This window comes from Sporomusa aerivorans, from assembly GCF_041428895.1.
Classification (GTDB): Bacteria; Bacillota; Negativicutes; order Sporomusales; family Sporomusaceae; genus Sporomusa; species Sporomusa aerivorans.
This window is the reverse complement of sequence record NZ_CP156926.1, coordinates 937,572-995,242: the sequence shown is the minus strand read 5'-3', so window position 1 is coordinate 995,242 and position 57,671 is coordinate 937,572. Positions and strand designations below refer to the sequence as shown.

At 48.1% G+C, this 57,671-nt stretch carries 50 protein-coding genes and 2 riboswitches (2 of these 52 cut by a window edge); of the genes, 18 read left to right on the top strand and 32 right to left on the bottom strand.

Annotated elements, in window-relative coordinates; genetic code table 11:
- Positions 1 to 56: the beginning of a hypothetical protein gene (locus SATMO3_RS04480; protein ID WP_371378074.1), read on the bottom strand. It extends 880 nt beyond the left edge of the window; the window shows 56 of its 936 coding nt (coding positions 1–56); its start codon is at positions 54 to 56; the stop codon falls past the left edge of the window.
- Between the two features lie 253 nt (positions 57 to 309).
- Between SATMO3_RS04480 and SATMO3_RS04475 the strand changes: the two genes are divergently transcribed.
- Complete coding sequence (locus tag SATMO3_RS04475) at positions 310 to 2,883, top strand: RyR domain-containing protein (RefSeq protein ID WP_371378072.1); 2,574 nt, start codon at positions 310 to 312, stop codon at positions 2,881 to 2,883.
- Positions 2,884 to 2,972: 89 nt separating this feature from the next.
- On the opposite strand, the gene SATMO3_RS04470 is transcribed toward SATMO3_RS04475, so the two are convergent.
- Entirely contained in the window at positions 2,973 to 3,371 is a 399-nt protein-coding gene (locus tag SATMO3_RS04470; protein WP_371378070.1) for a bacteriohemerythrin, read from the bottom strand.
- A gap of 250 nt (positions 3,372 to 3,621) precedes the next feature.
- On the opposite strand from SATMO3_RS04470, the gene SATMO3_RS04465 reads away from it, so the two are divergent.
- Complete coding sequence (locus SATMO3_RS04465; protein WP_371378067.1) at positions 3,622 to 3,876, top strand: hypothetical protein; 255 nt, start codon at positions 3,622 to 3,624, stop codon at positions 3,874 to 3,876.
- A 102-nt stretch (positions 3,877 to 3,978) separates the two neighbouring features.
- Positions 3,979 to 4,464 carry a TIGR00725 family protein gene (locus SATMO3_RS04460; RefSeq protein WP_371381670.1) on the top strand — a complete coding sequence of 162 codons (486 nt, stop codon included), beginning with the start codon at positions 3,979 to 3,981 and terminating at the stop codon, positions 4,462 to 4,464.
- A gap of 69 nt (positions 4,465 to 4,533) precedes the next feature.
- On the opposite strand, the gene SATMO3_RS04455 is transcribed toward SATMO3_RS04460, so the two are convergent.
- The 3 genes from SATMO3_RS04455 to SATMO3_RS04445 are packed head-to-tail and all read right to left on the bottom strand — an operon-like array spanning position 4,534 to position 6,400.
- Positions 4,534 to 5,307, bottom strand: a complete 774-nt coding sequence (locus tag SATMO3_RS04455) for an HAD-IIB family hydrolase (RefSeq protein ID WP_371378064.1) — start codon at positions 5,305 to 5,307, stop codon at positions 4,534 to 4,536.
- A 51-nt stretch (positions 5,308 to 5,358) separates the two neighbouring features.
- Positions 5,359 to 6,120 (bottom strand): transposase, encoded by a 762-nt coding sequence (locus SATMO3_RS04450; protein WP_371378061.1) that lies wholly within the window; start codon positions 6,118 to 6,120, stop codon positions 5,359 to 5,361.
- Between the two features lie 25 nt (positions 6,121 to 6,145).
- Entirely contained in the window at positions 6,146 to 6,400 is a 255-nt protein-coding gene (locus SATMO3_RS04445; protein ID WP_371378058.1) for a hypothetical protein, read from the bottom strand.
- A gap of 173 nt (positions 6,401 to 6,573) precedes the next feature.
- Between SATMO3_RS04445 and SATMO3_RS04440 the strand changes: the two genes are divergently transcribed.
- Positions 6,574 to 6,933 (top strand): MmcQ/YjbR family DNA-binding protein, encoded by a 360-nt coding sequence (locus SATMO3_RS04440; protein ID WP_371378054.1) that lies wholly within the window; start codon positions 6,574 to 6,576, stop codon positions 6,931 to 6,933.
- 20 nt (positions 6,934 to 6,953) lie between these two features.
- Here the strand turns inward: SATMO3_RS04440 and SATMO3_RS04435 are convergent, their stop codons facing one another.
- The 8 genes from SATMO3_RS04435 to SATMO3_RS04400 all read right to left on the bottom strand — a co-directional run bounded on the left by SATMO3_RS04435 (position 6,954) and on the right by SATMO3_RS04400 (position 18,755).
- A complete protein-coding gene (locus SATMO3_RS04435; RefSeq protein WP_371378051.1) occupies positions 6,954 to 7,451 on the bottom strand; it encodes a methylated-DNA--[protein]-cysteine S-methyltransferase in 498 nt (165 codons plus the stop codon).
- Complete coding sequence (locus tag SATMO3_RS04430; protein ID WP_371378048.1) at positions 7,448 to 8,944, bottom strand: AlkA N-terminal domain-containing protein; 1,497 nt, start codon at positions 8,942 to 8,944, stop codon at positions 7,448 to 7,450. The genes SATMO3_RS04435 and SATMO3_RS04430 overlap by 4 nt, the downstream gene beginning before the upstream one ends.
- A gap of 611 nt (positions 8,945 to 9,555) precedes the next feature.
- The gene (locus SATMO3_RS04425; protein WP_371378045.1) at positions 9,556 to 10,833 is read right to left on the bottom strand and encodes an iron-sulfur cluster binding protein; all 1,278 of its coding nucleotides are present in this window, start codon (positions 10,831 to 10,833) and stop codon (positions 9,556 to 9,558) included.
- A 90-nt stretch (positions 10,834 to 10,923) separates the two neighbouring features.
- Positions 10,924 to 12,240 (bottom strand): MFS transporter, encoded by a 1,317-nt coding sequence (locus tag SATMO3_RS04420; protein ID WP_371378042.1) that lies wholly within the window; start codon positions 12,238 to 12,240, stop codon positions 10,924 to 10,926.
- Positions 12,241 to 12,450: 210 nt separating this feature from the next.
- Complete coding sequence (locus SATMO3_RS04415; protein ID WP_371378040.1) at positions 12,451 to 13,470, bottom strand: zinc-binding alcohol dehydrogenase family protein; 1,020 nt, start codon at positions 13,468 to 13,470, stop codon at positions 12,451 to 12,453.
- A gap of 41 nt (positions 13,471 to 13,511) precedes the next feature.
- Positions 13,512 to 15,005 (bottom strand): UxaA family hydrolase, encoded by a 1,494-nt coding sequence (locus SATMO3_RS04410; protein WP_371378038.1) that lies wholly within the window; start codon positions 15,003 to 15,005, stop codon positions 13,512 to 13,514.
- Entirely contained in the window at positions 14,993 to 16,537 is a 1,545-nt protein-coding gene (locus SATMO3_RS04405) for a tagaturonate reductase (protein ID WP_371378036.1), read from the bottom strand. Before SATMO3_RS04405 ends, SATMO3_RS04410 begins: the two co-directional genes overlap by 13 nt.
- 292 nt (positions 16,538 to 16,829) lie before the next feature.
- Positions 16,830 to 18,755 (bottom strand): sigma 54-interacting transcriptional regulator, encoded by a 1,926-nt coding sequence (locus SATMO3_RS04400; protein ID WP_371378033.1) that lies wholly within the window; start codon positions 18,753 to 18,755, stop codon positions 16,830 to 16,832.
- Between the two features lie 292 nt (positions 18,756 to 19,047).
- Here SATMO3_RS04400 and SATMO3_RS04395 point away from each other — a divergent pair, with 292 nt between their 5' ends.
- Positions 19,048 to 19,323 carry a metal-sensing transcriptional repressor gene (locus SATMO3_RS04395; protein WP_371378029.1) on the top strand — a complete coding sequence of 92 codons (276 nt, stop codon included), beginning with the start codon at positions 19,048 to 19,050 and terminating at the stop codon, positions 19,321 to 19,323.
- A gap of 21 nt (positions 19,324 to 19,344) precedes the next feature.
- Positions 19,345 to 19,527: a hypothetical protein gene (locus tag SATMO3_RS04390; RefSeq protein WP_371378026.1), complete on the top strand. Its 183-nt coding sequence runs from the start codon at positions 19,345 to 19,347 to the stop codon at positions 19,525 to 19,527.
- Between the two features lie 107 nt (positions 19,528 to 19,634).
- Here the strand turns inward: SATMO3_RS04390 and SATMO3_RS04385 are convergent, their stop codons facing one another.
- The 8 genes from SATMO3_RS04385 to SATMO3_RS04350 form a co-directional block, all read right to left on the bottom strand.
- Positions 19,635 to 20,927 carry a SpoVR family protein gene (locus tag SATMO3_RS04385; RefSeq protein ID WP_371378023.1) on the bottom strand — a complete coding sequence of 431 codons (1,293 nt, stop codon included), beginning with the start codon at positions 20,925 to 20,927 and terminating at the stop codon, positions 19,635 to 19,637.
- Entirely contained in the window at positions 20,920 to 22,110 is a 1,191-nt protein-coding gene (yhbH, locus tag SATMO3_RS04380; RefSeq protein WP_371378020.1) for a sporulation protein YhbH, read from the bottom strand. The genes SATMO3_RS04385 and yhbH overlap by 8 nt, the downstream gene beginning before the upstream one ends.
- Before the next feature lie 124 nt (positions 22,111 to 22,234).
- Positions 22,235 to 24,163, bottom strand: coding sequence for a serine protein kinase (locus tag SATMO3_RS04375; RefSeq protein ID WP_371378017.1), 1,929 nt, complete (start codon positions 24,161 to 24,163; stop codon positions 22,235 to 22,237).
- Positions 24,164 to 24,471: 308 nt separating this feature from the next.
- Positions 24,472 to 26,505: a methyl-accepting chemotaxis protein gene (locus tag SATMO3_RS04370; RefSeq protein WP_371378015.1), complete on the bottom strand. Its 2,034-nt coding sequence runs from the start codon at positions 26,503 to 26,505 to the stop codon at positions 24,472 to 24,474.
- Between the two features lie 100 nt (positions 26,506 to 26,605).
- A riboswitch (cyclic di-GMP riboswitch) is annotated at positions 26,606 to 26,693 on the bottom strand.
- 57 nt (positions 26,694 to 26,750) lie between these two features.
- Positions 26,751 to 28,928: an HD domain-containing phosphohydrolase gene (locus tag SATMO3_RS04365; protein ID WP_371378012.1), complete on the bottom strand. Its 2,178-nt coding sequence runs from the start codon at positions 28,926 to 28,928 to the stop codon at positions 26,751 to 26,753.
- A gap of 233 nt (positions 28,929 to 29,161) precedes the next feature.
- Positions 29,162 to 29,989, bottom strand: a complete 828-nt coding sequence (locus SATMO3_RS04360; RefSeq protein WP_371378009.1) for a phosphoenolpyruvate hydrolase family protein — start codon at positions 29,987 to 29,989, stop codon at positions 29,162 to 29,164.
- Entirely contained in the window at positions 29,962 to 31,218 is a 1,257-nt protein-coding gene (locus SATMO3_RS04355) for a Tm-1-like ATP-binding domain-containing protein (protein WP_371378007.1), read from the bottom strand. The genes SATMO3_RS04360 and SATMO3_RS04355 overlap by 28 nt, the downstream gene beginning before the upstream one ends.
- A 174-nt stretch (positions 31,219 to 31,392) precedes the next feature.
- A complete protein-coding gene (locus SATMO3_RS04350) occupies positions 31,393 to 32,604 on the bottom strand; it encodes a phosphoenolpyruvate hydrolase family protein (RefSeq protein WP_371378004.1) in 1,212 nt (403 codons plus the stop codon).
- Positions 32,605 to 32,924: 320 nt separating this feature from the next.
- A riboswitch (M-box (ykoK) riboswitch) is annotated at positions 32,925 to 33,094 on the top strand.
- Between the two features lie 96 nt (positions 33,095 to 33,190).
- On the opposite strand from SATMO3_RS04350, the gene SATMO3_RS04345 reads away from it, so the two are divergent.
- From SATMO3_RS04345 to SATMO3_RS04335, 3 genes are all read left to right on the top strand, one after another.
- Entirely contained in the window at positions 33,191 to 33,340 is a 150-nt protein-coding gene (locus SATMO3_RS04345; RefSeq protein WP_371378001.1) for a hypothetical protein, read from the top strand.
- 61 nt (positions 33,341 to 33,401) lie between these two features.
- Positions 33,402 to 35,033: an ABC transporter permease gene (locus tag SATMO3_RS04340; protein ID WP_371377998.1), complete on the top strand. Its 1,632-nt coding sequence runs from the start codon at positions 33,402 to 33,404 to the stop codon at positions 35,031 to 35,033.
- 15 nt (positions 35,034 to 35,048) lie between these two features.
- Positions 35,049 to 36,329, top strand: a complete 1,281-nt coding sequence (locus tag SATMO3_RS04335) for a nitrate/sulfonate/bicarbonate ABC transporter ATP-binding protein (RefSeq protein WP_371377995.1) — start codon at positions 35,049 to 35,051, stop codon at positions 36,327 to 36,329.
- Between the two features lie 72 nt (positions 36,330 to 36,401).
- Here SATMO3_RS04335 and SATMO3_RS04330 read toward each other — a convergent pair whose 3' ends face one another.
- Positions 36,402 to 37,718, bottom strand: a complete 1,317-nt coding sequence (locus tag SATMO3_RS04330) for an MFS transporter (RefSeq protein ID WP_371377992.1) — start codon at positions 37,716 to 37,718, stop codon at positions 36,402 to 36,404.
- Positions 37,719 to 38,587: 869 nt separating this feature from the next.
- Here SATMO3_RS04330 and SATMO3_RS04325 point away from each other — a divergent pair.
- Together SATMO3_RS04325 and SATMO3_RS04320 are read left to right on the top strand one after the other, a co-directional pair.
- On the top strand, positions 38,588 to 39,001 hold the full coding sequence (locus tag SATMO3_RS04325) for a hypothetical protein (protein ID WP_371377989.1): 414 nt from the start codon (positions 38,588 to 38,590) through the stop codon (positions 38,999 to 39,001).
- A 48-nt stretch (positions 39,002 to 39,049) separates the two neighbouring features.
- Positions 39,050 to 39,184: a hypothetical protein gene (locus tag SATMO3_RS04320; protein ID WP_371377986.1), complete on the top strand. Its 135-nt coding sequence runs from the start codon at positions 39,050 to 39,052 to the stop codon at positions 39,182 to 39,184.
- 109 nt (positions 39,185 to 39,293) lie between these two features.
- Here SATMO3_RS04320 and SATMO3_RS04315 read toward each other — a convergent pair whose 3' ends face one another.
- From SATMO3_RS04315 to nifJ, 3 genes are all read right to left on the bottom strand, one after another.
- Complete coding sequence (locus SATMO3_RS04315; protein WP_371377983.1) at positions 39,294 to 39,593, bottom strand: putative quinol monooxygenase; 300 nt, start codon at positions 39,591 to 39,593, stop codon at positions 39,294 to 39,296.
- Between the two features lie 18 nt (positions 39,594 to 39,611).
- The gene (locus tag SATMO3_RS04310; RefSeq protein WP_371377981.1) at positions 39,612 to 40,184 is read right to left on the bottom strand and encodes a flavin reductase family protein; all 573 of its coding nucleotides are present in this window, start codon (positions 40,182 to 40,184) and stop codon (positions 39,612 to 39,614) included.
- A gap of 291 nt (positions 40,185 to 40,475) precedes the next feature.
- Positions 40,476 to 44,030 carry a pyruvate:ferredoxin (flavodoxin) oxidoreductase gene (gene nifJ / locus SATMO3_RS04305; protein WP_371377978.1) on the bottom strand — a complete coding sequence of 1,185 codons (3,555 nt, stop codon included), beginning with the start codon at positions 44,028 to 44,030 and terminating at the stop codon, positions 40,476 to 40,478.
- Between the two features lie 618 nt (positions 44,031 to 44,648).
- Here nifJ and SATMO3_RS04300 point away from each other — a divergent pair.
- From SATMO3_RS04300 to SATMO3_RS04280, 5 genes are all read left to right on the top strand, one after another.
- Positions 44,649 to 45,293: a hypothetical protein gene (locus SATMO3_RS04300; protein WP_371377975.1), complete on the top strand. Its 645-nt coding sequence runs from the start codon at positions 44,649 to 44,651 to the stop codon at positions 45,291 to 45,293.
- Between the two features lie 211 nt (positions 45,294 to 45,504).
- Positions 45,505 to 47,373 (top strand): spore germination protein, encoded by a 1,869-nt coding sequence (locus SATMO3_RS04295; RefSeq protein WP_371377972.1) that lies wholly within the window; start codon positions 45,505 to 45,507, stop codon positions 47,371 to 47,373.
- Between the two features lies 1 nt (position 47,374).
- Positions 47,375 to 48,484 carry a GerAB/ArcD/ProY family transporter gene (locus SATMO3_RS04290; RefSeq protein WP_371377969.1) on the top strand — a complete coding sequence of 370 codons (1,110 nt, stop codon included), beginning with the start codon at positions 47,375 to 47,377 and terminating at the stop codon, positions 48,482 to 48,484.
- Positions 48,460 to 49,701: a Ger(x)C family spore germination protein gene (locus tag SATMO3_RS04285; protein WP_371377967.1), complete on the top strand. Its 1,242-nt coding sequence runs from the start codon at positions 48,460 to 48,462 to the stop codon at positions 49,699 to 49,701. Before SATMO3_RS04290 ends, SATMO3_RS04285 begins: the two co-directional genes overlap by 25 nt.
- Positions 49,702 to 49,704: 3 nt before the next feature.
- A complete protein-coding gene (locus SATMO3_RS04280) occupies positions 49,705 to 49,869 on the top strand; it encodes a hypothetical protein (RefSeq protein WP_371377964.1) in 165 nt (54 codons plus the stop codon).
- A 111-nt stretch (positions 49,870 to 49,980) separates the two neighbouring features.
- On the opposite strand, the gene SATMO3_RS04275 is transcribed toward SATMO3_RS04280, so the two are convergent.
- Complete coding sequence (locus tag SATMO3_RS04275) at positions 49,981 to 50,391, bottom strand: ATP-binding protein (RefSeq protein WP_371377961.1); 411 nt, start codon at positions 50,389 to 50,391, stop codon at positions 49,981 to 49,983.
- 264 nt (positions 50,392 to 50,655) lie between these two features.
- Here SATMO3_RS04275 and SATMO3_RS04270 point away from each other — a divergent pair, with 264 nt between their 5' ends.
- Complete coding sequence (locus SATMO3_RS04270; protein WP_371377958.1) at positions 50,656 to 50,958, top strand: STAS domain-containing protein; 303 nt, start codon at positions 50,656 to 50,658, stop codon at positions 50,956 to 50,958.
- A 148-nt stretch (positions 50,959 to 51,106) separates the two neighbouring features.
- Here SATMO3_RS04270 and SATMO3_RS04265 read toward each other — a convergent pair whose 3' ends face one another.
- The 4 genes from SATMO3_RS04265 to SATMO3_RS04250 all read right to left on the bottom strand — a co-directional run bounded on the left by SATMO3_RS04265 (position 51,107) and on the right by SATMO3_RS04250 (position 54,866).
- A complete protein-coding gene (locus tag SATMO3_RS04265; protein WP_371377956.1) occupies positions 51,107 to 52,240 on the bottom strand; it encodes a hypothetical protein in 1,134 nt (377 codons plus the stop codon).
- Between the two features lie 582 nt (positions 52,241 to 52,822).
- On the bottom strand, positions 52,823 to 53,761 hold the full coding sequence (cysK, locus tag SATMO3_RS04260; RefSeq protein WP_371377953.1) for a cysteine synthase A: 939 nt from the start codon (positions 53,759 to 53,761) through the stop codon (positions 52,823 to 52,825).
- 366 nt (positions 53,762 to 54,127) lie between these two features.
- Positions 54,128 to 54,475 carry a nitrous oxide-stimulated promoter family protein gene (locus SATMO3_RS04255; protein WP_371377950.1) on the bottom strand — a complete coding sequence of 116 codons (348 nt, stop codon included), beginning with the start codon at positions 54,473 to 54,475 and terminating at the stop codon, positions 54,128 to 54,130.
- Positions 54,476 to 54,665: 190 nt separating this feature from the next.
- Positions 54,666 to 54,866: a hypothetical protein gene (locus SATMO3_RS04250; protein ID WP_371377947.1), complete on the bottom strand. Its 201-nt coding sequence runs from the start codon at positions 54,864 to 54,866 to the stop codon at positions 54,666 to 54,668.
- A gap of 282 nt (positions 54,867 to 55,148) precedes the next feature.
- On the opposite strand from SATMO3_RS04250, the gene SATMO3_RS04245 reads away from it, so the two are divergent.
- Positions 55,149 to 56,528, top strand: a complete 1,380-nt coding sequence (locus tag SATMO3_RS04245) for a metallophosphoesterase (protein WP_371377944.1) — start codon at positions 55,149 to 55,151, stop codon at positions 56,526 to 56,528.
- Between the two features lie 248 nt (positions 56,529 to 56,776).
- Here the strand turns inward: SATMO3_RS04245 and SATMO3_RS04240 are convergent, their stop codons facing one another.
- A complete protein-coding gene (locus SATMO3_RS04240; protein ID WP_371377941.1) occupies positions 56,777 to 57,265 on the bottom strand; it encodes an NUDIX domain-containing protein in 489 nt (162 codons plus the stop codon).
- Positions 57,266 to 57,533: 268 nt separating this feature from the next.
- Positions 57,534 to 57,671, bottom strand: partial view of a chemotaxis protein CheX gene (locus tag SATMO3_RS04235; protein ID WP_371377939.1) — the end only. It continues 729 nt past the right edge of the window; the window shows 138 of its 867 coding nt (coding positions 730–867); its start codon lies beyond the right edge, outside the window — the gene reads right to left on this strand; it ends in the stop codon at positions 57,534 to 57,536.

Sequence of the window (57,671 nt, the reverse complement as noted above, 5' to 3'; positions counted from 1 at the left end):
ACCAGCATCATAGCCAGTGTAAGACTGACACCGATTATTTTTCCGGGAAATTTCATTTTTTCAGCTCCTTCATCATTAAAAGATCTTGGCAATATATTTAACGTATCAGGCAAGCCGGAAGTAACGCCAAAGCAACTTGCAATTCTTGCCTGCATTAACACATTACTTTCCCACATTTTTGGAATTTTTATTTGACAGTAAAGTTATTTACTGATACATTATTACATAATAATAAATATCATTTCAAGCAATCTTTTTCATTGATTATTAATCCCAATTGAAATCAAGACCTGTAAGGAGGTCAGTATTATGAAAGAAACAAAAGTACATATTGTTGTCACAGGTGATATTGTCGTCAATGATCATCAGTGGCAAAGCAATCAAAAAAATACAGCCGGTCTTAACTGGCAGCGCTTCCCGCAGTTAAGCCGCACCATTACAAGCGGCGCCGCTTTATTATTGGCAAAACTGGTAGCTTTGTCTACCGGCGCTGATGTTCACTCACCCGCCTTGCCCGCTACCGGTCAATTGCCGGCGGGAATTTTGCGATCGACGTTAGAATTGGCTCCGTTCCCGCGAACAATGGATAAACCGGACAGCAAAGTATATCGCGTCTCCGAGTTTCTCGGCTTTTCCGGACCGGCTTCCGGTACACCGACCTTATTGCCGGTTATTAATGATAACATCAACGCCGATTTAGTCATCATTGATGATAACAATGACGGTTTTAACTCCCGGGAAGAATTTTGGCCGCTGGCTGTACAATCGCCGGATACATCGCCCTTGATAATCTACAAAACCAACAACCCCTCCAAATCCAATGCCCTTTGGCGCCAGATCGAACGGCACCATCTTGCTAATACCATTGTCATCATCTACGGAGACGATCTTCGCGCCCAGGGTGTCAATATCAGCAAGGGGCTGTCCTGGGAAAAAACAGCCTTGGAATTCGTCTGGCAGATTAACAACAACCCCATACTGACTTATCTGGCCAAAGCCCGTCACTTTATCATTCCGCTCGAACTGGAAGGCGCTATTTATTACCAGAATGACGGCGAATCTACCGAGTCCCGCCTGTTTTTCCTGCCAAATGAGATCGAGGGCAGCCTGCAGAAAGAGTCCCTGGGACGAATGTACGGCTTGTCTTCCAGTTTTGTTGCCGGTTTGGCCCGTAGTATTGTTGCCGGGCTAAATAACCGGGACAATATCAGTAAATCCATTTGCGAGGGCATCCGGGAAGGAATTGTCGCCGTGCAAAAATACTATTTTGACGGGTTTGGCGCTAATATCGCCGCCAGCGACTTTCCCAGTCCCGGCATATTTACGGAAAATGAAAATGAGGTAATTTATAAAGAGCAAATTCAGGATGTTCCCATCCGCAACTCCAATAATCCCAATTGCCGCGCCTGCTGGTACATAATCAAAGACAAGAGTTCGGCAAGTTTATCCGATATTGCCTATGACATTGTAAAAAATGGCGAAAAAATTGCCCTTAAATTTATCCCGACTGCCAAATTCGGCAACTTAATTACCGTAGACCGGGCCGAAATTGAAGGCTACCGGAGCATAAAAAACCTGATTTTGGAATACATCTCCGCCAAAACAGTTGTGCGGCCCCTGTCCATTGCCGTATTTGGCACCCCAGGCTCGGGAAAATCTTTTGGTGTTACCGAAGTGGCCTCAAGTATAGCCCCCCGCCTGATTCAAAAACTAAATTTCAATTTATCCCAGCTGCAAAGCCTGCCAGACTTGATTGCCGCCTTCCACAGAGTGCGGGACCTGTCTTTAGAAGGCAAAATCCCGCTTGTCTTTTTTGATGAATTTGATTCGGCCTTTAATGGCAACCTGGGCTGGCTGAAATATTTTCTCGCCCCCATGCAGGACGGAGTCTTCCGCGAAGGCGATACGCTCCACCCGCTGGGACGGGCCATCTTTGTGTTTGCCGGCGGCACAAGCAGCACGTATACGGAATTTTGCGGCGAAACCATTCAGGATGAAACAGAGTATAAACAATTTTACCGGCAGTTTCAAAACGCCAAAGGGCCTGATTTCGTCAGCCGTCTGCGCGGCTATGTCAACATTCTGGGCCCTAACCAGACCGACGAGCAGCGGGACCACTTGTTTATTATCCGCCGCGCCATGCTGCTCCGGGCTTTATTGGAGAGGAAAACACTCCATCTAATCAACGAACAGGGGCAGGCGCAAATTGACGACGGCGTACTGAGGGCTTTGCTGAAAGTGCCCAGATATAAACATGAATCAAGATCCATGGAAGCCATCCTGGAAATGAGCCGTCTCGCTAACGCTAAAAAATGGGAGCAGTCCCATCTTCCGTCCCTGGAGCAGCTAAGACTGCACGTAGATGAAGAACAATTTACCCGCCATTTAATGCATGACGCATTTTTTAGCGAGAGAATCGAACAACTGGCTATGAATCTGCACGAGAAATATCTGCTGCTCCCCAAAGACAGCCAGCAAGGCCATTGCGCTGAGCCCTGGGACCAGTTGCCGGAAGAACGCAAGAACGCCGTTCGCAACCTGATAAAACATATCCCCAGCGCCTTGCGAAAAATAAACTATGATGTTGTCTCGGTTACCGAAAAGCCGGAACCAATTCAGTTTACCGACAATGAATTGCGGCTGTTGGCTGAGTATGAACACAAGCGCTGGTCTCTGGAGAAAAAGGAAACCGGCTGGAAACAATGCGATTTATATAATGTCCATAAAAAACTCCATCCTTTGCTTGTCCCCTGGGATAGTCTGGATGCCGACAGTCAAAACAAAATTATGGAAAGAGTCACCTACTGGCCGGCCATCCTGGCTGAATCAAATTTTGCCATTGACCGGCTGAAATCTTTGTGCTACTGCGAAACTCAGGCTTGAAAAATATGCCGGCAAAAAAATGAGAAATAAACAACACCGGGCTACCTGTTAAATGCAACGGCAGCACCGGTGTTTTTATCAACCTGATTTTATTTACCAGCCGGGACAATGTGTTTATCTTGTTTTAAAATATGATCCAATAACCACTCAATAACAAAATTCAGGATACTTTTTAAATACGTATTTTGTTCATTATCGATTTGAGCCAAATCAATTGAATCAATTTTTTCTATAAAATCACTGTGCAGAACCTTATGCGAAAAGAATTTCGGATATTTAACTTCCAGCATATAGGCTTCTTCCGCAGCAAAATGCCGGACTGTGTATTCACGCAACTCACTGACAATCGCTATAATTTGATCATACTTGTCAATAATTAATTCATTATTCAGCAACCTGTCGATTTCGTTCGCAATGTCGAAGAGTCTGTGATGCTGCTCATCAATAGCCGTAACGCCGATGCAATAGTCTTCTTTCCACAGTACCATACCACACCCACCTTATTTTCTGCATAATTAATAGTTATTATTTCTGCAATTAACTGCGAAACCCTGCATTAGTTTGTATATAAAGCAAGACTTTTACAGAAATATGACGAAACTCCTTTTTTTCGCATACCGGTAGTTCCCTGGGCCGTATAGCCGGGCCCAAGCCGGCAAAAGAATACGGCGCCTTGGCGGCGTTGCGCAACAATTACAGCAGAGGTGAATATACTACCCTAACAGGAGGGATGTGTTAATGGACTCCTATTGCATTCCTTGTCCCGATATTATTTCCGATCTGGAAGAACTGGAGAGAAAGGCAAAAAGACTGACAAGCTGTTCTACCAGAGCAACAATAGTGACCGGTAACTCAATTGTAATTTTTACTATGCTGGTACTACAGGAAATTCTCGAACAGCTTGCGCAGGACCCGATTGCCAATTTAAGCAGCATACTCTCGGTAGCCAACAGTATTGCCGCTTTAAACAGCAGCATCCAGGTTGACCCCTGACCAATCCGGACTGTGCTGTCACTTTTCATTTGCACTGAGACAGGAAAAGAAACTGCAATCTTAGAAAGTAAATTACAAGACGGGTGACGGAAGCTACAAGAAATCGCCTTACAGGGCGCCATTCTGCTTACAGGCGGAACAAGCGGCGTAATGGGCGCGGTTTCCCGCGGAGCCAAACAGGCTAACGGCCTGGTTGTCGGCATTCTTCCCGGCGACTTAAGGGACGCCGCCAACCAATATATCGACGTTCCTATTACAACAGGCTTGAGCTTCGATTATCGCAGCCTGATATTAGTGCATTCCTCGGATGTACTTATTATGATTGCCGGCGGTAACGGCACATTAGGCGAATTATCCGCCGCCTACCTCAACCGTAAACCTGTCGTTATTGTGGAAGCATCCGGCGGCTGGGCGGCAAGAGTTCGCCAGGTCGCTTATGACGGTTCCTACCTTGATGAACGCAAATGGGTAAAACTTGATTACGCCAACACCGCTAAAGAAGCAGTCGCTATAGCGGTAAGCAGGGCTGCCGGACTGGCAGAACCACGAAATAATCCAGCGGCCATTCTGCCTGATGGTGATGGCTAGCCGCTGTTAAAACTAAGCAAAATGTAAAAATCCGCCGTGTCCATAAATTGGAATAACAGCGGATTTTTGCTAAATAAGCCTGTAAAAGGTTAACGCCTGGTAAATGCCATCCTGATTAACAGGGCTGGTCACGTAATGGGCCCGGGCTTTTAGGTCGGAATGCGCATTCCCCATGGCAATACCGGTCTCCACATGGGCAAACATATCCAGATCATTTAACCCGTCGCCAAAACAGTACGTTTGATAACCGCTAAGCTCCAGCCTGGTAAGAACTTCATGAATGGCTACGCCTTTACCGGTATCGCCGGCAAATACATCATAGCCGTACTGCATTTCTTTAAGCGGAATAAACCGCAGATAAGGCAGTTGCTCTTTAAGATAATCATATTGTTCGGTAAAAAAAGCATTAATTTGATAAATGTCTTCCCCGGCCGTCAGGCTTTCTGCCTGCGGGCTGAGCCTTACCTGCAGTATTGTCAAAAATTCGTCAACATACCGGTCACGGTTAAAAGCCACCGACTTGTCAGGTGTGTGCAATACATAAGCGATCTCCTGCCCGAAGGCAGCCACCGCTTTTTTTAATACATCATCCGCAATCGGGTTACTGTAGACAACCGATCCTTTATAAGTAGCCAAACTGCCATTGGAAGATATGATAATATCAGCCAGCGCCAGCAGGTTTTCATCCTGCAGCATCTTAAGCGACCTGCCGGTCGCCAAGGCAACCAACGTACCATTCTGCTTTAAAGTATGGATACCGGCCAGTGTCGATGCTGGAATGCAGTTATTGTCACGATCAACAATAGTATTATCTACATCAAAAAAAACGATCTTTTTGCTCATCCGGCCCTCCTCGCTGCAACTTCCCCAAAACACGGGGACAGGGACTGCGTTTTATGCTTTCCAAACCCGGGCTGCCGGCAGCCCGGCTATGCGCGCTATCTGGCGTATACTGGCGCCGTCAACGGCTTTCATTACCCGTAATATATTTTCTTGCTTTTCGCGTATTTCATGACTGACTTGTATTGCTTCAATGCCAAACTGCTGCCTGACGATCTGCCGCAAATCCTCGTCACTTATTTTGATTTTATTCTCCTGAATTTCAAGACACACATCTGTATTGGTTTCCCGTGAGAAACGGGCAAATCGCCTGACCGCCTCATCGGAATTGCCGGCAAACAGCGCTAACGCATAATGTATGTCCACAATTTTGCCTTTCTCTGTATATTCGCGATAACTGCTCCAGTTGTAATCGGCTGCATTGGCAACCAATTTTGCCTTAGCCGGGTTCTGGTGAATATAGCGCAATACCGTTAAAAAATAGCTGTCGGTTTCTACCGCCTCACTGCTGAATCGTTCCTGAAACAGATGCCCGCAGCGGTCATGCCTGCTGTTGAACCAGATAACATAGCTTGAGCTGACACGCTGGATTATCGTACTTATCGGCTCTTGAACTTCCTGCAATAAGATGTGGACATGATTATCCATTAAGCAGTAGGCAAAAAGCCGGCACTGGCTGATATTTTTACATTTTGCAAGAACTTCGAGTAATTTCAGCCTGTCTTCATCATCTTCGAAGATGCTTTGCCGGTTAACCCCGCGCAACACGATATGGTAGATGCCGCTGCTGCTTTTTTCCCTGGGTTTTCTTGACACATGCTTCACCTCTGAAGACATTATATCACTTCACTTTTAACAAAACAACGTCCCTGTCCCCGTGTTTTTCGCCGGGAATAAAAAGTCCGCCGTTTCCATATTCATCGGAATAACGGCGGATTTTTTGTTTCTCCTTATGGCGCCTGTAGTCATTTTTCCGGTCGGTCCAGACCGGGGCCAATTTAACCTCCGGCGTCATGACCCGGTTGGGCTTGCCGGCAATCTTCAGGGTGTTCGGGTTAATGGTTCCACATTTTATGGTTTTGTTGCTTTTGGACATGGCAAAGCACCTCCTATACTACTTCAATTATAATTGCCACGGCTTTATTATGCAATCGGCAAGTTTCCGGCTTCACGGCGAAAACGCCAGGTTAAAGGGAATGCCGCCGTTCCAAACGAATACATACCGTAATCTGAGTAAAAGCTGGTATAGAAAAGAAAGGGGACCTGGATTTGGATTCTAAAGTTCTGTATTCCTATTGTTTGACGAAACCGGGGGCCATTGAAGATTATCCATTTGGTCCTGATATTATTGTGATCAAGGTTGCCGGTAAAATATTCGCCCTTCTGTGGCGCCGCGACGGCAAAGATACGCTGTCGCTGAAATGCAATCCTGACTATGCCGAGATATTGCGCAAGCAATATCCGGGCGTAACGCCCGGATATCACCTGAATAAGCGGCATTGGAACACAGTGCTGCTTGACGGCCGGATTCCGGAAGATGAAATCAGGCAATTCATCGATCACTCTTATGATTTGGTATATAACTCGCTGCCCAAACGGTTGCGGACAAAGTCTGCCGGTGACTGGTAGACGGGCGCAAAGCTCAGTGCTTACTCCTTTATGCTCTCCAGCCGCAAAAGGACTTCTTTTTTGTCAAGACCGCCGGCATAACCGGTCAGACTCTGATTGGTCCCCACCACCCGGTGGCAGGGAATCAGGATGGAAATGGGGTTGTGCCCGACGGCGCCGCCTACCGCCTGGGCGGACATGGAATGAAGGTTTCTGGCCGCAGCGATACTTCTGGCGATTTCACCATACGTCGAGGTCTGCCCGTAAGGAATACTGAGCAAAATATCCCATACAGCCTGCTGAAAGGCTGAGCCCCGAGGCGCAAGCGGCAGGCTGAAGCTTGTATCCTTGCCGGCGAAATAACCGGTTATCCGGGCCTGAAGTTCAGTAAAAAGCGGATGATCAGGCTTGGCAGCCCAGGCTTCAGTACCGGTAGGATAATATTTTTGACTGATAAACCATAAACCGGTCAGCGCTTGGTTTTCGGCGGCGGCAGTCATAGGTCCCAGCGGAGTGGCAATAGTGGCGGTATAGATCATTTTTCCGGACAGCTCCTTTCGGGATCAGATTCATTTGTCAACGAGTTCCAAAGGGTGATAGTGGCGTAAGAACGCCAGGGACTCCACTTTTGGGACAAAGCCGCAATTTCGGCCGGCGATATCATGGCCAGCGCTTTTTTTACTCCGTAATCGGTGTGGGGAAATGCGTCCGGCCAGCTTAAGGCGCGCATGGCAATATACTCTACCGTCCAGGGACCGAAGCCTGGCAGGGCCAGGAGTTTTTTCATCTCCGCCGCCGGATCGGCACGGTACGTAAGGGTAATCGCGCCGGTTGCCAGGGCGGTAGCCAAAGCCAGGATGGAGCGGGCGCGGGCGCCAATGATCCCCAGCGGACCCAGGTGATTTTCAATCGGCATTGCCAGCGCCAGTATGCGCTCAGGCGCGGGGAACAGGTGCGTAAGCTCTGCAAACGGGGTAGCTACCGGCCGGCCGAAAGCGGCGGCAAACCGCATGGCTAAGGTGCGGGCCGCTTTAACAGTAATCTGCTGCCCCAAAATGGCCCGGACCGACATTTCAAAAGGATCAAAGCAGCCTGGCAGCCGGATGCCGGGTATTACCATATTCGGTAAAAGCTCATTCATGGATGCCAGCTTGTCCGCGATATCCAGCGGGTTGCAGCTGGTGTCAAAAAGCTGCCGGATTTTGGCCAGTACCTGAGGCAAAACAGGCAGCAGCCCCGACGCCAGTGTTACCGCCAGCGCGTTCTGTTCCGGCCTGTTGGTTACCGCGATCCAGCCATGATAATAATTACTATCCTTTTCCAGGACAACCGTACGGCGGTAAACACCGTCCGCTACGCTCTCGACGCCGGGAATGGCCCGGCTGGCCAGAAAAGCAATGAGTTTGTCCCAGGCATACGGCGGACGGTAACCGAGAGACAAAGTGATCCCCCCGTGCGGATCGGTGGTTGCCTGCGCCGGCTTCCTCAGGCTGCCGGGCGTTAGCCGGTACCGTTCTTTGAACAGCGCATTAAAGCGGCGAATACTGCCGAAACCGGCGTACATGGCGACATCGGTCACCGAAAGCCGGGTATCGGTAAGCAAACTTTTGGCAAGCAACAGCCGCTGGGTCAGCAGGTACTGCACAGGCGAAACACCAAATTCGTTTATAAAAATCCGGCGCAGATGCCGGTCGGTAATATTAAGTTTGGCGGCAATATCACTTATTTTTCCGTTCGCCAGGAAATCCTCCTCCATAAGCTGTACAGCGCTCCGGGCCAGCCGGGACACAGCATCAATGGGCGCAAGCCCCGGCGCCAGTTCCGGCCGGCATTTGAGGCAGGGCCGGTAGCCGGCGGCTTCGGCGGCGGCGGCGCTGACGAAAAAAGTGCAGTTGGTTTCTTTGGGAGACTTTACCCGGCAAACCGGACGGCAATAGATGCCCGTGGAAGAAACTCCGATAAAAAAGCGTCCGTCAAAACGGGCATCATGGGCCCGCAAGGCCGCGTAACAGGCCTTGTCATCCAAAAGCATGGCTTGTACTCCTCCCGGTATCAGTCTACTGGTCTAATTATAGCACAGGGTTTAAAAAGTACTGGCCATTTTCGGACATGCTGTTCGTGATATCCTGTCCCCGTTCTGTGTTGGTATAAGAAAAACCGCTAACGCGGTCCTTTGGCTTTGCACACGTCAGTTGATTCTGGAATGCAGGAATCAGGGTCTTACTTTTGTCATCGCTACAAAAGTAAGCAAAAAATCTAGGCCCAGAGCCTCCAAAAGCTGAAAAGCCAGGCGATATTCCTAAAATCCGCAAACTCGCTACGCTCAAACAGTGCGGATTTCTTTACGGAATACCGCCCGGCTTTTCTCCTTCGGAACGCTTTTTCCGGCAAAGGCCGGAGGGGTTACGGGAATTACGAGGGGTACCGGGCGTAAACAGTACTGAGGCGCAGGCGGCCGTTATGCATAAGCGGAGGTTAAGCGCCAGCGGCGAAACGTTGTATGACGGCCGCCTGTGCCGGGTTCTGTAATGTAAAGCAGACTTAGCTTCAGGTGAGGTTTTAACCCCATCTGAAGCCAAGTTGTCGGATAAAAGTAAAGCTCAGTCTGCCCCGCAAGCGGAAGCAAACTGAGCCTTAAACATCTTAAATGAGATCTTTTTGCGGTTCCCCGTTAACAAAAGTCAGCGCGCCAGGCGCTGAAATTACTTCAATATCAGCATTGGCCATTGCTTCCGGCAGCAGCGCCTCACTAATGAGTACATCTGTCAGTTCTAAGGTGTTTTTTATCCAGACAATTTTATGCTGTCCAGGATTAACGCCGTTACACATTTTGACCGCTATCCGGATAGCATCTTCAGCCGTGGCGGCTACCAGCGGTATTTTGGCTGCTTCTACTTCGGTACTCGTAAAAACATTGGTGTACATGCTGATATAGTCTATCTTATCGAACAGTTTACGGGTAGTGACATCAACCATGCCCACACCGTTGGCATTGCCGTGCGACTCTTCCGTGACATCCAAAATGACGCCTTTTTTGAAACTAGGACCGCCGCTTACGCATTTTGTGATATACAGTCCGGTCACATTCGGATCTTGCCCGTCGCCGCTGATATTCTTGCCGATTTCATCAATAATGAGAACGTCAAACTGATCAAACATAATGCGCCCCATCAGCCGGCGCGCTTCCTCCAGCAGGGCCTTTTCCCGCTCTAATGACAAAATGTCGGCTTTCGGCACGACTTCTATTTTATAAGTATCCTCAAAAGCATTTTCCACGAGAGCAACGGCAAATAATATATTTACCCTTGCCGCAATCATGCAGCCGACCTTGGGTATCAGCTCGGTAAAACTGGCAAAACCATGGCTATGAACCGAATCGGCTCCCATTTGCTTGCCAAGTCCGATTACCAGCATTTTGCAAATACCGCTTTCAATGGGCCCACGGAAGCAGGTATGCGGCTTAATCCGCGGAATGATAACGATACCGTCCGCCTTAAGTGCACTTTTGGCAACATAGATAGGAAAACCCGGCTCTAATTCACCAATACACTCCACATCCATCGACGCATCTACCGGCACACCCATAGTTTCTTCACAAATACCGAAAGAGGCTATTAACTCAGCCTGACCTTCAGCACATGCGCCGCCATGACTGCCCATTACCGGAATGATAAAAGGGATGGCGCCCGCTTCTTTCAGGGCGTCAACCACCGTCTTGGTAATTAGCGCGATATTTGCCACTCCGCGGCTGCCCACGCCAACGGCAATTCGCTTGCCAACCAGATCTTTTACATGAGGAGCCATTTTTTCGCGCACTTCGCCTGGAATATCTTCCACCTTTTGCCTGCTGAATTTCTGCTTAATATGCACAAAACGCGGCAGTTCAATTTTGGGAAACTTACTTAAATCCAGTGATTGCATAGCATACATCCCCTAACTACATAATTGGTGAGAGCGGCTGCTAAGCAGCCACTCTCACTTTTTTAACAATTATTTTATCAGTTGCAATATTTATTTGGAAGCATCCGCAGCCGCTTTTGAATTCGAGCCGATGCCGAGAGGAATGGAAAATAGCAACAGGGCTGCTGCCAGGAAGCCGGAAACAGCAATGGCATACAGGCCCGCGCTGGAACTATGGAAAGTCTGTTCGGCCCATACCCGCAAGTTGGGAGCAAGAAAGCCGCCCAAATTGCCTATTGAGTTGATAAAGGCAATCCCGCTGGCTGCAGCAACGCCGCTCAAGAACCGGCTGGGCAAGGTCCAGAAAACCGGCTGGCAAGCCAGGTTGCCGCAAGCAACTACGCACAAGGCCAGAATGCCCAATATCGGGTTGCCGGTAGCGGAAACAATGAAGCCAACGCCTGCCGCCCCAATAATGGCGGCGGCCAAAGTACCGCGTTTACCTGTTTTGTCGGAATAACGGGGCAGCAGCACAGTGGCGGCTAATGCACAAATCCAGGGAATGGCGCTAACCAGCCCCACCATAAGGCCTACCTTTTTGCCTAACAGTCCGGCCACGTGTGTGGGTAAATAGAAGTTTAAACCATAGTTGCTGACTTGAATCATAAAACAAATGGCGGCCAAATACCATACCTTGGGATTGCCTAAAACCTTAAGCGCGCCAATCTGCGCCTGTGATTTGCCGGCGTTCTCAGCTTCCAGTTCAGCTTGCAGCGAATTCTTTTCATCTTCAGAGAGCCATTTTGCATCTTTGGGTTTATCAACGAGATACCAGTAAGCCCATACACCGACAACTGCAGCTAACAGTCCTTCCACTAAAAACATCCATTGCCAGCCGTTAAAACCGAGTACTCCATGCATATCCAACAACAATCCGGATAAAGGGGAGCCAAAAATAAACGCCAGCGGCGGTCCCAGCCAAAAGAGCCCCATCACCGAGCTGCGGCTCCGTTCAGTAAACCAGTAGGTGAGATAGTAAACAATTCCCGGCATAAAGCCTGCTTCGGCAATACCTAACAGAACCCGCAAGGATAAAAACTGCGTTTCCGTCGTTACCCAGGCGAAACCGGCCGAAATCAGGCCCCAGGTGATCATGATACGGGCTAGCCAGGCCCTGGCCCCGACATGATGCATAATAATATTGCTGGGTACTTCAAATACGGCGTAACCTAAGAAGAATATGCCGGCGCCCAACGCAAACGCCGCATCGCTGATACCGGTATCAACCTGAAAAGCCTGCTTGGCGAAACCAATATTGGCGCGATCCAAAAAAGCCAGAATATACATTAGAATAATAAACGGAACTATTTTTTTCCGGGCTTTATCCATCGCACGATTGGTCAGTTCGGTATTTATAATAGCTGCCATACGTATACACCCCTTGTTCTTATTTTTGGGAACGGTAGAATGAATGCCTTAGTATCTTTTGCTGCCACCCCCTTGGCGGGAGAGCAGCAAAAGAACAATTTCTTATTGTTGAGATACATGGGTTATTATATGATGCAATGGTAAGCAAATACAAGCTGTCGTACTTTTACCCGGCTACAGATGCACCGGCTTCTCCTTCCTGTCAGCAATTCAACTTTGGGCAAGAGCAACTACTTTTAAATATTTTCCCGGATTTTTGGCGATATCACTTACATAATCCGGAATCTCCGCAAAAGCTATTGTTTTTGTTATTACTGCGGCAACATCCACTTTATTCTCCGCTATGAGTTGTATACTCTCGGGGAACGAGTGGAAACTATTCCTTGAGCCCACAATGTCAAGCTCTTTTTTAGTAAACAGGGCTGTCGGCAGGGGAATTTCGTTCTTCGGCCAGCCTACCAGCGAGATCCTGCCCGAATAGGCCACATAGTCGATACTGCTCCGGATAGCGGCGGCGTTGCCGGAAGCTTCAATGATAACTTCCGCCATCCTGCCGCCGGTAATATTCCGGATTTCGTTTACCGCATCGGTGTTAACCGGATTAATGACGTGCTTTACCCCTAAGTCTTTAGCAAACGCCAACCGTTCTTCCACCGGATCTACGACAATGGGTACAGCCTCCAGCGTCAGCGCATACTGGGCTGCCAGTAGACCGATCGGTCCGGAGCCGGTAATCACCACATGCTCCCCTTTCTTTACGCGGGACCGCTTTACCGCATGCATGGAAATGGTCAGCGGTTCAACCATCGCCAGTAAGTTCCAGGGTATCGTATCGGGAACTTTGTGCACCAGATGACGCGGATGAGAAAAATAGTCGCTCATTGCTCCGTCAATATGCACTCCCAGGACGGTAAGATTTTCACAGCAGTTAGTCCGCGCATTCCGGCAAGGATAGCATTTACCGCAATATACATAGGGTTCCAGGACAACACGGTCGCCCACTGCCAGCTCGGTTTCATTCGCGGGGATTTCAACTACTTCACCGGCGACTTCATGTCCAATAATCCGTGGATAGGATACCAGCGGATTGGTGCCCAAATACGCGCCTATATCCGAACCGCATATGCCTAAGCTGTGCACTTTGATCAGAACTTCATTGTCTTTGCGAGCAGTTTTAGGCACTTCCTGCACTTTAATTTCTCCGGGTGACTGCAAATAAATCGCGTTCATAGTTTAACGAGGCCTCCTTGATGTATCTCCTAGAACTTGTATTACAACGTCACGCCATTTTTAAAAATGGCAATTTCTCTAAAACCCATTTCCTCTGACTTCGTCGGCTTGCCGGAAGCTACCGCCAGGATATAATCGAACAATTCTCCGGTCATTGCCTCCATTGACTTACCCGCCAGTAGTCCGCCGGCGTCAAAATCCATCCAGTTACCCTTGCGCTTGACCAGATCGCTGTTGGTGGCCACTTTTACCGTGGGTACCGCTGTACCGAGAGGAGTACCACGACCGGTGCTGAACAGAATAATGTGACAGCCGGCCGCCGCCAGCGCCGTGGACGCCACCGCGTCATTGCCAGGTCCGCTCAAAAGATTGAGCCCTGCGCTTTGTACTGAATCACCATAAGCCAATACATCTACGACAGTACTGCGGCCGCCTTTTTGGACACAGCCCAGCGATTTTTCTTCCAGAGTAGAAATACCGCCTGCTTTATTGCCGGGCGACGGGTTTTCGTAAACAGGCTGGTCATAGGCCATAAAGTAGGCTTTAAAATCATTAATCAGGTTTACTGTCTTATCAAATACGGCTTTATCTTTGGCCCGGTTCATCAAAATCGTCTCGGCCCCGAACATCTCCGGCACCTCGGTAAGAACCGAGCTTGCTCCACAGGCCAGTATCCGGTCGGAAAAAGCGCCCAGCAGCGGATTGGCGGTAATACCCGAAAATCCGTCCGAGCCACCGCATTTCAAGCCGATAACCAGCTCGGAAACCGGACATGGTTCCCGCTCATATTGACAGGCATAGGCGATCAGTTCGTCAAGCAGTTGTTCGCCGGCCGCTATTTCATCTTCCACTTCCTGCGCTACTAAAAACTTCACCCGGTTAGGGTCATACTCGCCCACAGCCTTCTTAAAATCGGCGATGTAATTATTCTCACAGCCTAAGCCAAGCACCAATACACCGCCGGCATTGGGGTGGTTAACCAAATCCGCTAAAATACGCTGCGTTGTCCGGTGGTCATCCCCGAGCTGCGAGCAGCCATACGGATGGGTAAACTCAAACACCCCGTCAATGTTAGCCTTGTCCGCCGCTTTGCTCTGCCCCTGTTTTGCCAGCAATTGCGCTGTCCGGTTAACACAACTCACGGTAGGAATAATCCATACTTCATTACGGACCCCAACCCGCCCGTCCTGACGGCGATAACCCCGGAAGCTTTTGCAGTCTTGCCCTTGATCAGCCTCTTGGACAGAAACTGCAGGCGTATAGGAATATTCCAATAAATCGCCTAAGTTTGTCTTAACATTATGGGTATGCAGCCATTGTCCCGCTCTCACCGCCTGAGTAACATGACCAATTGGGAAACCGTATTTAACGACATTCTGACCCTGGCTCAAATCACACAGCGCGATTTTGTGCCCGTGAGCAACATCCTCCAGCGCAATCACTGCCGCAGATCCCAGGGGAATTTCCGCCCCTCGTTTAATATCTTCCAGAGCAACTGCTACATTGTCAAGCTCATGTATTTTCAGCAGGGACAATCTTTACCACCTCCGACTAATTTGGCGATGGCAGCCTGTATCCCATCGTTTGAAATCTGGTACAAATAGTCGGCTATCTTGTCTGTGAAACCGGCTAACTTGTTAAGATCCTGCCCCCAGATGGCACTGTTGCCCAAAACTGTCTCGGCAACTTTGAGCGCTCCCGCCCGGCTGGCATCGAAGTCCTTCCAGGCAGCAGCAAAGAATTCCAATACCGGAGCATCGTCTTTCATAATAAACTCATTTTTTTCTCGTTTAGCCCGCATACTGCCGCCTTCAACCTGGCCGTTTTTATATACGGCCAGCAAGGCTGCCAGTGAAAAACTGAGCAGGTCAGGCAGTTTACCTGTCCGTTGTTGATACTCAATGATGGACGGCAACACTCTGGCTTTAAATTTGGAGGATGAATTGAGTAAAATACTAATCAGATAGTGCTTAATAAATGGATTCTGGAACCGCTCAACGACAGAGTCCGCAAACTCAACAAGCATCTTTTTGTCAAGGTCAACGGATGGAATAATTTCCTCGTAAATAACCTGTCTTACATATTTGCCCATAACCGCATGATCCATCATTTCCCCAACTGTCTCCAGGCCATATAAGAAAGCGGCGGGAACCGAGGAAGTATGAGCGCCGTTTAAAATACGGACCTTGCGGGTGCGGTAGGGAGTCATATCGTTTGTCCAAACCACATCAAGGCCGACTTCTGCAAACGGCAGCCGTTTCGCCACTTCTGCCGGCCCTTCAATTACCCAGAGATGAAACAGTTCGCCGGTATCAAGCAGTTGATCGTTATAACCGAGTTGATCGGCCAAAAGTTTGGCTTCCTCCCGGGGATAGCCTGTTACCACCCGGTCAACCAGTGAATTATGGAAAGAATTGTGCTCTTTTATCCATTTTTTAAAGGCTGCCGGCAGATTCCAGTTATCGGCTAACTGCAGGACGGCCTCCTCAAGCTTGTCGCCGTTACGTTCAATAAGCTCGCAGGGTATGATTACCATACCTTTGTCGGCACTGCCGTTAAAAAATTCAAAGCGATGAAACAGATAGACGGTCAGTTTTGCCGGGAAAGAATTCGGCGGCGTCATTGCCAGTCGATCGCTGGCATCAACCACTATGCCCGCTTCTGTCGTATTGGAAATCACAAATTCTATAGCTGGGTTTTCAGCGCATTTTAACACTTCATCCCAGTGAGTATATGGGTTAATGCCCCGGCTGACAGAGCTGATAACCTCTTTACACTCTTTTACTTTTCCATCCTGCAGGCCGCGCAGCAACAGAGTATACAAACCGTCCTGCTCATTGATTACAGAAGTCAGGCCTTCCGGAATTGGCTGAACAGCAACAACTCGCCCATTAAATTTTCCTTGCGTGTTCATTTGGTGAATCATCCACTCCACAAACCCTCGCAAAAAGTTGCCTTCACCAAATTGAATCACTTTTTCCGGCAGTTTATCCGCCAAAAACGGCGCCGTTACATCTGCGGGAAAAGCAAAGCCGCTTTCTAAGAGATTCTGGTTTAACCTCCGCATATATATATATCCCCTCTCTAGCCGGTAATGAGCATATTGCATTAAACCGGATCCGGCATTTTGTCCTTGTGCAATAAACAATACCCGGTATTTCAACCCATATAATTATAGTCGCAAGAATCATGCCAGCTTTAAGAAAGCTTGCATTACCTGCAAAGCGCCTGCTAACCAAAAATAAAACTGGTGCAAAGAGCAACAAAATTCGTTGCTTTTTGCACCAGTTGAAACAAAATTTATCCGACGACTAACCTTCCGCTGGGGTTAAAACCCCACCCTGAAGCCTAAATCTGCTTTATTTGCTTTGCTTCTGCATTCTGCGCCATAGGGTTGTCCGGCTGATTCCCAGACGCTTAGCGGCGCGCGTGTAATTAAAATCCTCTTCCCGTAAAATTTGTTCTATCATATCCTGCTTAACATCTTCAAGTTTGGCAGGTTCAGCAGCAAGCGCACTGTTAATTGCCAAGCCTGGATAGTCGCTAGAATAATCGGAATGCAAATCGCATCTGTATATTTCTTTGATATCGTCGGCGCTGATTTCATCAGAGTCCGACAATACCATTGTTCTTTCCAGAATGTTGGCCAGTTCACGGATATTACCCGGCCAGGGCAGGCTCTCCAGAAAGTGGATCGCGTCCTCGCTTAATTTTTTTACAGCCGCGTCCTTATTACTCAACTTACGCAAAAAGTGTTCTACCAACAATGGAATATCACCATATCTGTTTCGCAAAGGCGGAAGATGCAAGCGCAAAATGTTGAGTCTGTAATACAAGTCGGCGCGAAACTCTTTATGCGCCACAAGTTCTATCAAGTTCTGGTTCGTTGCCGCAATGATTCTGACATCAACAGGCGTCACCTTATGCCCGCCCAGGCGCATTACCTCTTTCTCCTGCAGTACCCGCAATAAGCGCGCTTGCAGGGCGAGCGGCAATTCACCTATTTCATCAAGGAATATGGTCCCGCCATGCGCTAATTCAAATAGACCCTGCTTACCGCCTTTTTTCGCCCCGGTAAACGCGCCTTCCTCATAGCCCATCAGTTCGCTCTCCAGCAACGTTTCCGGTAAGGCGGCGCAGTTAATGGCGACAAAGGGACTTTTGACCCGGCTACTCAATTGATGAATACTCTGGGCAAACATTTCCTTGCCTGTGCCGGATTCGCCGGTGATGAGAACGGTAGAGTCAGGAGCGGCATAACGGCGAACTTGACGCTTGGCAGCCTGCAATACTGCCGATTTGCCAATTATCTGCTCGAGGTCAACTTTGGCCACCAAACCTTTTTCATGCAGTTTTTGCCGTATGGTTTGTTCGAATTGCTGAAGCTGAGTGACATCCTGGAAATTAGCAATAGCTCCAACCACTTTATTCTTAATTTTGATCGGAATCCGTTTGGTAGCCAGTACTTTATGTCCGATATGCTGTATTTCGCCTATATTGGGTATGCCGCTGTCAAGTACTTCCGGCAAACGGGTATTAAGCATAACCTCTCTTACCGGCCGTCCGATCACATTGGCGCTTTTCACCCGGAAAATTTCACAGGCGGTTGGGTTGAAAAAAGTAATGCGATTATCTGTATCGATAGCGACAATGCCATCTGTGGACGAATCGACAATAGTACGCAAAAGCTCTGCCCGTTCCTGTTCCCGCCGGCGCACGTCAGCCACCAGTTCGGCTTCTTTGATTGCCTTGTACACCGCATCTTTGCCTGATTCAATTACATAACCGCCGAGCCCCATTTCACGCGCAATAATAACCGAGTTAGCGTCACCGATTACTACTTTTATCCCCTTGCTGGCGGCAAAGGCAATTTTATCAGCTGTTTCCGCCATATTATCAAGTGGTATTACATGGATAGAGACACCCAGCAAATCAGCAAGGCGCTCACATTCGTAAATCACGCTGCGAAAACCGGCAATACCAATAATTTGGGGGTCAACGCCGGCCTGCTTTATGGCATGAAACACATCCACAGCGGTAACCTGTATTTCCACCACCGGCACCGTTGCAATTTGTGAAGCAATTGCCAAGGCTGTTCCGCCGCGGCTAATCAACACCTCTGCGCCGCGCTCCACCGCTTGCAGGGCCCGTTCCACCCCATCCCGTGAATCGCCAATAGCAATCTGCACATTGACATTGAGTTCAGAAGCTCTTTCCTGAAGTACAGCTTCAGTAGTTCGCGCCAAATTGGGAAACGGAGCAATCACACAAATTTTATAGTCCATTTGGTTTCTTCACCAGCTCCCGTAAACCTGACTGTATCATACCTGTCATCCGGTTCAACTTCCTGAAAGGTTTCTAGCAGAAAACCGCCTGCCAAGGCGGTTAAAATTCATTGCTCCTGTTATATATGTTCTTATTCTATCATTTCTAACCTCACCAAACAACAGAAACAGAGCGGACTTAAACGTCTGTGGCGCTATGTTGCCATCATCGCGCCCTGCATTTTTACGCTTATTTTCTTTTTCTTCTTGACACATCCCCCCCAGGGGGATAATATGATAAATGGAGGGTGTCATGGAAAATCATATTCACACAAGCCACAAACAGGTACTTAACAGACTTTCCAGGATTGAAGGCCATGTCGCCGCCGTCAGACGGATGGTTGCCGAAGGACGCGACTGTCCGGACGTCCTGGTACAGATGGCCGCCATTCGCAAAGCCATGGATAATACCGCCAAACTGATTCTGAAGGATCACATGGAACATTGCCTTGTGCATACGGCCGGCGGCGAGGATCAAACCGAAGTATTGAAGAAACTGCAAAAAGCCCTTGACCGTTACATGGGATAAAATTTTTCAAGAGGTGTTTTAATGAGATTATTAATAACACTCATTGGCCTGCTCGGTATCCCTGCCATTTGCTCTGCCCATTCAGGAATTGTGGCCAGAACATTTGCCAGCTATTTACCGTTTGTTGTCCCGCTGCTCCCCGCAATCTTGCTGGCCTGTTATAAATTCTGCCGGCGTTGTTTCGGCCTGCGTGACAAAGAATAAACGCATGCTAAAAGAATTAAATTCAGCTATGATATTGTATAAACAACCTGCACCGGCTGAGTCAGCCGAGTGCAGGTTGTTTGCTGTTACTAAGAATCTGCTATAAATCAGGTAATTATGATCTCCTGGTATTGATTGCAGGCGATCACTTTATCCTTACCATCCAGCTTGGTACGGATTTTAACGCCGCCGCCCCACAGCCGGGCGACATATTTTATCGTTTCCTGCGCATACTCAAGTTCGAGTTCGCGTCCTTCAAAATCATGCTCCAGAATCAAATCGCCTTTGTCCACTTCCTGCGGGCTAATGGCCGGAATGCCGCCCATACCCACCGAGTTGGCCAATTGGTCGCGAACGGCCTTCCAGCCGGCATCGTCGGCCACTTCAGACACAACGATATAATCGTCCTCTGTGTCATAGGCAAACAGGTTCATTTCCCGGCACATTTCCTGGTTGAGATAGCGCCTGATAAAAGACTGATCCCTGTCTTCCGCCCGGATGGCCATAATTCTTTCCCGTCCCAGCGTTTTATCGAGATACTCAAAGAGCTTAAAGCCGACAAAGTAAGGGTTCAGCTGCTGCTGGTGGGGCCTTATCACCAGATTATGCCGCTGCAGAAACTCCAGGTACAAACCCTGCGGCAGTTCAAGCTGTTTTAAAATCTGGTAGTGCCAGTAGCTGGCCCAGCCCTCATTCATGATTTTGGTCTCGATCTGCGGGATAAAGTACAGGCTTTCCGCATGGACGATATTGACCAGATCGCGTTCCCAGTCGTCCAGTCTGCCTTTCTCGCCCAGGAAGGCCAGTAAGTCATGCCTGATCCGGCCAGGTACAGCTTCCGCCTTTTCCTGTTCCAGCGTCCGGCGGGAACACGGTTCACCCGCCCCGGTCCGGGATACCTGAAACTTCAGAGCGTGCGCCGCATCCAGAATATGCTCCACTTTCTCCGGCCCGATGCTGGGGTCGTCAACGTAAGCGCGCACCCGGTCGGCATGAGCCTTAAACATCTCCAGGGTCAGTTCGGCCCGGGTATCCCGCTTAAACAGGCGGTTATTCTTGAAGAAATCATTGTGCCCGTAGACATGGGCCATGGTAAGAATCTGCAGCAGGAGGGTATTGTCGCGCATGAGATAGGCCAGGCACGGATCGGAGTTGATGACCATTTCGTACGGCAGCCCGCTCAGGTTATACTGGTAAAAGGTTTTCTGCCGCTCGTACGCCTTGCCGAAGCTCCAGTGCGGGTAATGCGACGGCATGCCGACATAGGCCTCGTAACACAGCATGTCCTCATAGCTGCAGATTTCAAAATGCTGTTCGTAACTGTCCAGGCCAAACTCCCGGACTTTGCTCTCTATCTTCTCATTCCATGCCGCCAGTTCAGCCAGGGTATAGTCAGTCATCGGTCTCACCTCCGGCCCTGTCCTTTTCCAGAATTTTTTTGAATACCGGCCAGACATCGTCTTTGGTTGCAATAGTGGCGGCAATAAAGTTATCGGCTTTGATCTCTTTTTCATATTCCCGCATGATGGTGCTGCCCCAGGATTTGATGCCGACCTCGCCGTAGCCGAAGAGATTGCAGATCGCGCACAGTTCCCCGGCCAGTTCGATGGTTTTTAAGTTGTCGTCAGTCCAGTTGTCGCCGTCCGAACAATGAAAGGCGTAGATATTCCACAGGGCCGGGTTATACCGCTGTTCAATAATTTCCAGGGCTTTGGCGTAACCACTGCTTATGTGGGTGCCGCCGGACTCGCCTTTATGGAAAAACTCGTCTTCGTTCACTTCCTTGGCTTCAGTGGAGTGAGCGATAAAGGCGACTTCCACCTGTTCATACTTATAGCGGACAAACTGGTAGAGCAGGAAGAAAAAACTGCGGGCCAGATACTTGCGCGTCTGATCCATGGAGCCTGACGTGTCCATGATGCAAATAACTACGGCATTGGAATGCCGGTCAATATCCGGTTTCACCCGGAAATAACGTAAATCATCCTCCCGGAAAGGCACCCGCCCTGTTCGTCCTTCCCCGGCTTCCACGACCGGCATATCTATGCTGCGCAGCGCCGTTTGCTGGCGCTTAAGCTTCTCGACAACAGTGCGCTTTTTGGCCAGACGCGGCGGGATCCCCTTTTTCTGAAAACCTGAGCGTTTATAGTTGCGCTCTGCTTCGATTTGCGAATACTTCTTGCGCTCCAGATCAGGCAGGTTTAAGTCCTCAAACAGGTACTCAACCAACTCGTCCAGGGTAATCTCGGTTTCATAAATATCCTCTCCCGGTTCGCTGCCGGCCTGTCCGCTCCCCGGCTGCTGCCCTTGCTGTCCCGTTTTGCCGATGACCTGGCCGCGCTCTTCCCCGCCGGTGCCCGCCCCGGCGCCGCCGCTATTATTACCGTAAATAAACTGGTACTCTTTGATGCCCTTGATGGGGATCTTAATCTTTTTATCTTTGCTCTGGCCGATGATGCTTTCTTCGGCGACAATGCCGCCGATATTCTTTTTAATGGCATCTTCCACCAGTTGGCGGTGCCGCTTGCGGTCCCACTGGGAGCGGTCGGTGCCGCCGGTACTTGCGTCTTTAAAAATCGCCACAGCTTTTCCCCGCCTTCCGCCTTGTTTTACGAAAAATCTCCTCGTCATTATCCTACAGTCTTAAGATTGGTCGGTACTCGTACCTTGACCAGATTAATTCTAAATATCCAAGCCGGCCAAGGTACTAATCCTTCCAGAGGTTGTTGGCCGCATATTTTAAGATGACATTGCAGCAGTGGCTGCAGTATCCGCTCCGCGTCATTTCCTCCACCATGGCGTTGTATTTGCCGTCCTGTTCCTTATCGCGCACTTTGGCTTTGGTAACCACCCGCGACAGTTCCTTAACCGACGCTGTCAGTTTTTTCTCGATGGCTTCCTTCAGCGGCTCGTAGCTCTTATAGTCAATCTTGGCGCCGGTGCGCAGCAGCGAAAACATGTACGAGGTAACATCCTGGCGGAAGCCCAGGGCCGCCGTGCCGGTTATGCCAATCTGCTCCTCAATCGACTGCAGGAAGCGGACATCAGGCTCCAGTTCCTCGCCGGTATTCAGGTCTTTGAGCTTGGTAGCATTGACAAAAGCCTCGGAATGATCGAGATAGTTGTTAAACAAACTCTCGGCCTGTTCCTGATAACCATGAATAAAGGCCCGGGTCACTTCTTTCTCCAGCAGCCGGTTGTACTCTTTCTTGATAGTGTCCTGCAACAGACCCAGGTAGCGTTTTTTCTCATCCTCGGCAATGACCATTTCCTTGACGGCTTTTACCAGGGTGTCCAGTACCGCGATGGGATTGATGCAGTTGTGCTCCGACTCCGACAGGGTGGTATCAATGGCTTTCATGATAAACCGGGTGGAAATGCCGCTCATGCCTTCCCGCGCGGCTTCTTCCTTAAGCTCCATGATATCCACTTTTTTGGTGGAGCCTTTCTCGACAATTTCTTCTCCGTTGTATATTTTGAGCTTGGTCAGCGGTTCCACCTTGGCGGTGGGCGCCAACCGGGTCATGATGGCAAACATGGAGGCCACCTCGATGGTATGGGGTGCGATATGGGCGTTAAATGAACTGTTTTTCAACATTTTTTCATAAATCTTGACTTCTTCATCCAGCTCCAGGCAATACGGCACTTCCACTTTGACGATCCGGTCCAGAATAGCCTCATTGGTATGATCGGACTTAAATTTGTTCCATTCGGCCTCATTGGAATGGGCCAGAATAATGCCGTCAAAATAAATCATCGAGCCTTTACCGGGAGAAGGGATGGATTTCTCCTGCGTAGCGGTAATCATGGTATGCAGGTATTCAACATCGTTTTTGAAAACCTCAATAAATTCGACAATGCCGCGGTTGCCGACATTAAAAGCGCCGTTTAGCGCCAGTACCCGCGGATCATCTTCCGGGTACATATCCATCTTGGAAATATCGACTGAACCGGATAACACCGAAGTGTCCTGGTTATTGGGGTCAACGGGCGGCACCACGCCGACGCCTTTACGGGCGCGGATGGAAAACTCGGAAACCGTTACCGGGAAGCGCTCAAATTCGCCGTGATATTCATGTTTTAAGCGGTAACGGCAAACCGGGCACAAATCACCTTCGATCTTAACACCGAGAATCTTTTCAAACTCCGGCCTCAGATGCTTGGGAATAAGATGCAGCGGGTCCTCCCGCATGGGGCAGTCTTGAATGACATAAACCGGCGGGCTCATTTCCAGCGCCTTTTTCAGCGCCTCCATGAGCGACGACTTGCCGGCCCCTACCGGCCCGACCAGATATAATACCTGACGGGCTTCTTCCCCCTTCATGGCTGCAGAATGAAAATAGCGCATGATTTTCATGATGCTTTTATCAATTCCGTAAAAATCATTCTCAAAAAATTTATACCTACGCAGGGTATCACTGCCGTAAATCCGCTTAAGCCTCGGGTTCTCCTCGGTTTTAACCGTTGCTGCACCGGGTGTTGACAAAAGCTCATACATCCGTTGATGAGCCAGCATGGCAACTTTGGGATTTTCCTTGACAATAGCCAGATAATCCAGCAGTGTCCCGGAAAAATGCTGCTGCTTCCTGCTTTCACGGTCAGTTTGAATCAGACTGGCAAAATCAAAGTTACCCATACTCGGCCTCCTTAAAAATAATTAATAGTTATCCGGGTGGTGCTCCACCACATCTGACATATCAGGCTCATCCATTGTTAAATCAAGATCGGTTTCAACCATATTGTCAATCATTTTGTACACCACACCTCCATTCAAAGAGACATTTGTCTCTTGGGTTAGTATAAATATATCAAATTTATGTAAACTTGTCTAAAGGATGTTTGTACCAAAGCTGGTTACTTCTCCTGTTCTTGTTTGGGCAAAATAAATCCCCCGGCTACTGCCAGGGGATTTATTTCTTATAGTAATATTATGATGTGACCGGATTATAAGCGGAATCTTGCTATACTGGCCTGCAAGTCAGCAGCCAGCATTGCCAGACTCTGACTGGAGGAGGCAATCTGCTGCATGGCTGCCGACTGTTCCTCTGTGGCCGCTGAAATAGTCTCTGACTCTGATGCGGCGTTTGCACTGGCTGTATTAATTTCCTGAATGGATGTAAGCAAGGTCCTGTTACTGGCATCTATCTGCTGGATGGCTGCCGCAATATCCTGAATTTGCCTTGCTATGGAAAGAATGGACTCCACTATATTATTAAAACTCTCACCGGTGCTGTGGACAAGAGAAATACCTGTCTGAACGCCTGCAGTTCCGTTTTGCATAGTGATAACAACATCTTTGAGATTGGCATCATTTTTTTCGATCAGTGCACTAATTTTACCTGCAGCGTGACTGGATTCCTCGGCCAGCTTCCGGACCTCATCCGCGACAACGGCAAAGCCCCGCCCCTGTTCTCCCGCTCTCGCCGCTTCAATGGCGGCGTTTAAAGCCAGCAGATTGGTCTGCCCGGCAATTGAGGATATTAGTGTGACAATTTCCCTGATCTCCTGAGAGCTTTTGCTTAATTCACCGATAGTCGCCTGCGTAGTGTTTGTATTCTCCCCGATTTCGCTCATCTGCGTTACGGCTTGCTCTGCAGACGTACGGCCTTGTTTCGCTGCCGCAGCAGTGTCTTCAGCAATTTGCGATAAGTCTTTTGCTGTTTGCGCAATCTGATTTACTTCTTCGGCCATTGCCCGGGATCTCGCAGTGATTTGATTAACTGTTGCAACCTGATTTTCAGCGCTCCGGGCAATTTCCGTGATCGAGCCGGCTACCTGATTAGCGGCATCTGCCGATTGATGGGCACTTGCCGTCAGTTCTTCACTGGAAGCGGCAAGCAATTCCGATTGGGAAAGAACATTGGTGACCAGAGTCCGCAGACTGGTGCGCATGTCCCGAAACCCCTGCGCCAACTGTCCCACTTCATCATGAGACAAGACCCTGCCCTGCTGATCGCGTAGGTCCCCCTGCGCCAGCAGCAGGCATTCGTCTCTGATCAAGGCAATCGGCTTTGAAAGAATTTTACTGAGATAAAGAATAAACAGCGCAGCCAGAACAAGGCAGAAGAACGACCCGGTCAGCATGGCGTATGTCAATGAAGTTACCGCCTGTGCAGCCTCAGCCTCCGGCGCCGTTACAATTAAGATCCAGGGATTACTGCCCGGCAGCTGAATGGGAGTAAATACACCAACCTTGGTTATCCCGTCAACAAACTTGTAAGTCCCCCGTACCGGCTTGCCGGTTTGGGCAGCAGTTTTAAACAGGCTGATAAAATGATCATCCAGTTCCGTTTCTTTTACATTGAGTGCCGGATCAACTTTCTTTTCGGTAAAATTTAATTTGCCAACCAAGTCCGGTAATTTGGTATGGATGATAAGTTTGCCGCTATTGTCGGCAATAACGCCGTACCCTGTACTCAGAAATCGCATGTCTTTAATCAGCGTTGTCAACTTATCCAATGATACTGTACCCGTTAATACGCCTGTCAGCTGATCGCCGTAAAGGAGCGGTACCGCCACATTCACAGCCACTTTGCCGGTGGTTTTTGAAATAAGAACTTCGGAAACCACCGCCTTTTTGGTAGCTATAACCTGTTTAAAATATGCACGTTCGCCCAGTTGGGTAGTACTTCCGTCAGGACGCAGAGCCAAACCGTCGGTAGCAATATAGGTTACATTTTCCAGGTTGCCCAGCCGCTTGGCGCAATCCTGCAAAGTCTCCTGCAATTGCTTCTTATCGGCCGGATTATACAAGCCTTTATTGGTGGAGAATGCTTCCAGTTGCAGCACTGCCCCCTGAACATAAGCCTCGATACGATTAGAGTAATCATTCCCAATCGCTATTGCGTTCTCTTCCACGCTCGCCGACAGGGCCTGCTCCGCCCGATAATAGTTGACACCTACTAATAATCCAAAGGTTAAAATCAAAAAGGGCAACAGAATTAAGAGAAGTCTAGTTTTCATACTGGTGATTTTCATAACAATAACCTTCCTTTCATTTTTTTCTTGAACTGTTGCTGTTACTATTCTTACTATCCTGTCTTAAATGAAAATGAAAAAAGATTGCCGGAATGCAACTAACTGCAACCTGGCAATCCTGAGCACACACAGCTTGTAGACCCACGGCTTTGCGTCCTTATCTTTCGATAAGTTTGCTGAATTTGATCTGAAACACACTTCTGTTCCTTTTCTACATATTTCGGGACAAATTGGCAAAATCCTCCTTAAATGTTGCATTCTTTTTCTACTGTTTTTAACAGCAAGCTCACCAGTCGGGGATCAAACTGTTTTCCCGAATGAGCCTGCATTTCCCGGTTTGCTTCCTCCCGTGAAGCCGCCTTACGGTATGAGGTATTGCGCTGCATAGCATCATAGGAGTCGGCAATAGCGACTATTCTGCTAATTAAAGGAATGCCCTCTCCTTTTATTTTATCCGGATAACCGGAACCGTCCCATCGTTCATGATGGCTGGTAATATATTCGGCTACAGGAAGAAGTTCGGCAACTGCTTTCGCCAGACGCCCGCCAAGCTCTGCATGCGCCCTTATTTGCACCCATTCCGCTTCCGTTAATTGACCACATTTTACAAGAATCTCCCGGGGAACTCCCACTTTTCCTATATCATGATAGTGGGCTGCAAGTTCGAGCTGGCGTAACGCCTGATCATCTAAAAGCAGTGCCTTCCCCAGCTTGAGCGCCCATTTCTTTACGCCTTCGATATGGTCGAAAAAGCCGTGGTCATTTTTGCCGGCAGTTTGCATTAGTGTTGTCAGCAGCATTTGGCGGTTGTGCGCCCGGTTGCGGTTCTTTTCCTGGTACATATGGTTATCAGCCTCACTGATGACGTCTTCCAGCTTAAGCGGCAATTTGGTTGCAGCCGCGCCACCGGTCGAGATTGCCAGCGGAAGTTCAGGATGTATCCTGTTATGTTCATCCACCGTAGACCGCAGACGTTTTATCCCGGCAAGTACTTCGTCTAACTCCGCGCCAGGCATTATCACCGCAAATTCATCGCCGCCGATCCGTGCTACTGTCACGTGAGAAGAAAAACTTTGGACAATACTGTTGGCAGCCGCCCGGATTAAATCATCGCCGGCTTTATGGCCCAAGGTATCGTTAATAAGTTTCAAGCCGTCTACATCGCAGATAGCAACCCCTACCGGTGCCTGCTGCAAAGACTGCAGACGGCTGACTTCCTCCTCAAAGTAGGTCCGGTTGTGAATCTGAGTAAGCTGGTCCTGTGTACTCAGCTTGCGGTATTTAGTTTCGGCAACAATCAACGCCGCATTGCGGTCATATAGAAGTGCGATGTGTTCATTAATAGTTCCCAGCATGATATTAAAGGCATTGCACAAGCCGCGGACTTCAACAGGCGCAAAGGAAAATTTTTCTTCAGAGATTGTATGTGAATAGTCGCCGTATTGTGCTCCCTGGGACGCAGAAAGCAGCATTAGTATCGGTCTTTGAATACTTTTGGACATTAACCAGGTTAACAATAAAGCAAACAACAGGATGATGGCGCTGCCAATAACAGCTTTTTGAATGAGAGTATACAGCGGTAGCAGAACTTCCTGTTCATCTATCTCTATTAATAATACCCAGTCTCTGTCCGGAACCCACTGATATGCGCCTATTACCTCGGTGCCTCTGTGATTGATATAGCGGTCTGCCCCGGATAATCCTGATTTTGCCCGCCAGTATCCCTCATTATTTTCCATGCTTTCGCTACCAGTTCCATTTGAACCTGTCTGGGCAATAATATGAGCACTTTTGTCAATCAAATAAGCTCTGCCGGTTTGTCCAAATTCAAATTCTTGTATTACATTTTCTAATTTTCGGGCAGAAACGGTTGCAAAAACAATACCACTTACGTTGTTTGCATTATTCATTACCGGTTGGGAGAATATGATAACTTTTTCACCGGTAGCCCGCCCGACCAAAATTTCGGTAATAGCCGGTTTCCCCTGTATACCGAGGCGAAAATACTCGCGATTGCTAACGTCAGTGCCAGGAGGGGCAATAGTATCCACTTTAGTTACCCCGCCTTTGTCTACAAATACATAACCGTTGAAATCTTTACTGCTGGTCAGCGCCGCATTGAAATCATACAGCATAGTCTCTGTGTTGAGGTGACGTACCGAATAAAGCTGGGCTACCGTCGCCACGGTATTGGAGTGATCACGAAACCAATCGTTTATCGACTGCGCCTGTTCTTCTACTGATTTATCCAGAAACTGTTTGCTTTCCTGGATTCTAAGCTCCCGCTCGTGCCAGATATACAGTACGCCTAAACTGATTATTACTGTAATTAGAATCACTGAAGTTAGAATCATCAAGCGTGTGCCTATGGTCTGCTGCTGCAATCGCTGCACTATTCCTGTTTTTTTTAGATAGCTGGACATGGTTGCACTCCTTGATCATAAGTTAAATACAAGTACAATAATAACTGAGTTACTTTCGCTGCCAAAAAACAAAATCCTTTAGTAAAAATTATAGTTTGCCGTAAAAAATATAGAAATAGTGCCGTAAAATCATTCCGGCCAGCTATTTCACAAAAAAGTCATATTCCGCACAAAATAAAGCTCCTGCTGAAATATCCATAATTCAGCAGGAGCCCGTCTGATCTTATCGGAATTTATTTCCTGATGGCCTTGAATGCCTCGGTTTGCTGCTTGATCCCCACTTCGGTGGCAAACCGCTCGATGCTGGAAGCACCGAAGAAACCTTCCACATCATGGGTGTTGGCAATGATGTACCGGGCGTCTTCCGGCTCGGCGATAGGACCGCCGTGGCATAATATAATTATGTCCGGATTGACCGCTTTGCCGGCATCGCAGATAGCCTGGACCTTAGCCACACAATCATCAAGCGTCAGGGCTGTTTTGGCGCCGATCGTGCCCTTGGTCGTCAAACCCATATGAGCCACAAGGATGTCGGCGCCGGCTTTGGTCATTTTTACGGCCTGCTCGGTATCGAAAACATAGGGCGAGGTCACCATATCAAGTTCATGGGCTTTTTTGATCATGTCCACTTCCAGATCATAACCCATGCCAGTCTCTTCCAGGTTCTGCCGGAATACGCCGTCAATCAGACCCACCGTGGGAAAGTTCTGCACGCCGGCGAAACCCTGCTCTTTCAACTGCTTTAAAAATACTTCCATAATGCGGAACGGGTCGGTACCACACACGCCGGCCAAAACTGGGGTGTGCTTAACCACCGGCAACACCTCGGCCCCCATTTCCACAACGATTTTATTGGCGTCGCCGTAGGATAACAGTCCGGCAAGTGAGCCCCGGCCGGCCATTCTGTATTTGCCGGAGTTATAGATAATAATCAGATCAACGCCGCCGGCTTCGCCGCTTTTAGCCGATATGCCGGCCCCGGCCCCTGCCCCGACGATAATTTTACCGGCGGCAATTTCCGCCTTCAGCTTTTTCAGTACTTCACTTCTGGTTTGCAACATAACAAACGCCTCCTAGCTGTTTTTTCCTTAAGCATCGCGACCAGTTTTTGCGCGGCTGCAGTCGAAAATTCAGGGTCATTGATATTGGCATTGATTTCGATGATTTCAACCAGCGGATTGGTTATGCTCTCCTTCAGGGTTTTAAACAGCATGGCATCCTCTTCCGGACCGTAGAAAGGCTGTCCGGGGGCATCAATCATCGAGACGCCCTTGAGCGGCAGCAAGAGCGCCGCCTTGCCTGTGCACATATTTAATTTTGCGGCAATCGCCAAACCCAGCTGCCGGTTTTCCTCAACAGTGGTTCGCATCAGGGTGACCGTCGGATTGTGTTTATAGAAGTTACGTCCGTTATATTTACCCGGAACCGTGGCAATTGGTCCAAAGTTTACCATATCGAGGGCGCCGGCTGAGACAACCTGCGGGATTTGATTAAGGGCGGCCCCTTCCAGTCTTTTATCCCCGGCGGCCATGTTGCCGCCCATAAGTTCATCGCACCATTCAGTGGTGGTAATGTCAAAAACGCCTTCAATATAGCCGTCCCTGATCAGTGCCTCCATAGCTTTGCCGCCTGTGCCTGTGGCGTGAAAGATCAGGACCTCATAGCCCTGCTCTTCTAAATATTCCCTGGCCTGGTTGACACAGGGCGTTGTCACCCCGAACATGGAAGCCGCAATTAATGGTTTCTTGTCCAGCACTTTGTTTACTTCAAACTTAACCATACCGGCGATTGCCAGTGCCGCATTGGTAAAGATTTTGGTAGATATGGAGTTTAAACCGGCCACATCGACAATGGAAGGATACATAAAAATATCACTTGAACCCACATACATGGAAACATCGCCGGCAGCCACCGTGGAAACCATTACTTTGGGTACACCAACCGGCAAAGCCCGCATGCCGGGAGTAACCATGGAAGTACCGCCGCTTCCGCCGCAAGAGATGATACCGTCAAATTTGCCTGCCGCGTACAGCTTGGGCAACAGTTTTTCCAGGCCCCGGGCGAGTACATCAGTCGCCGTAGCCCGGTCTTTTCTCGTCGCGATTTCCTTGATATCGGCGCCGACAACGCTGGCAATCTCTTCATTGGAAACGTCGGCTGCCAATTTGGACTCAAACACACCGGTGTGAATCATAAAGGTCTTCAAGCCCAGGCTTTGAATAATGTCCTTAAGATAAGCAAATTCAAGACTTTTGGAATCAAAGGTTCCGGCAATCGCCACTGTTTTCATCCGAATCCCTCCCCATTATGAATTGACGGATATTAGCTGAAGTTTCTGCCTATTAATAAAATAATACTGTATATTCAGATAAATTTACATGTATTTTTGTCTTATATTCATGTATTTATGTGCGATCTACAATAATTTAAAACTGCATTTACTTCCCGCTGCAACAGACAGGAATTAAATGCGGTTATCGGCGTTTTTGCAGTGTTGTTGATATTGTTCCGGTGAAATGCCGGTCAGTCTTTTTAAAGTTTTACTGAAATGCGCGTAGTCTTTAAAGCCGGCCATGTTCGCGACTTCGTTCAGCCTGATATTGTTAACCTTCATGATTTCTTTGGCTTTGCTGATTCGAAACTGGACTAAATATTCGGGAAAAGTGCAGCCTACTTCTTTTTTAAAGAGGGCACTCAGGTGTGAGCGGGAAACATGAGCAACTTTGGCCAGATCGGAAAATAATACTTCATTCCGGTAATTAACGGCCACATACTCTTTCACAAAATCAACATAGTCATAGTGCTTCTTTACGCCCTCAATCATCTTGACCAGAAGCTCATCCTGCTCAAGATCGCCCGTTTGCTTAAAAGCCCTGGTAATATTGGTGATGGCGTCTTCCGAGGGTATTCTTTCGAAGGAAGAGCCGCCAATATACCCCATGGTTTTGGTATTGTTGTACATAAAGTTTAAATCGGTAGGCGTTTTGACCGGACCGCCGTAGATCATTTTAATAACATCGGGATTCACTTGATCACAGGCCTGAAAAATTTCTGCGGCAACAAGTTGGGCCGAGTGCAGTGACAACACTTTTTTAGCGCCGATATAGCCGCCTTTTGTCAGCCCCAAATGCGCACAGATCAGGTCGGCGCCGGCCTGTAACATGGCGGTTGCCTGCCGGGCATCAAAAACAAAAGCCAGGGTAAACAGGTTCCTGGCATGGGCAATGCTCACGGCCTCAACCTCCCGTTCATACGCTATGCCGTCCTCCTCCAGCGCTTCCCGGAATTGCCCGTCGATCATGCCAACTGTGGGAAAGTTGTTAATACCGGCAAAACCCCAGGCACTAATCCGGCCGATATATTGCTCCAGGTCAATGGTCGGGTCGGTGGCATTCAGGCCAAAGATGACCGGAACACCCGGGGCTGCCGGTATGATCTCCCGCGTACCAAACTCCATGACCAATTCGTTACAGTTGGCAAACGGCAGCCAGCCGGCCAGCGAACTTTGCCCCATCTGCCTAAAACGCCCCGAGTTCAGAGCCAGCAGCATATCAGCGCCGCCCTTTAACGCATACTTGGCCGTAATGCCTGCGCCTGCAGCCACACCGATAATGTGCCCGTGAATACGAATTTGGGTTTTCAGTTTACTCAATACCTGCTCCCGCTGCCAAGCCACATTGCCTCATCCTTCCCTCTGAAAATAAGACGACCAACTGCCTTATCAGTTGCTATTAACCTTCGCGTTCTTAACCGGCAGGCCCTGCCGGAAAAAAAGAAACTTGTCATCCCTGGTGCTTGATTAAGGCCGCTGCAAGCACCGCGAGCTTTCGTCTATTTTGCCATCAGTCTCCCTTGCTTGCAACATTCCAAGCCCATATTACATATATTATCAATAACTAAACATCTACGCACTCATGTTAAAAAATTTTTACATGGGAGGATTATTGACATTCTATTCCACCGGTATTATAGTTGGTGTGGAATTACAAGTAAATAGCGCTTCCTCGTTAGGTGAGGCTCCTGTATAAACATAGGCCACTGCCCGGAAATGTCGAAAGACGCCAATGGGTAGAACAGGTATTACCGGCATAAGGTTTTACTTAAGGTGGCTGAGTGATTGAGCTCTACGTTATACAGTGTCAAAACTCAAACGAGTGGGGAGGTCGCAGCTGGCATTATTTTTTGTCTTGCCATTTTCTCTGCTTATAAGGCCTTCCCCTGCACGGGAAGGTCTTTTTACTTCTAAAGGAGGTGGGTTTGCTATGGATACAGATGGCCCTGAGCCGGCTAACCCGGTGCCCAAGCGCCTGCCGGCGCATATGGCCGGCAAAACAAACAAAAATGCATTAGGAAGTGATTTATATGGCCGTATTCACGTCGCACATCCCCACCCGCCGGTTTGGTCTCACTGACATCTTTGTGATCGCTTTCGTCTTCGCGCTCCTGGTTTCGGTCCTCCACTTAGGGGCCGGCATGGTGATTCCCTTTTCGCCGGAAAACCAGCTTGAAATATCCACCGACCCGGCCGATTTGCCGTACTATGCCGGGCGGTCGCTGCTCAGAATGTTTATCGCCTATGGGGCTTCGCTGCTCGTCACGCTTGTTTATGGCAGTATTGCCGCCAAAAACCGTACAGCGGAAAAAGTCCTGATTCCGCTCTTAGATATTTTGCAGTCCGTACCGGTACTGGGCTTTCTCTCGGTCACCATCACCATGTTCATTGGTCTGTTTCCCGCCAGCCTCCTGGGCGTGGAACTGGCGTCCATTTTCGCCATTTTCACCGGTCAGTGCTGGAATATGACGTTTAGTTTCTATCATTCGCTTACCACCCTGCCAAAGGACCTGAAGGAAGTTTCGGCCATGCTGCGTTTTAACTGGTGGCAGCGGTTCATTCGCCTGGAAGTACCGTTTGCCATGATCGGTCTGGTGTGGAACAGCATGATGTCCTTTGGCGGCGGCTGGTTCTTTCTGGCGGCCAGCGAAGCCATCACCGTCCTTAATGAAAGCATACGCCTCCCCGGCGTCGGCTCCTTCATGGCCGCCGCAGTGGAAGATGGCAACATGCCGGCTGTTGGCTATGCCATTGTGACCATGATTGTCATGATCGTGCTAGTGGACCAACTGTTCTGGCGTCCCATCGTAGTCTGGTCGCAAAAATTCAAGATGGAACGGACAGAAGCCGTTGAAGTCCCGACTTCCTTTGTCTATGACCTCCTGCAGCGGGCCGTCTTTGTGGTCTGGATGCAAAAATACTGCTTTCGCCCTATCGCCAAAGCCGTTTACGCTGCATTTAATCTGGCCGCCCGCCTCACTAACCGGACAGCCAGCCAGTTAGAAAGCGTGACGCTGCTTTCTTATCTGGCTGCAGCCATTAAATGGATTTTATTGCTAACCATACTATACTCGGTTGGCCAGCAGGCTTACCAGGGCGGCCGCATGGTGGCCTCCCTGGGCCTTGATAAGCTGGAGGAAATCATCGCCCTTGGTTGTTATACCCTGGGGAGGGTCATGGTTTCCAGTTTGCTTGGCGTGCTATGGACCGTACCGGTCGGGGTTTGGATCGGCACCAATCCGCGCCTGAGCAAATTCTCCCAGCCTGTCGTGCAGGTGGCGGCCTCGTTCCCCGCCAATATGATTTACCCGTTCGTGGCGGTATTTTATCTTCAACATTCGGTGAATTTTGAACTCGGCTCCATCCCCCTCATGATGCTCGGCACCCAGTGGTACATCCTGTTTAACGTCATCGCCGGTGCCATGGCCATTCCTAACGATTTGAAAGAAGCAGCCAAAGTCTACAAGCTGTCCGGATGGCAAAAATGGCGCAAACTCATTCTGCCGGCCATCTTTCCTTATCTTATCACCGGGTGTATCACTGCTTCCGGCGGCGCCTGGAACGCCAGCATTATATCCGAGCTGGTTATCTGGAAAGAAGACCGGCTGAACGCCACCGGTCTGGGCAGCTTTATCAGTCAGGTCACGGCGACCGGCGATTGGCCGGACATTATTGCCGGCATTGCCGTCATGTGCGCCTTTGTGGTCGTGATCAACCGTTTGTTCTGGCGCAGGCTCTACCAACTGTCCGAAACTAAATATCATTTGAATTAAAAGGGGGAACCCGTGATGAATAAACAAACATTGATTGAACTGAAAAATGTCCAGAAAAAATGGGATGTGGGCGGCAGTAACGCCATTCCCGTCCTTGCCAGCATCAACCTATCCATCTATGTCGGAGAGTTTCTCGCCATTCTCGGTCCGTCCGGGTCAGGCAAATCCACCCTGCTCCGCATTATTGCCGGCCTGACGCCGGTCACCGCCGGCAAGGTGACCTACCTGGGACAGGAATACCAAGGTGTCAACCCCGGTGCGGCTATGGTATTTCAATCCTTCGCCCTGTTTCCCTGGCTGACGGTCCTGGAAAATGTCATGATGGGCCTGGAAGCCAGTTCCATGCCGGCAGAGGCGAAAAGAGAAAAAGCGCTGCATGCTATTGACATGATCGGCCTGGACGGGTTTGAAAATGCGTATCCGAAGGAACTGTCCGGCGGCATGCAGCAGCGCGTCGGCCTGGGCCGCGCCCTGGTGAGCGACCCAGACGTACTGTTGATGGATGAACCCTTTTCCGCCCTGGACGTGCTGACCGCCGAAAACCTGCGGCGCGATATTCTGGAACTGTGGCGGGATAAGAAAATTCCCACCAAAACCATTATCATGGTCACTCATGGCATCGAAGAAGCCGTCTATATGGCCGACCGCATCCTGGTAGTGTCCGGCAGCCCGGCCCGCATCAACACCGACATGGCTGTTGCCCTGCCTCACTGGCGGGATAAAACAGCTCCGGCATTTATCAGTCTGGTCGACAAATTGTATTCGCTGATGATGAAACGGGAAGCGGGCGACACACGCAAAATTTCTCTGCCGGAAGACAAGGAAATGGCAGCCATTCCTCATGTGTCCGCCGGGGCACTGACCGGTTTTCTGGAGCTATTGGAGGACTTAAACGAGAAAACCGATTTGTATAAATTGGCTGACCGGTTTATGATGGACAGCGAAGACTTCTTCCCCATTGTCGACGGCGCTACCCTCCTGAAATTTGCCAAGGTTTTGGATGGTGATATCGAGCTCACCCCGGAAGGTGTGCGGTTCGCTCAGGCTTCCGTACTGGAGCGCAAGGAACTCTTCCGGACCCAGCTGGTTGAAAACGTGCCTGCTGCCAGCAAAATCCTGGCCATATTGCAATCCAAATCGAACAAACGGATGAATATTGAATTTTTTGAAGACACCCTGGCCAGCTCTTTTCCGCCGTCGGAAGTTAAAAGTTATTTAGATATCCTAATCGACTGGGGACGCTATGCCGAACTGTTTGCTTATGACGAACAAAGCCGGCAGCTATTTTTGGAATAAACTCCATGTATCAGCAAGGGGGCTGCCTCAATTTTATTGAGACAGCCCCCTTCGTATCCAGGCCGGGCAAGTCTACGTATTGGATACCGCTTCTTTCTCACTGAAGCAGGCAACATTCCGCCCGCCGGTTTTGGGAACAAGCGGCCGTTCCGGCCGGACTAAAAACCAGGCCACGATGCCCACTATAGCAAAGGCGGAGGTTGTAATGATGGCCGATTGCCAGCCATAGTTGGTCGCTATCCAGGCGGTAAGCGTCGGTGCTGCTACGCCGCCCAGATTACCCCAGAAATTCATCCAGCCGGAAACCGATCCGGAAAATTTGCCGCCAAGGTCGATGCAGGCAGCCCAGCCGGCGTTGAAGGTCAGGCCAAGCGAACCGAGCGATATGGTTAGCCAAAACACATTCATGGCCGGAGTTGTGGCAACTGCACCGAGATACAGGGCAACACAGCAAATCGACAGACCAATTACCCCGGACAGGGTTCGAACCTTATATTTTGATGCACCGCCTACAATCAGCTTATCGCTGAAATAACCGGTGGCGAAGGTAACAAGACAAAGTGCTGCCCATGGAAAAGATGCCGCAATACCCATCTTCTGCAGCGAAAACTTTTGGGCTTCCATTAGATATAATGGCAACCAGGCTAAAAACACATACATGATATAATCGGTTATAAAAAACTGAATGCCAATTGCCCAAAACTGGGAAGAAGTAAGGAAGCTCTTCCACGGCGCCAGTTCTTTTTGCGGCTGGGTAGCCTCCACTGAGTCGCCTTCAATATGAGCTGCTTCGGCAGTATTGACAAACTTATTAGTGCGGGGCGATTCTGTAGCAAAATAATACCAGGCTATTGCCAAAATGATCCCGATTGCGCCAAAGATTATAAATACCGACCGCCAACCAAAGGCTAACATCAGTGCAACAGTGGCCGCCGGACCTACTACCGGGCCAAAAAATACGCCACCTAGCAAGAAAGAGGTTCCACGGGCCTTCTCATCCGCACTGAACCAGCGGTAGACAAAGCGGCTGAAGGAAGGAGCAAGCGGTCCTTCACCGATGCCAAACAGCGTACGCACCACAGCAAACATGTGCAGACTGTTGCAGGTTGCTGTTAAAGCCGTAAATATTGACCAAAAAGTGGCGGCTACCGTTATGACCACACGGTGGCCAAATAATTCGGACATGATACCGCCCGGTATTTGCATTAAGGAATAACCTACAAAAAATGCCGTTTGCAAAAGTCCCATATCCATTTTGCTAAAACTGAATTCTTTCATTATTTCGGGGGTTGCTACCGACAAATTTACGCGATCCATATAAGATATAAAGCTGATAAGAAACATGAGTACTGCCAGAAACCAGCGAAACTGGGATGATTTTTCGTTCATAGTTACCTCTCCTGTTCGATGAATGTGTGGGATATACATGAAGCTCTGAGTTAAATCTCCTCCTTTGGACTTTGGCAAATAAAAAACCTCTTATCCCTTAGATAAACTAAGGGGCAAGAGGTAATCCCGCGGTACCACCCTTATTGACCGTGCTGTTAACAACGGCCTTCTCGTCAGGTCAAACAACCCTAAGCAAATAACGGCTGCACTCATATGAGCTGAGTCCGGCGCAGCTTACTTGGCAGAATATAATCCAACCGTTAAGCTTTGCAGTTCAGGAGTGACTAAACTCTACCGGTTTGTTTCCGACTCGCACCACCCGTCAGATCTCTGTAAACGCACTCAGCAGCTTATCTCCGTCATCACTTTTAATAATTATATTTTTGTGTAAAGTTGTAAACCATCAATGCTTAAAGTATATACAACCACACAATATTCGTCAAGTGCTTTTTGTATACATTTTACATGTTAAATTTCAGCTTGTAGAAAGTGAGGTGAATTCACACTATCCGTATTTCTAAAACGGATATCGCCGGCATTTGTCTGCTTAAAACAACTATTATGAAGTATACATGTATAATTATAATCAAATACTTCATTTTTAAAATGCTTTATATTATAATATACCAAATATTAAAAGGAGGTGAATAAGATCATGTTTAGGCCATTCACATTGTGCAAAAGTAAAACGGTGAATATCTTGCAACACGCTTGTTTTGGTTTGGAACGCTCTGAAACGGCGTTGAAGCTTTCCATGGTAGCTGTTTTACGGCGTAGTGTCGTGCCAAAAGACAGTGTTCCTTTACACCTCTCCGGCTAAACTGCGTTACTGATTACAGAGAAATAACGTATTCCGGAGGTTGGTAGAAATGCATCAATATGCACAGAATCTTGGATTCGCCAGCTACACCGACCTGCTGGAGCATTCTAAGATTCTTTATTCAAAAGCAAACATAAATTGGTATGTTACCCGTCTTACCGAAGGCATGTGGGCAGCCTGGAACGGTCTGGACAGCCTGAATAACAATTATAAGAGTTTTCCATCCTATGACGAAGCTAAAAATTATATAGACCAGCTCTACTATTCCCTTTACGGTTACCCGCTGTCTATGGCTAAACTTGGGGCCAAAATCAATATTTGCTGTGAGCATTGTCATAGCAATCTGCATTTGTCTTTTATCCATGAGGATGAAAAAGTTGCCTGGCTGCTCTGTCCTAACATCTTAAACAGCGAGGAAATCCATGATAGTCTTGCAGTTCCTGTCGCTATGATCGGCGGCTAACGTCAGGCGAAAATAACAGCCTATTTCCCTTCCAGCTATGGAGGCGTTATGAAACTAGCGAAATTACTTACTGTAATGTTTCTGATTGCTGTATTGCTGACAGCTTGCGCGAATACCCGGCAGTCGGAAGACAACCGGTCATCCAGAATTGGCATACTGACGGAAAGAATGGAGCCAGCCTGATTGTTAGTCAGGCTGGCTCCATAATTGCTATGATCAGACCTGTCAACATAGTCAGTCTGTTTTATTAAATCACCACTGCTACTTTTGCCGCTGCTTAATAAAGAAGCAATTACCGTGTAATGGCCGCTACTTCTTCATATAATTCTATTGTTGGTTCTTCCTGTAAAAGTTCTTTGATTGCACTGAATAACTCTTTTAAATACGGCGTAGAGCCATGGAACGCAAGCGCTTTCTTGTCGACATATTTTTCATAAAAGAAAAATTTGCCGACATCGTTTTGGGAGCGGTGCAAAACATATTGCAACGTGCCTTTTTCCTGCTCGACGTTAGGTATTACCGCTTTCAGTGTATTTTCAAGCTCTGCCTCTTTACCTAGTTTTGCTTTCATTGTAGCTGCTAAAACTATCACGAAAATCTCTCCTTAGGTTTATTTTTTCAGCTGCAACCCCACCGAGAATGCCTGACCCAGCGCCGTTCCCACACCGTAATATGCCCTGTCAGAAGGACTGAAAGATACCGGGCTGACTTTGTCCAGGCTGGGGAGCCCGTTGTCTCCCAAAACCTTTTCATCTGCTTTTACATCAATGATTTTCCCGATAAACTGCGTATGTAAGCCAAGATCAACCGTCTGGACAAGCTCGCACTCTAAAATAAGAGGAAATTCCTGCACATAGGGCGCATCGACCAATTCACTCTTTACGACAGTTAAACCGGCGCCGGCAAATTTGTCTGTGGTTTTGCCGCTGACAATGCCGACATAATCGCTTTCCACAACATGAGCCTCTGAGGGTATACTGATTGTAAACGCCTTGCGCGCAAGTATATTGTTATAGGACGCGCGGATTTTTTGCAAAGACACGGTTACGCACGGAGGTTCGGAACAACAAATGCCCCCCCAGGCAGCAGTCATAATATTCGGTTTGCCGTCTTCTCCATAAGACCCCACCACCCAGACAGGCGTAGGCATTGCAAGCGTTTTTGCGCCTATTGATTTTTTCATCAAATCACATCCTTTAAAATATTGGGCTTAGCGAATTTATCCGACGACTAACCTGCTCTAATACCCCCACTTCCACAAGTGGGAGCGCGGTTAAGTCCCTGGATAAGGGCAACTAACCTTCATATGGGGTTAAAACCCCACCTGAAGCTAAGTCTACTTTATCGTTTCCCTGATATAACATTAATTAATATTCCTCATTTTGGCAATACGCACTTTTTGGTTTTTTAGTATCCTTTTATATACTGCCCCGTTACCAAGAAAAAAAGCAGGGACCCTAAGGTCCCCCTGCTATTATTCTTTCGTTGCCGCCGCTTCGATGGTAACAGCCTGGTATTGTCCGGCCAATCTCCGGTAGTTTGCCAATCGTTCTTTAGCATCTTGCTCGGTTTTTGCAAACAAGGCCTGGGCCATTTCCGGGAATTGCTTCTTTAGGGACGCGTAACGCACTTCTCCCAGCAGAAATTCCTCGAAATTCATTGTCGGCTCCTTGGAATCCAGCGTAAACGGATTTTTGCCGGTGTCCTTCAATTGCGGATTATAGCGGTACATAGCCCAATAGCCACTGTCCACGGCGCGCTTGGCCTCCAACTGGCTGCAGCCCATACCGGCTTTCAGGCCATGATTTATACAGGGAGCATAAGCGATAATAAGAGACGGCCCCGGATAAGCCTCGGCCTCGGCAATGGCTTTGAGGGTTTGGTTCTTGTCGGCCCCCATGGCAATCTGGGCTACATAAACATAACCGTAACTCATGGCGATCATGCCCAGATCTTTTTTCCTGGTGCGCTTGCCGCCGGCGGCAAACTTGGCAATGGCCGCCGCCGGCGTTGCTTTGGAAGACTGACCGCCGGTATTGGAGTACACTTCCGTATCAAATACCAGGACGTTGACATCTTCACCAGAGGCCAGCACATGATCCAGACCGCCAAAGCCAATATCATACGCCCAGCCGTCGCCGCCGAAAAGCCATTGCGACCGTTTCACCAGGAAGTCTTTATTCTGCTCAATTTCCTTTAGGCGAGAATCATCCCCCTTGACCGCTGCCAATGCCGCAATCAGCCGGTCGGCCCTCGCCCGTGTACCTTCCCCTTGCTCCTGTTTCGCCAACCATTCCTCACAGGCGAGCCGGAACTCCTCGCCCAGGTCCAGTTTGGCTGCAACCGCAATATCTGCGGCCAGTTTTTCGCGGACTTGCTTAACACCTAGCAGCATACCCAGACCAAATTCGGCATTATCCTCAAACAGGGAGTTCCCCCAGGCCGGTCCATGCCCCCGGGCGTTCTTAGTATAGGGGACAGACGGCGCACTGCCGGCCCAAACCGAGGAGCAACCGGTCGCATTGGCCACCATCATCCTGTCGCCAAACAATTGCGTAACCAGTTTAGCATAGGGAGTTTCCGTGCAGCCGGCGCACGCACCCGAAAATTCGAGCAGCGGCTGTTCAAATTGACTGCCTTTTACCGTGAAAGGATTCAGCGGATTGGCTTTCGGCACTGCAGTCATAGCATATTCGAATACATGCTGCTGCTGAAGTTGTGTCTCAAACGGCTGCATCTCCAGAGCTTTTTGTTTAGCCGGGCAGACCTCGGCACAATTACCGCAGCCTGTGCAATCATAAGGCGAAACCACCAGAGCAAAATGGAAGCCGCGTACGCCGGTAGCTGCTTTGCTGTTAAACCCTGCCGGCGCGTTTTCCAGTTCCTGCTCCTCGAACAATACCGGACGAATGGCCGCATGCGGACAGACATAAGCGCACTGATTGCACTGCAGGCAATGTTCGGCTAACCACCGGGGTACATCGATGGCAATACCGCGTTTCTCATAGGCGGAAGTGCCCAGCGGGAACGTGCCGTCTTCCATCCCCAGGAAGGCGCTTACCGGCAGTTTATCGCCCTCTTGCCGGTTCATTGGGATTAGTATGTTGTTAATAAAGTCTGGAGCTTCCTGAGCAGTGCCGCTTGCTTCCCAAGCACTTCCCCAGGCAGACGGTATGCTAACTCTTACACAGGCGTCTATGCCCCGGTCGATAGCGGCCTGATTCATGCTGACAACTTTTTCCCCTTTGGCTCCATACGATTTTATAACAGCCGCTTTCAGATAAGCCACAGCGTCTTCTACAGGAATGATTGCGGCTATTTTAAAGAATGCCGCCTGCATGATCATATTGATCCGGCCGCCAAGACCAAGCTCCTGGGCAATAGCGACAGCATCGACTGTATAAACGTTAATTTCATTATCAGCGATATACCGCTTCATTGCGGCAGGCAGCCGGCTGTCCAGCTCCGCTTGGCCCCAGGTGCAGTTTAACAAAAAACTGCCGGCTTTTTTTAACCCTGCCAGCACATCGTACTTATCAACATACGACTGGTTGTGGCAGGCAACAAAGTCGGCCTTGTTAATAAGATAAGGCGACTTGATCGGCTGTTCGCCAAACCGGAGATGTGAGATAGTAACGCCGCCGGACTTCTTGGCATCATAGGTAAAGTACGCCTGGGCATACATATCGGTGTGATCGCCAATAATTTGAATGGCATTCTTGTTGGCGCCAACCGTGCCATCTGAGCCAAGGCCCCAGAATTTGCAGGCTTTGGCCCCGGGTGGAGTCGTGTCAATGTCCTGGCCAAACGGCAAAGAAGTATGATTTACATCGTCAACAATACCAACCGTAAAATTGTCTTTTGGCTGCTGGGCCTTGAGGTTGTCAAACACTGCCAGAATATGACCGGGAATTACGTCCTTGCCGCCAATACCGCAGCGGCCGCCCACAATAACCGGCTGCCATTCCTTGCCGTAGAATGCGCTTTTTACATCAAGATACAGCGGTTCGGCCAGTGCTCCCATCTCCTTGGTCCGGTCCAGCACAGCAATTTTTGTAACTGTTCGCGGTATATACTTAAAGAAATGCTCAATAGAAAAGGGCCGGTACAAATGAACAGTCAACAAACCAACCTTTTCCCCCTTGGCATTCAGGAAATCAACCACTTCTTCAACGGTTTCACACATGGAACCCATAGCAATAATCATTCGTTCCGCATCGTGGGCGCCGTAGTAGTTGAAAAGATGGTACTCCCGGCCGGTAAGCACGCTAATCTGACGCATATATTCTTCGACGATTTCCGGGAGGGCCTGATGATAGCGGTTGGCCACCTCCCGCTGCTGGAAATAAATATCAGAATTCTGGACTGTGCCTTTCAAAACCGGATGATCGGGATTCAGCGCCCGCCGGCGGAACTCTTCCAGCGCGTCCCGGTCCAGCAACCGTCCTAATTCGTCATAATCAAGCACCTCAACTTTTTGAACTTCGTGAGAAGTCCGGAAGCCGTCAAAAAAGTTAAGAAAGGGAACACGACTTTTGATTGCAGCCAAATGGGCCACAGCGGCTAAATCCATAACCTGCTGAACGCTGCTCTCCGCCAGCATGGCAAACCCGGTTTGACGCGTAGCCATAACATCGGAATGATCGCCGAAAATACTGATGGCATTAGCGCCGACAACCCGGGCACTGACATGAAATACGCCAGGTAAAAGCTCGCCGGCAATTTTATACATGTTAGGAATCATTAAGAGTAAGCCCTGCGAGGCTGTATAGGTAGTTGTCAAAGCGCCGGCCTGCAGGGAACCATGCACGGCCCCGGCCGCTCCGCCTTCGGACTGCATTTCCACAATTTTCACAGTCTGCCCGAATAGGTTCTTTCTGCCCTGAGCCGCCCACTCATCCACATGTTCGGCCATATTTGACGACGGAGTAATCGGATAAATAGCCGCCACATCGGTAAAAGCATAAGAAATATAGGCTGCAGCGGTATTGCCATCCATGGTCTCTTGTTTTCTCCTGAAACTATTCATGAATCCCTCTCCCTTTTTTTAATATAAAAGCGCCCCTAATCAACGTATAGTTGAATAGGGGCGCAAATGCGCGATACCACCCTAACTTGTAACTTTATATCGGTCCATCAACCGACTCCCGGTTAACGCCCGGGCGGCGCCTCTGCCTAATCCAAACAGGGCAAGCCCTGTAATTTTCGGAGAAGAGTTCATGGGTGATTTACTCAGCAACAACTCCGCACCGGTTCTCAGCAACTCCGGCTCTCTGTGGCATACGTTCCATTGCCTTTATTCCCAATCATCACTTTTGGTTGGGTTTTTATGCTATTTTCGAATGCTTAGTGTGAATTATGGCATTTTTTTCTAGTGCTGTCAATAACTATTTTTGTACTTTTTCAAGAACAAATTCTCCATTCATCATCATATTTGTTTATCTTGTGTTTACCTCAACTCACACATCGTTCTTCGCACAGGGACAAAAACATATTCCCTATCCCCCGCGTTTTTGACTGGCATGTTCACGTTGCACAAACAAAACACAGTCCCTGTCCCTCTGTTTTTCGCATGTTGTTATTTACCTAGAATTTTGATTTGAGAATGCGGGACACTAGATTTAATATCTTTAAAGGAGGGATATTTTTGGGGAAAAATAGCATAAAACGCAGGCAATCAAGACTCAAGTTTAAACGTCGCACTGCTGCTTTAATGGGTGCCGCAATCATGACCGGAGCCGTATTGTCTGGTATACCAGCTACCAAAGCCCTCGCTGCAGAAACAACAACCGATGTATATCCGATTAAAGCTGAAATATCACACCATGATTCTTCGGATTCCCGCTCCCCGGGGCGCGACTGGCACCAACACAAATACAGCTGGCCAGCATCTGACGAAAATCAGGCCTTGTACCAGGATGGAAAGATTTACTACCGGAGCGACAACAACAATAAGAACCGCTGGTGGTCGAATGTTGACAAAAGTCATGCCTACCTGCGTAATGGCAAGCTTTATTATCAGGGTGAGTATGGCTATAACGGCTATAACGGCTATAATAACGGGTATAACAACAGCTATGCCTACTATGTCAACAGTCCCGTGGACTATGTAAAGGACAACGCAGCACAATATGGCTTTAATTCTTACCAGGATTCCTTTTCTCTCCTCACCGCTTCCAACCAGCGGGCTGTCGTTGAAGTACGCCGGAATGACACCGGCAAACTATATAATGTTATCCTGGAGCGGACAAACGACCGCGACTGGACTATTGTTGATGTCCGCGCTTTATAGACCATCAGCCTGTTTTTCTCAGCAAAAACAGCGTAAGTAATTGTCATATTTAAAATTTTGACCCTCTTATAATGACAAAATATTATAAGAGGGTTATTTCTTTTATTGCAGCTATTTACATCTAAGCCAGAAAATCCATAATGCGACATCCCAGGTATCGATTCCCGGGGAAAGGGAACAATAAACAGGAGTGTTAAGGTGAGGTGTGAGCTTGAAAATCAATATGGTATCTACGGCAGTAACAAAGTTAACATCGATTTTTGGCTATATGCCGCCGGTTGATCCCGATCCTTTTGTTTTGGACGAAAATAGGCCATATGACAGCGCAGCTCAGCCGGCTAAAACGACGGTTAATCATACGGAAATCGAGCAATTTCACATTCTGCTCCGCTATTCCCAGCGCCTGGAAAATCACCTGCAAAAGGCAGCCGAAATCCTTGGTAAAGATCCTACGCAAGAAGACCTGGTCAGGCTGAAGCTTGAGCTGGAAGCGCTGGAAAAGCAATGGTCAGACATTGCCCCTATCCGGCTGGCATACGAACAAGGGAAATCACTCAGCGAACTGCCTCTTAGTACAAGCCTGGAAGAGAATAAACGCGTTCTTAAAGAAATTTATCAGTTGCCGCGCAACAAAGACATTATTGTGCGGGATTTTTCAATCTCAGGCACACCCTACAAAGATGCTGCGCTGGTATATACCGAAGGCCTGGTAAATAGCAACAAACTGGAACGGTTTGTGCTGCAGCCGCTGATGAATCCACAACATCCCTGGACAAAAGAAAATAAGGACGCGATTGGCCAGTTTATCAACAAAATCCTGCCTAATGCCTCAATCAAGCGGGCGGATCTGTTCGGCAAACTGGAAGAAGGTGTCAACAGGGGCGACACCGTCGTAATCATTGACGGCCTGGCAGAGGCAATTGTCATCGAATCCAAGGGTTGGGAACACCGCAATGTAAGTACACCGCGAACCGAGCAAACAGTACGGGGTTCACAATCAGCTTTCAATGAAAACCTGCGGGTCAATACCGGCCTCATTCGCTCCATTCTGCACAGCAGCGATTTAGTGACTGAAATAGTAATGATAGGCAAACGAGGTCAGTTAAGCTGCGCAATCATGTATCTTAGCTCGATTGCCAATGAATCGCTGGTAGCTGAAGTAAGAAGACGGCTGGAAGGGATCAGCACCGATTATATAGTTGAGTCCGGGCAGCTTGTGCAGTTTATTGAGGACTACCCCAGAAGCATCTTTCCGCAGACCATTTCCACCGAACGGCCGGACCGGGTGGCCAATTACCTGGTAGAAGGCCATGTGGCCCTGGTTTTGGAGGGAAACCCGTTTGCGCAAATTGTTCCGGCAAGCTTCTTTTCCTTCTTTCATTCTGCTGAAGATTTCAGTGTCAAATCAAGTATTACCAACTTTATGCGGGTACTCAGGTTATTTGGCGCACTAATTTCAAGTGTCCTCCCTTCCCTGTACATAGCAATTGCCTATTTTCATCAGGAGGCTATCCCAACCGAACTGTTGCTGGCCATAGCCGGTTCCCGGGAAAACGTACCCTTTCCGGCGATTTTTGAAGTCATGATGATGGAAGTCTCTTTTGAGTTAATACGTGAGGCCGGTGTGCGCATTCCCGGCGTATTAGGATCGACGATCGGCATTGTTGGCGCCATTATTCTTGGTCAGGCAGCTGTTACAGCGCGAATTGTCAGTCCAATCATTGTGGTCATTATCGCCATTACCGGCTTGGCCTCATTCACCATTCCGGAGTACCGTATGGCCTCCGCCATCCGGATTATCCGCTTCTGGCTGCTGATATTTTCCTGGATAATGGGTTTAGTGGGTTTAGCCTTCTCGTTATTGGGCCTGACCGTTCTGCTCTGCCGCCTGAAATCTTTCGGTATGCCCTACATGGTTCCCATCGGTCCCAGGACAATAGCGAATTATGACGTTGTCTTGCGCGGCCAAGTCTACAGTCAGGAGAAGAGACCAGATGAGCTGAACACGAAAGACAGACAGCGCCAGCCTGAAATTAGCCGGTTGTGGAAGAAGCAGCCTAGCTCCGGAGAGGATGACTAGTATGAAGTACCAAAGTGGTCGCTTAGGTGTAGCAGAAGGCTTAGCGTTAGCTTTCGTCATAACTTTCCCCCCTATATTTCTCAGTACCGTAACTAAATCGGTGGAAGCCGCCGGAAGTATAGGCTGGGTTCCCGGTATGATAGCGGCTGTTATCAATTCAACCCTGCTGTATCTTTATCTCCGTATACTGGAGCAATATCCCGGTGATCTTTTAGCAGTCACCCAAAAACTGCTGGGGAAATTTGCAGCCTGGTTGCTCGGCTTATTCTATTTTGCCGTATTCTTCGGCCTGGCTACTATCTGGACAAGGCAGTTCTCAGAAAATACTCTGTTGACATCTCTACCCTATGCATCTTTTGATATCGTAATTTTATGGTACGGGTTAGGCTCTGCCCTCTTAATATATGCCGGCATTGAGGCGTTAGGCCGCGCAGCCTATGTAATCATGCCCTTTTGTATCATTGGTCTTTTGCTTGTGTTCGCACTGCTACTGCCATTGTATAAGCCAATGTATCTACTGCCATGGCAGGGCAGAGGCCTTGAAAACCTGATCACACCAGTCATTAATTTAGTAGGCGCAGGAGCGCAGATTGCGCTGCTGCTTTTCCTGGCGCCGGCTTTTCAGACGAATAAAACTTTAAAATGCGCCTTACTTTTTGGCTATGGCAGCAGTGTCTTAATGCGCGTGTCGAGCGTCGCCGTCTTTATCATGATATTCGGGGCTTCCGTCGCTTCAGAAAAAATGCTGCCGTTTTACGAAATGGCGCGTTTAATCTATCTCAACCGCTATATTCAGCGCCTTGAAGCCATTTTTATTCTTTTGTGGGTCATAGTCGGCTTGCTTGCAATCTCACTCTGTTTATATGGAAGCTTATACCTCGCAGCCAAATTGCTTAAACTGCCAACCATCCGGCCGCTGATTCCTGTAGCTGCGCTCGTCAGCATTCAGCTGGCTATGCTGCCCCAGGATACTGAGATTGTTTTAAAAATAGAAAGTGATTTTTTCAGCTGGTTCTGCGCACCGGGAACGGTATTTTTTCCTGTCGCGCTGCTGGCGGTATTTTTATTTAAAGGCAGGCGAAGAGCGTGCGAAAACGGCAAATCAGGATAATCGCCTGCTGCTTTCTGCTGTGCATGCTGGTTTTGGGCTGCAACGGCGGCAGGGAAACTGATGAAATAGCCTGGGTTTTAACGATTGGCGTAGACAAAGCCGACGACGATCTGGCAATTACTTACCGCATTGCTGTGCCTAAGGAGCTGGCCGGCGAGTCTTCAAAAGACTCTAAGCATGCTACTACTGTGGTAACTGTCAAAGCGCCGACACTGGCGGAAGGACGTAATTTACTGAATGCAACCCTGTCACGGGCGGTAAGCTTAAGCCAAGTCCGCCTCATTGTTATCTCGGAGGAACTGGCCTATGCCGGCGTGGATGACTTGATCGGACCGTTAACTCGCTTCCGCGAGTTCCGCGGCAGCATTTTTGTCCTGGTAGCACGCGGCAACATTAGAGAAATATTCGAAAAAAACACGCCGGTCCTTGAAACCTTAACATCGCGCTGGGTAGAGAATTCCATCCAAAGTTCAAATGAAGCAGCTTATTATCCCAAAGCGACTCTGCATGAATTTTATCAGCGCCTTAAAAGCGCAAGCGGCGCACCTTATGCCATGTACTATTCTCTTAACCCCTTAACAGGCCAGGGACGCCCTTCCGGCGAAAAAGTGGACGGCGAGGCGTCAAAGCAGTATCTGCCGGGAGATATTCCCAGAAACGGGGGCGATCCTGCCGAGATAGTCGGGACTGCCGTTTTTAACAGCTCTAAAATGGTAGGTGCATTAGACTCGGAAGAAACAAGGGCCTTTATTATTATGCAAGATAGATTGGACCGGAGCTTTCTGGTTGTAGAAGACCCACTGACGCAAAAGCATAAAATCAATATTGCTATCCGGAATGGCAGAAAGCCTAAAATTGAAATATTATCTTTAGGGGAAAAACCGGTTATCCGGATAGATGTATTCTTAGAGGGTGAAATTACAGCCATTCCCTCCGGCATTGCCTACGAAGAGCCGGAATACCGCTCACTTCTTGAAAAACAGGTTTCCAATGTTATAAAACGTCAGCTCCAGGATATGCTTGCCAAAACGCAGTCCTGGGGCGCCGACATTGTCGATTTCGGTTACTATAGCAGAGGAATGTTTTCCACTACCCAGGAATTATTTGCCTATAACTGGAGAAAGCGCTATCAATTTGCTCAGTTTGACATAACCGTGCAGACTGAACTAAGACGTTCCGGACTAATGCAAAAATCAATACCCATCCAGAAGGAGTAAAGCATGTTATACTTTTTTATCCTGCTGGCAATACTTGCTGCCATTCACGCTTCATGTTTCGGCGTTTGGCTGTTTAAAAACGGTAATAAACCGGGAGCCGCGTTCGTTTTTGCATTTTCCTTGCTGTGCGTGGTCCTGCCTTTTTACCGCTTGCTTACTGCCAAGTAGTATAACTACGGCTCTATAACGCCAAAACCGGTTTAAGGCAAATCTTACTGCCTTAAACCGGTTACCTGTTGTGTTTGTATTTGGTAGCGGGAGGTGTATTCTCCCGCTAATCTATTTTGAAAAAAGACTTTTCATTTCTTTATAAGTAGTGATCAGCACCATATTTTTGTTTATATCAGGGTGAACATTATCCTCTAGTCCAAGAACAAAATAGATGGCGTTGCCTTTTTGTAATTGATTCAACTTCTCTAGATCAAAATATAATTTAGGTGTGTCAATAATATAAACATCATGCCCGCCATATTCTATTTTGGAATAAACATCTTCAACCTTTTGAATTCTTTCAAAAACAGAAAAGCCGACCGGAAGCTTTTTATGCTGCAATATCTGTTTTAAATAATGCTCTGATGATATCTCGCCATCAAAGAACAGGACTTTTTTACCGCTCTCGGCGAGTTTAACCCCAATCTCCAATGCTTTTAAGGTTTTACCTGAACCTGTATTCCCCATGATTAACTTCATTGTCTTCTCCCCCTATGCAATATCCGGCTCCCCTAAGTAATTCATTTTAAGTTCAGCATCAGTACCACAGAAAAAATGCTGCAGCTTACAGCCTATAGATGCCGCAGCTTGGCAATCATAGCATCCAGGGCTTACCATTTGTAATAATTCTGCATTTTTAGTAAAATTCCTTTGCAATTTTTGTAAGTACACGCCTACTTTTCCCAAAAGTCATATTTGAGAAATTGTTTATCTATTGTATAATTTGTTTTGAGGTGGAATTACATGAAAATGATCCATGGCGATAATATAATAACCCTGACCCTGCCAAACCAATGTATTGCTACCAATGCAGATGATATCAAGGCGCAAATATTTCCACTTATAGATGGACCGTATAAACATATATGCTTGGATTTTAGTGAGACAAACCATGTGGATGCCGCCGGCATCGGCGCAATTGCCGCCGCCATTTTTCAGGCGCGCCGCAAAGGTCATTTGTTTTCAATGAAAGGGGCTAACGGTCAGGTTCTGGACATCCTTATTGCCACCGGGGTTGACCGGTTACTGTCAAGCAGCAGGGAATAGTCAGGTAAAACACCCTATTCTGAAATTGGTCCTCAATCAGTCGGAAAAGGAAGAGTTAGAGACCCTGCCGGTTTTTAATTCTTCCTTTTTCCATATCCACAGCCGTAAGCAGAACAGAATTTCCCGGAGAGCGCCCACCGGTTATTACTTATGCCTGCCGGTATCGTCGAACTACGCCCCTGCAGCCTTGGTTGGACAAATTTCCGTCAACACATTCAATGGTAATATCAGTACCCGTCACTATATGCAAAGGCATATTCCTGTTGCCGACAGCGATGCTTCTGCCCTGCAATCGCCGCCCCAGAGTCTGTGCCGCAACCGTAGTCAGAGCCCCCGGAACAGTATACCTGTTGTTCTTATCATCTTCCATATAGGATCTACAGCCGAGTGGATATACAAAAGCCTGATGCTTACCGGTGCTTATTGTCAGGTATTGGGCCTCGCCGGTTTCGTAAGTATACCACCCTTTACTGTTAGAACAGACAGCATAGGGAATGCGGAAATCTCTTATGCCTACACCATCAAGCAAAATAAGCGCAACTTTATTGTTTTGTAAAGCAGCAGCAATATTATCACTTATATCAGTGATTAAGTTAATCTTACCCTTTCCCGCCGAGACCGGAATGGAGTAATTATGTGATGGTATCATGGCAGTTTTACATGGCATTGTTGCACCAAAACAATATCCCTCTCTGGCCACTGTCAGATAATCCGGCAGGCGGTCAACAGCGACCAGTCCATCATAAAACAGCGCTAGAAACTCCTCTTTGCTGACTAGCTTTTCAATTCCGGACAGCGCCCGCAAATAGTGCATATCAGCTTGACTTAGCCCATAGATCCCGGCATAGCGCGACAGTTGCTGGCTGGTAACCGCCAAACCGTCTAACTTCTTCAGGTCAATATTATCGTACACCGGAATCATATCGCCGGTTCCCACCACAATGGTCAAAAAGCCCGATTTCCTCTTAAAACGCTCGACTTCTTCAAATACCTCGTCGATAAGCAGTTCTCGCTTAGCCTTCCCCGGACATTCAGCGCCAAAGAGATGATACTGCTGCGCATAGACTAAGAATACGAAATTGGGGTCATAGCGGTCCATTAAGTCCAAAGCCGTATCGGTCACCCATTGGTTGCTTTGAATGCTGGTATGACCTGGAAACCGATGTCTTTTTAATACTTCTTTAACAAGCTGTATTCCGGGAGAATTGACACTTCGTTTGCGGTCAGTCCTAGGATCAAAAATGTTCTGGCTTTCATCTTCTTGGATAATTGTGAAACTCATACTTCTACCCCTTTTTATACAGGCGTGTTATCAACTAAACCCCAGATAGCTTCTGTGCTCAGACATAGAGGAACCTATAGAACAAGTTGTATGTGTCTTATCCATACTCATGCTGCCAAAAGGGGAGCCCCGCAGCGCTTTGTCTGACCGCCAGGCCGGATTCTATAACGTCTCTCCTGTTGCCTGTTCCATGATTGCTCTTAATTTCCGTGGCAATATAGGCAATTCAAAGGAACGAACCAACGGGTGAGACAATTCCATTTAACGGCTATCCCCTTTTTCCATATAAAAACCAACATAACCAAACATAAATTTTGTTTATATGTTAGTTTTGTTAGTAATAGTTAGATATTCCCATGGTAAATCCTGCTAGGAAATTAGATATATTATAAATTTTCAAACTCCCTGCCCGTATAATAATCAATTTAAAGCTCTTTAAAATGAAAACATCACCTCAGAATTTTCTTGAGGTGATGTTTTTAGCTAATTGCTACGGCGCCTGCCGGTCATACCCTTTTACTGCCGGTATTGACTTTTCTTAAATTTTACATAGCATATAATCCTCATGGCACCTTATTTTATTTACTCCCTGTAAAGCGGTGTCGACAGATACCGCCAGCCGGTGTCAGGAGCCAGCACAACAATCAGTTTGTCCTGGTTTTCCGGGCGAAGCGCCGCTTGCGTTGCCGCATGGATAGCGGCGCCGCTCGATATCCCCACTAAGATCCCTTCGCTGCGCGCAACCTGTCTTGCTGCCCGGTAGGCCTCCTCTGTCTTAACCAGTATTATCTCATCCAGAATCTTGATGTTTAACGTATGGGGGATAAAGCCGGTGCTGATACCGATTCCCTGCAGTTGGTGCGGTCTTGGTTCAGAGCCTTGTGATAAAACGGGCGAATCGCAGGGTTCAACACCTATGACCTGCACGCTGCTCTTTCTCGCTTTTAGAACTTCCCCAATCCCGGTAATCGTGCCGCCAGTCCCAATGCCGGCAACGAAGATGTCCACCTGACCTTCTGTATCCCGCCATATCTCTTCTGCCGTAGTACTGCGGTGAATATCCGTATTCGCCGGATTTTTAAACTGATGAGGCATATAGGCGTCGGTTGTTTGCTCTACTAATTCCTCGGCTTTGGCAATTGCGGCTTTCATCCCGCCACTGGCAGGCGTTAATACAACTTCGGCGCCAAGTGCTTTAAGCAGGCTTACCCTTTCCTCACTAAGGTTGTCAGGCATCGTGATAATTAGCCGGTAACCCCTGGCCGCGGCTACTGACGCCAGGCCCACACCGGTATTCCCGCTTGTTGATTCAATAATTGTAGTGTCTTTCGTTATGAGTCCCCGTTCTTCAGCATCCTTGATCAGGGCATAGCCTAATCTGTCTTTAACGCTGCCCTGCGGATTAAAGTATTCAAGCTTTGTCACCAACGGAGTTTTTAATTGTTGCAACCGGCTAAAGTTATTCAGCCGCAAGAGGGGTGTGTTGCCTATCAAATCCGGCAGCGCTTCGGCAATCTTCATATTGGACTCTCCTTCTTCTCGGGCGCCTCACGTAGATTGGTTCCTGAAGAATATAGTTACCCTCTATACGCAGAAATATTAATAAAGTAGACTTAGCTTCAGATGGGGTTTTAACCCCACCTGAAGTTTAGTCGCCCTTATCCAGGAACTTAGCGCACTTATCTCCCGCTTATAGAAGCAGGAGTCTTAGTGCGGGTTAGTTACAGGATAAAGTTGTGCGATAACTAACCGGTTTGTAGACAGGGATTAAAAGAATCAGGACTGCCCCAGCAGGGCAGCCCTGATTCTTTGATTTTCGCTTTGCTATTCAGACCGCGAACATACCCCGCGGCTGCAAAGACTTGGGAACCGTTTTTCACAAACAGATCATTTGCCTGCGCGGTAACCGGCTGGCGGTGTGGTCTTCCAGGAGTCAATTAAATGCAGAACCGCCAGCAACGGATGTTTGTACAGCATGCGCGGTCCTGCATAGCGCATTACGACAATAATTTTATCCCGCATGTCTTTGCGGTAGCAGTGAATCGGACATTTCGCGCACACAGGCTTCTTTTCACGAAAAATACAGCGCGCAAGACGCTGCAAAGCATATTCTAATAAGAGGGAACACTCAGCACATAGCCCGCTATATTGTTGGTGTTTTGCCCTACAATAAATGGTTATCATTTTCTCGATACTGACTTGTTCCCGTAAAACACGGCTTGGCGATAACAGCATTATTCCCAGCTCCGCTTACTTTTTACCTTTATTATGAGGCTTACCTGGAATCTTAGCAGTGACTTCCGTCACATTCATGCTTGTATGAGCGCATTATTTTAAGAGAAAAAGTCTCTCTGGGTAATAAATAGCATCACCCGGAGAGACCTCAAGAACAAATTAATTTTGAGGCATATTGAACTGTTGTCAATTAAGCGGCTAGTCCCTTTTCCCGTAAATATACCATAAATTCAGCTGTTGACCATGAGCTGCTTACGACTTTAGAAATGATTTCGCTTATTGTTTCGTAGTCTGCTGTAATATCTATAAGCTGAGAACCAACATTCTTGAGAATTACTCTATATTGATCTTCTACTAACCAGTGACCAAGTATCCTCCACTGCTGGCACATGTCAATCATTCTCCTTGATTTTTGAGTCCGGCGATAGCGAAATCTTCCCGGACCGCATTTTCTATTGATTCCCTTTCAACAGAAAAGTGGAAATTCCTTTCAGAAATACCAAAAAATTTGTTAAAGTTTGTTAAATATACAAATTACACCATATTGCAATACTGTCGGACTGCCAAATTAAATTAAAATTAACCTGCCCTTAAAGTTTGAGTTAATAATCTATAGTACTATTATCTTGAATACATTCCAAAGGTTTTATTTTTTTGATGAGAAGGTGGTTTCATGCCAAGTATGAATTCAGATACCATTGGCCCGCAGCCTGCCTGCAAAGTACCTTCAGAATACCAAAGCAAGCCTGTAAAATTTGCCGTTTTATCAGATATACATTATTATTATCCGCTTCTCGGAACAACCGGGGAAGCATTCCGGAATCATCTGGCCACTGACAGAAAAATGCTTGCAGAAAGCGAAAGTATATTATTAAGGGCTTTGGCGGCAATCAGAAAAAGCGACGCTCAATTTGTGCTGATTTGCGGTGATCTCACAAAAGACGGAGAATATATCTGTCATCAGCGTTTTGCGGATTTCCTGACCGAGTTAGCCAATGCAGGAAAAAATGTATATGTTATTAACGGCAATCACGATATTTATAACCCTTCCGCTTTTAGTTACAACGGTTCCAAGAAAATACCAATCAAAAATACTTCACCGCGCGACTTCCAACGCCTATATTATGGTTATGGCTATGAGCAGGCAATTGCGGTAGACCCTAATTCGCTGAGCTACGTTGTTGAGCCTGCCCCCGGTCTTCGTATCATCGCCATGGATTCCTGCATCTATAACAAAAACAGTAAATTTTCAGTAACGAACGGCGCTCTCCCGCCAGAACGGTTAAACTGGGTCAAATATCAGATTCAGGCTGCCACTTCCCAAGGCAACCTGGTTATGGGAATGATGCACCATGGTATCGTTCCCCACTTTTCAGTAAAACCAGCCTATTACTCAGAATATCTCGTAACAAATTACAAGCAGGCGGCAAAGGCTATTAGCGGTGCGGGAATGAATATAGTCTTTACCGGTCATTTTCACGCCCAGAATATCGCCAAAAAAAAATTCAGCAAGGACGATTATCTAATCGACGTCGAAACAGGCTCCCTGGTTACCTATCCGGTTCCTTATCGACTGGTTGAAATAACCGCTGATTTTAAAAAAGTAAAAATCTCCTCCTACCAAATAAAAAAAGCGTCTTGCCCGTCCCCTGACCACGACTTCCAAACTTACGCCAAAAACTTCACAGCGCAAAAGATGAGGGAACTGTTCATCCAGATAATCTCTAATATTATCGTTCAGGCACAGCCAGCTATTTCGCCTGCCAGCGCTTTTGAATTCGCTGCTTCCTTAAACACGCAGTACATCACCAAATCGTTGACTGTTGCTGATTTGTTTGTCAATGCTATGCTGGCTCATTATCACGGCGATCAAAAACCGGACCTGAACACAAAAAAACTCTATCAGGCCTTGGCTGCTTCTAACGACTCGTACTATCAGGTAATTGGCCGGTTTTTATTGTCAATTAGCGCCGATAGTAATCTGGGAGATAATGCAGTTACCATTGATTTAAGTACCGGCGAACCAGTATCCGGCCTCTTACACGTAATTTGACTCTCAGTAAAATGTGTAATATTAGCGACAATACCACAGCACCGTATACCGGTGCTGTTTTTATCTTTGAATACCGGTCATCTAAGCTTAGACCGGTATTTTCTATTATTACCAAAATGCAAGATCATAAAGCAGACTAACCTGCAGGCGGGGCGTTAACCCTAGCTGAAGGTTAGTCATAGTCGGATAAAACAAACCGCATCCGTAAATCGACGAGGGTGGTAAAAACACCAACAGCACCTCTGATATCAGGCTGGCTGCGACTGGACTTTCGCCAATGTATCGCAAAGGCGGGCAATAAAGATCTGCTGATTACGTTCAATTTTCTTCTCGGATTCGGCAATGGTAAAGAAGCTTATTTTGTCAACCTCCGGGAAAACACCCTCCCGTCCTGACTTAGGCGGCCATTCCATAGTAAACATATTGCTCTCAACCGGAAGAGTTGTGTCGCAGTTGCCCTCGAAAGCCCAGATATGAATGATTCTGCCATAATAACCTGTGGTACAACCAAGATACAGCATATCATTTATACAGGGAATAATCCCGGTTTCTTCTCTAAATTCGCGATAAGCTCCTTCGATAATGCTTTCCTGGGCTTCAACATGACCTTTGGGAATTCCCCAATACCGGTCATCTTTATCCACGTAAAGCGGTCCTCCCGGGTGTGCCAGCAAGACCTCCAGCAGTCCGTTGCTGAACCTATACATCAATAAACCGGCACTCAGATTGATTTTCAATAATGCTCCCCCCTCAGCTAAATGTCCATGTCGAAACCGGGTTACAGTCCGATAGTAGCATAGTCTGCAGAAACAGAAGTTAAAGCAATGTTAAATCTACCTAAAAACTAGTTAAAAGGCTGTGCCAGGTAATATTTATATATACCGAGATAACCTCCGGGACAGGAATTTGTCTTATTGACTCATAAAGCAGACTTAGCTCCAGGCGGGGGGCTAACCCCATCTGAAGCTAAGTTATCGGATAAAATTGAGCGTCAGCCTATGATAATCATATAGTCAGTATTAGTTCGATAGGCCCGAAGGAAGTGCCAATACCAGCGCGATATGTCCTGCAAGTTGCCGGAAGACCACTTTGATGTACAGCTTGCGGTCCTAAGTCAGCTACAATGCCTTCATTGGATAGCGT

Bases quoted from the DNA above. Each gene is read 5' to 3' on its own strand.
- SATMO3_RS04475 (WP_371378072.1), top strand. From the start codon at position 310: ATGAAAGAAACAAAAGTACATATTGTTGTCACAGGTGATATTGTCGTC.
- SATMO3_RS04470 (WP_371378070.1), bottom strand. From the start codon at position 3,371: ATGGTACTGTGGAAAGAAGACTATTGCATCGGCGTTACGGCTATTGAT.
- SATMO3_RS04465 (WP_371378067.1), top strand. From the start codon at position 3,622: ATGGACTCCTATTGCATTCCTTGTCCCGATATTATTTCCGATCTGGAA.
- SATMO3_RS04455 (WP_371378064.1), bottom strand. From the start codon at position 5,307: ATGAGCAAAAAGATCGTTTTTTTTGATGTAGATAATACTATTGTTGAT.
- SATMO3_RS04445 (WP_371378058.1), bottom strand. From the start codon at position 6,400: ATGTCCAAAAGCAACAAAACCATAAAATGTGGAACCATTAACCCGAAC.
- SATMO3_RS04435 (WP_371378051.1), bottom strand. From the start codon at position 7,451: ATGATCTATACCGCCACTATTGCCACTCCGCTGGGACCTATGACTGCC.
- SATMO3_RS04430 (WP_371378048.1), bottom strand. From the start codon at position 8,944: ATGCTTTTGGATGACAAGGCCTGTTACGCGGCCTTGCGGGCCCATGAT.
- SATMO3_RS04425 (WP_371378045.1), bottom strand. From the start codon at position 10,833: ATGCAATCACTGGATTTAAGTAAGTTTCCCAAAATTGAACTGCCGCGT.
- SATMO3_RS04420 (WP_371378042.1), bottom strand. From the start codon at position 12,240: ATGGCAGCTATTATAAATACCGAACTGACCAATCGTGCGATGGATAAA.
- SATMO3_RS04415 (WP_371378040.1), bottom strand. From the start codon at position 13,470: ATGAACGCGATTTATTTGCAGTCACCCGGAGAAATTAAAGTGCAGGAA.
- SATMO3_RS04405 (WP_371378036.1), bottom strand. From the start codon at position 16,537: ATGCGGAGGTTAAACCAGAATCTCTTAGAAAGCGGCTTTGCTTTTCCC.
- SATMO3_RS04400 (WP_371378033.1), bottom strand. From the start codon at position 18,755: ATGGACTATAAAATTTGTGTGATTGCTCCGTTTCCCAATTTGGCGCGA.
- SATMO3_RS04395 (WP_371378029.1), top strand. From the start codon at position 19,048: ATGGAAAATCATATTCACACAAGCCACAAACAGGTACTTAACAGACTT.
- SATMO3_RS04390 (WP_371378026.1), top strand. From the start codon at position 19,345: ATGAGATTATTAATAACACTCATTGGCCTGCTCGGTATCCCTGCCATT.
- SATMO3_RS04385 (WP_371378023.1), bottom strand. From the start codon at position 20,927: ATGACTGACTATACCCTGGCTGAACTGGCGGCATGGAATGAGAAGATA.
- SATMO3_RS04375 (WP_371378017.1), bottom strand. From the start codon at position 24,163: ATGGGTAACTTTGATTTTGCCAGTCTGATTCAAACTGACCGTGAAAGC.
- SATMO3_RS04370 (WP_371378015.1), bottom strand. From the start codon at position 26,505: ATGAAAATCACCAGTATGAAAACTAGACTTCTCTTAATTCTGTTGCCC.
- SATMO3_RS04365 (WP_371378012.1), bottom strand. From the start codon at position 28,928: ATGTCCAGCTATCTAAAAAAAACAGGAATAGTGCAGCGATTGCAGCAG.
- SATMO3_RS04360 (WP_371378009.1), bottom strand. From the start codon at position 29,989: ATGTTGCAAACCAGAAGTGAAGTACTGAAAAAGCTGAAGGCGGAAATT.
- SATMO3_RS04355 (WP_371378007.1), bottom strand. From the start codon at position 31,218: ATGAAAACAGTGGCGATTGCCGGAACCTTTGATTCCAAAAGTCTTGAA.
- SATMO3_RS04345 (WP_371378001.1), top strand. From the start codon at position 33,191: ATGGATACAGATGGCCCTGAGCCGGCTAACCCGGTGCCCAAGCGCCTG.
- SATMO3_RS04340 (WP_371377998.1), top strand. From the start codon at position 33,402: ATGGTGATTCCCTTTTCGCCGGAAAACCAGCTTGAAATATCCACCGAC.
- SATMO3_RS04335 (WP_371377995.1), top strand. From the start codon at position 35,049: ATGAATAAACAAACATTGATTGAACTGAAAAATGTCCAGAAAAAATGG.
- SATMO3_RS04330 (WP_371377992.1), bottom strand. From the start codon at position 37,718: ATGAACGAAAAATCATCCCAGTTTCGCTGGTTTCTGGCAGTACTCATG.
- SATMO3_RS04325 (WP_371377989.1), top strand. From the start codon at position 38,588: ATGCATCAATATGCACAGAATCTTGGATTCGCCAGCTACACCGACCTG.
- SATMO3_RS04320 (WP_371377986.1), top strand. From the start codon at position 39,050: ATGAAACTAGCGAAATTACTTACTGTAATGTTTCTGATTGCTGTATTG.
- SATMO3_RS04310 (WP_371377981.1), bottom strand. From the start codon at position 40,184: ATGAAAAAATCAATAGGCGCAAAAACGCTTGCAATGCCTACGCCTGTC.
- nifJ (WP_371377978.1), bottom strand. From the start codon at position 44,030: ATGAATAGTTTCAGGAGAAAACAAGAGACCATGGATGGCAATACCGCT.
- SATMO3_RS04290 (WP_371377969.1), top strand. From the start codon at position 47,375: ATGAAGTACCAAAGTGGTCGCTTAGGTGTAGCAGAAGGCTTAGCGTTA.
- SATMO3_RS04280 (WP_371377964.1), top strand. From the start codon at position 49,705: ATGTTATACTTTTTTATCCTGCTGGCAATACTTGCTGCCATTCACGCT.
- SATMO3_RS04275 (WP_371377961.1), bottom strand. From the start codon at position 50,391: ATGAAGTTAATCATGGGGAATACAGGTTCAGGTAAAACCTTAAAAGCA.
- SATMO3_RS04270 (WP_371377958.1), top strand. From the start codon at position 50,656: ATGAAAATGATCCATGGCGATAATATAATAACCCTGACCCTGCCAAAC.
- SATMO3_RS04265 (WP_371377956.1), bottom strand. From the start codon at position 52,240: ATGAGTTTCACAATTATCCAAGAAGATGAAAGCCAGAACATTTTTGAT.
- cysK (WP_371377953.1), bottom strand. From the start codon at position 53,761: ATGAAGATTGCCGAAGCGCTGCCGGATTTGATAGGCAACACACCCCTC.
- SATMO3_RS04255 (WP_371377950.1), bottom strand. From the start codon at position 54,475: ATGCTGTTATCGCCAAGCCGTGTTTTACGGGAACAAGTCAGTATCGAG.
- SATMO3_RS04250 (WP_371377947.1), bottom strand. From the start codon at position 54,866: ATGTGCCAGCAGTGGAGGATACTTGGTCACTGGTTAGTAGAAGATCAA.
- SATMO3_RS04245 (WP_371377944.1), top strand. From the start codon at position 55,149: ATGCCAAGTATGAATTCAGATACCATTGGCCCGCAGCCTGCCTGCAAA.